The sequence below is a fragment of the Azorhizobium oxalatiphilum genome, from assembly GCF_014635325.1.
Taxonomy (GTDB): Bacteria; Pseudomonadota; Alphaproteobacteria; order Rhizobiales; family Xanthobacteraceae; genus Azorhizobium; species Azorhizobium oxalatiphilum.
The window spans coordinates 111,232-164,791 of record NZ_BMCT01000012.1; the positions used below are offsets into that span (position 1 = coordinate 111,232).

Annotated in this window: 49 protein-coding genes (1 of these 49 cut by a window edge); 30 read left to right on the forward strand and 19 right to left on the reverse strand. The window is 65.8% G+C overall.

What is annotated here, in order from left to right; all coding sequences use genetic code 11:
• Positions 1-415 carry the 3' portion of a cytochrome-c peroxidase gene (locus IEW24_RS27115; protein WP_188584046.1) on the forward strand. Its footprint begins 611 nt before the window's first position, so only the last 415 of its 1,026 coding nucleotides appear in the window; its start codon lies off the left edge, out of view; the stop codon is at positions 413-415.
• A gap of 118 nt (positions 416-533) precedes the next feature.
• Here the strand turns inward: IEW24_RS27115 and groL are convergent, their stop codons facing one another.
• Both groL and groES read right to left on the reverse strand, forming a co-directional pair.
• Positions 534-2,177 carry a chaperonin GroEL gene (gene groL, locus IEW24_RS27120; RefSeq protein WP_188584047.1) on the reverse strand — a complete coding sequence of 548 codons (1,644 nt, stop codon included), beginning with the start codon at positions 2,175-2,177 and terminating at the stop codon, positions 534-536.
• A 47-nt stretch (positions 2,178-2,224) separates the two neighbouring features.
• Entirely contained in the window at positions 2,225-2,512 is a 288-nt protein-coding gene (groES, locus tag IEW24_RS27125) for a co-chaperone GroES (RefSeq protein WP_188584048.1), read from the reverse strand.
• 346 nt (positions 2,513-2,858) lie between these two features.
• On the opposite strand from groES, the gene IEW24_RS27130 reads away from it, so the two are divergent.
• Positions 2,859-3,380, forward strand: coding sequence for a hypothetical protein (locus IEW24_RS27130; RefSeq protein WP_244644701.1), 522 nt, complete (start codon positions 2,859-2,861; stop codon positions 3,378-3,380).
• Between the two features lie 212 nt (positions 3,381-3,592).
• Positions 3,593-4,885 (forward strand): putative hydroxymethylpyrimidine transporter CytX, encoded by a 1,293-nt coding sequence (cytX, locus tag IEW24_RS27135; RefSeq protein WP_188584049.1) that lies wholly within the window; start codon positions 3,593-3,595, stop codon positions 4,883-4,885.
• A gap of 30 nt (positions 4,886-4,915) precedes the next feature.
• Here cytX and IEW24_RS27140 read toward each other — a convergent pair whose 3' ends face one another.
• Complete coding sequence (locus IEW24_RS27140; RefSeq protein ID WP_188584050.1) at positions 4,916-5,380, reverse strand: VOC family protein; 465 nt, start codon at positions 5,378-5,380, stop codon at positions 4,916-4,918.
• Positions 5,381-5,483: 103 nt separating this feature from the next.
• Complete coding sequence (locus IEW24_RS27145; protein ID WP_373870149.1) at positions 5,484-6,668, reverse strand: PA0069 family radical SAM protein; 1,185 nt, start codon at positions 6,666-6,668, stop codon at positions 5,484-5,486.
• Positions 6,669-6,973: 305 nt separating this feature from the next.
• Here IEW24_RS27145 and IEW24_RS27150 point away from each other — a divergent pair, with 305 nt between their 5' ends.
• Genes IEW24_RS27150 through IEW24_RS27165 form a run of 4 tightly spaced genes read left to right on the forward strand, consistent with a single transcriptional unit; the run spans position 6,974 to position 10,170 of the window.
• Complete coding sequence (locus IEW24_RS27150) at positions 6,974-7,126, forward strand: aa3-type cytochrome c oxidase subunit IV (RefSeq protein WP_188584051.1); 153 nt, start codon at positions 6,974-6,976, stop codon at positions 7,124-7,126.
• A 29-nt stretch (positions 7,127-7,155) separates the two neighbouring features.
• Positions 7,156-8,310, forward strand: a complete 1,155-nt coding sequence (locus tag IEW24_RS27155) for a Re/Si-specific NAD(P)(+) transhydrogenase subunit alpha (RefSeq protein ID WP_188584052.1) — start codon at positions 7,156-7,158, stop codon at positions 8,308-8,310.
• Entirely contained in the window at positions 8,307-8,762 is a 456-nt protein-coding gene (locus tag IEW24_RS27160; RefSeq protein ID WP_188584053.1) for a proton-translocating transhydrogenase family protein, read from the forward strand. Before IEW24_RS27155 ends, IEW24_RS27160 begins: the two co-directional genes overlap by 4 nt.
• Before the next feature lie 10 nt (positions 8,763-8,772).
• A complete protein-coding gene (locus IEW24_RS27165) occupies positions 8,773-10,170 on the forward strand; it encodes an NAD(P)(+) transhydrogenase (Re/Si-specific) subunit beta (RefSeq protein ID WP_188584054.1) in 1,398 nt (465 codons plus the stop codon).
• 93 nt (positions 10,171-10,263) lie between these two features.
• Here the strand turns inward: IEW24_RS27165 and IEW24_RS27170 are convergent, their stop codons facing one another.
• Positions 10,264-10,572 carry a hypothetical protein gene (locus tag IEW24_RS27170; protein ID WP_188584055.1) on the reverse strand — a complete coding sequence of 103 codons (309 nt, stop codon included), beginning with the start codon at positions 10,570-10,572 and terminating at the stop codon, positions 10,264-10,266.
• Positions 10,573-10,741: 169 nt separating this feature from the next.
• Between IEW24_RS27170 and IEW24_RS27175 the strand changes: the two genes are divergently transcribed.
• A complete protein-coding gene (locus tag IEW24_RS27175; protein WP_244644702.1) occupies positions 10,742-11,257 on the forward strand; it encodes a GDSL-type esterase/lipase family protein in 516 nt (171 codons plus the stop codon).
• Between the two features lie 6 nt (positions 11,258-11,263).
• Here the strand turns inward: IEW24_RS27175 and IEW24_RS27180 are convergent, their stop codons facing one another.
• Positions 11,264-11,659, reverse strand: a complete 396-nt coding sequence (locus IEW24_RS27180) for a GIY-YIG nuclease family protein (RefSeq protein ID WP_188584056.1) — start codon at positions 11,657-11,659, stop codon at positions 11,264-11,266.
• Positions 11,656-13,491, reverse strand: coding sequence for a M3 family oligoendopeptidase (locus IEW24_RS27185; RefSeq protein ID WP_188584057.1), 1,836 nt, complete (start codon positions 13,489-13,491; stop codon positions 11,656-11,658). Before IEW24_RS27185 ends, IEW24_RS27180 begins: the two co-directional genes overlap by 4 nt.
• Before the next feature lie 193 nt (positions 13,492-13,684).
• Between IEW24_RS27185 and IEW24_RS27190 the strand changes: the two genes are divergently transcribed.
• The 3 genes from IEW24_RS27190 to mepK all read left to right on the forward strand — a co-directional run bounded on the left by IEW24_RS27190 (position 13,685) and on the right by mepK (position 18,437).
• Positions 13,685-14,398 carry a response regulator gene (locus IEW24_RS27190; RefSeq protein ID WP_188584058.1) on the forward strand — a complete coding sequence of 238 codons (714 nt, stop codon included), beginning with the start codon at positions 13,685-13,687 and terminating at the stop codon, positions 14,396-14,398.
• A 177-nt stretch (positions 14,399-14,575) separates the two neighbouring features.
• On the forward strand, positions 14,576-16,534 hold the full coding sequence (locus IEW24_RS27195; protein ID WP_188584059.1) for a L,D-transpeptidase family protein: 1,959 nt from the start codon (positions 14,576-14,578) through the stop codon (positions 16,532-16,534).
• Between the two features lie 442 nt (positions 16,535-16,976).
• Complete coding sequence (gene mepK / locus IEW24_RS27200; protein ID WP_188584060.1) at positions 16,977-18,437, forward strand: peptidoglycan L,D-endopeptidase MepK; 1,461 nt, start codon at positions 16,977-16,979, stop codon at positions 18,435-18,437.
• Positions 18,438-18,546: 109 nt separating this feature from the next.
• Here mepK and IEW24_RS27205 read toward each other — a convergent pair whose 3' ends face one another.
• Complete coding sequence (locus IEW24_RS27205; RefSeq protein WP_188584098.1) at positions 18,547-18,801, reverse strand: DUF2312 domain-containing protein; 255 nt, start codon at positions 18,799-18,801, stop codon at positions 18,547-18,549.
• Between the two features lie 264 nt (positions 18,802-19,065).
• Positions 19,066-19,386, reverse strand: coding sequence for a DUF1244 domain-containing protein (locus IEW24_RS27210; RefSeq protein ID WP_188584061.1), 321 nt, complete (start codon positions 19,384-19,386; stop codon positions 19,066-19,068).
• A 215-nt stretch (positions 19,387-19,601) separates the two neighbouring features.
• Here IEW24_RS27210 and IEW24_RS27215 point away from each other — a divergent pair, with 215 nt between their 5' ends.
• Positions 19,602-20,513 carry a DMT family transporter gene (locus tag IEW24_RS27215; protein ID WP_188584062.1) on the forward strand — a complete coding sequence of 304 codons (912 nt, stop codon included), beginning with the start codon at positions 19,602-19,604 and terminating at the stop codon, positions 20,511-20,513.
• A 130-nt stretch (positions 20,514-20,643) separates the two neighbouring features.
• Positions 20,644-21,216, forward strand: coding sequence for a DUF1036 domain-containing protein (locus tag IEW24_RS27220; protein WP_373870151.1), 573 nt, complete (start codon positions 20,644-20,646; stop codon positions 21,214-21,216).
• 33 nt (positions 21,217-21,249) lie between these two features.
• Here the strand turns inward: IEW24_RS27220 and IEW24_RS27225 are convergent, their stop codons facing one another.
• The 4 genes from IEW24_RS27225 to IEW24_RS27240 all read right to left on the reverse strand — a co-directional run bounded on the left by IEW24_RS27225 (position 21,250) and on the right by IEW24_RS27240 (position 24,321).
• Complete coding sequence (locus IEW24_RS27225) at positions 21,250-21,927, reverse strand: tetratricopeptide repeat protein (protein ID WP_244644703.1); 678 nt, start codon at positions 21,925-21,927, stop codon at positions 21,250-21,252.
• Between the two features lie 157 nt (positions 21,928-22,084).
• Positions 22,085-22,210: a type B 50S ribosomal protein L36 gene (gene ykgO / locus IEW24_RS27230; protein ID WP_029005012.1), complete on the reverse strand. Its 126-nt coding sequence runs from the start codon at positions 22,208-22,210 to the stop codon at positions 22,085-22,087.
• A 130-nt stretch (positions 22,211-22,340) separates the two neighbouring features.
• Entirely contained in the window at positions 22,341-23,699 is a 1,359-nt protein-coding gene (locus IEW24_RS27235) for an ABC1 kinase family protein (protein ID WP_188584065.1), read from the reverse strand.
• Between the two features lie 40 nt (positions 23,700-23,739).
• Entirely contained in the window at positions 23,740-24,321 is a 582-nt protein-coding gene (locus tag IEW24_RS27240; protein WP_244644704.1) for a DUF6790 family protein, read from the reverse strand.
• 122 nt (positions 24,322-24,443) lie between these two features.
• Here IEW24_RS27240 and IEW24_RS27245 point away from each other — a divergent pair, with 122 nt between their 5' ends.
• A complete protein-coding gene (locus tag IEW24_RS27245) occupies positions 24,444-24,779 on the forward strand; it encodes a hypothetical protein (RefSeq protein WP_188584066.1) in 336 nt (111 codons plus the stop codon).
• Between the two features lie 48 nt (positions 24,780-24,827).
• A complete protein-coding gene (locus IEW24_RS27250; protein WP_188584067.1) occupies positions 24,828-25,817 on the forward strand; it encodes a DUF1775 domain-containing protein in 990 nt (329 codons plus the stop codon).
• A 14-nt stretch (positions 25,818-25,831) separates the two neighbouring features.
• On the opposite strand, the gene IEW24_RS27255 is transcribed toward IEW24_RS27250, so the two are convergent.
• Complete coding sequence (locus IEW24_RS27255; protein WP_188584068.1) at positions 25,832-26,710, reverse strand: LysR substrate-binding domain-containing protein; 879 nt, start codon at positions 26,708-26,710, stop codon at positions 25,832-25,834.
• A gap of 94 nt (positions 26,711-26,804) precedes the next feature.
• Between IEW24_RS27255 and IEW24_RS27260 the strand changes: the two genes are divergently transcribed.
• Both IEW24_RS27260 and IEW24_RS27265 read left to right on the forward strand, forming a co-directional pair.
• A complete protein-coding gene (locus tag IEW24_RS27260; protein ID WP_188584069.1) occupies positions 26,805-27,209 on the forward strand; it encodes a tautomerase family protein in 405 nt (134 codons plus the stop codon).
• 119 nt (positions 27,210-27,328) lie between these two features.
• On the forward strand, positions 27,329-28,504 hold the full coding sequence (locus tag IEW24_RS27265) for a site-specific DNA-methyltransferase (RefSeq protein WP_188584070.1): 1,176 nt from the start codon (positions 27,329-27,331) through the stop codon (positions 28,502-28,504).
• A gap of 126 nt (positions 28,505-28,630) precedes the next feature.
• On the opposite strand, the gene IEW24_RS27270 is transcribed toward IEW24_RS27265, so the two are convergent.
• Positions 28,631-28,924 (reverse strand): hypothetical protein, encoded by a 294-nt coding sequence (locus IEW24_RS27270; RefSeq protein ID WP_188584071.1) that lies wholly within the window; start codon positions 28,922-28,924, stop codon positions 28,631-28,633.
• Between the two features lie 393 nt (positions 28,925-29,317).
• Positions 29,318-30,403 (reverse strand): A/G-specific adenine glycosylase, encoded by a 1,086-nt coding sequence (gene mutY, locus IEW24_RS27275; RefSeq protein ID WP_188584072.1) that lies wholly within the window; start codon positions 30,401-30,403, stop codon positions 29,318-29,320.
• Between the two features lie 83 nt (positions 30,404-30,486).
• On the opposite strand from mutY, the gene IEW24_RS27280 reads away from it, so the two are divergent.
• Positions 30,487-30,969 (forward strand): DUF721 domain-containing protein, encoded by a 483-nt coding sequence (locus IEW24_RS27280; protein WP_188584073.1) that lies wholly within the window; start codon positions 30,487-30,489, stop codon positions 30,967-30,969.
• A gap of 141 nt (positions 30,970-31,110) precedes the next feature.
• Positions 31,111-31,797, forward strand: a complete 687-nt coding sequence (locus IEW24_RS27285) for a DsbA family protein (protein ID WP_188584074.1) — start codon at positions 31,111-31,113, stop codon at positions 31,795-31,797.
• A gap of 58 nt (positions 31,798-31,855) precedes the next feature.
• On the opposite strand, the gene IEW24_RS27290 is transcribed toward IEW24_RS27285, so the two are convergent.
• On the reverse strand, positions 31,856-32,512 hold the full coding sequence (locus tag IEW24_RS27290) for a hypothetical protein (RefSeq protein WP_188584075.1): 657 nt from the start codon (positions 32,510-32,512) through the stop codon (positions 31,856-31,858).
• A 424-nt stretch (positions 32,513-32,936) separates the two neighbouring features.
• Here IEW24_RS27290 and gltB point away from each other — a divergent pair, with 424 nt between their 5' ends.
• Together gltB and IEW24_RS27300 are read left to right on the forward strand one after the other, a co-directional pair.
• Positions 32,937-37,628, forward strand: coding sequence for a glutamate synthase large subunit (gene gltB, locus IEW24_RS27295; protein ID WP_188584076.1), 4,692 nt, complete (start codon positions 32,937-32,939; stop codon positions 37,626-37,628).
• A 213-nt stretch (positions 37,629-37,841) separates the two neighbouring features.
• A complete protein-coding gene (locus IEW24_RS27300; RefSeq protein ID WP_188584077.1) occupies positions 37,842-39,266 on the forward strand; it encodes a glutamate synthase subunit beta in 1,425 nt (474 codons plus the stop codon).
• Between the two features lie 78 nt (positions 39,267-39,344).
• Here the strand turns inward: IEW24_RS27300 and IEW24_RS27305 are convergent, their stop codons facing one another.
• Both IEW24_RS27305 and IEW24_RS27310 read right to left on the reverse strand, forming a co-directional pair.
• The gene (locus IEW24_RS27305; protein ID WP_188584078.1) at positions 39,345-39,926 is read right to left on the reverse strand and encodes a YqaA family protein; all 582 of its coding nucleotides are present in this window, start codon (positions 39,924-39,926) and stop codon (positions 39,345-39,347) included.
• Positions 39,927-40,555: 629 nt separating this feature from the next.
• Positions 40,556-41,617, reverse strand: a complete 1,062-nt coding sequence (locus IEW24_RS27310) for a 2-dehydropantoate 2-reductase (protein ID WP_188584079.1) — start codon at positions 41,615-41,617, stop codon at positions 40,556-40,558.
• 274 nt (positions 41,618-41,891) lie between these two features.
• Here IEW24_RS27310 and IEW24_RS27315 point away from each other — a divergent pair, with 274 nt between their 5' ends.
• The 9 genes from IEW24_RS27315 to IEW24_RS27355 form a co-directional block, all read left to right on the forward strand.
• Entirely contained in the window at positions 41,892-42,743 is an 852-nt protein-coding gene (locus tag IEW24_RS27315; protein ID WP_188584080.1) for an IclR family transcriptional regulator, read from the forward strand.
• 323 nt (positions 42,744-43,066) lie between these two features.
• Positions 43,067-44,104 (forward strand): Bug family tripartite tricarboxylate transporter substrate binding protein, encoded by a 1,038-nt coding sequence (locus tag IEW24_RS27320; protein ID WP_188584081.1) that lies wholly within the window; start codon positions 43,067-43,069, stop codon positions 44,102-44,104.
• A 428-nt stretch (positions 44,105-44,532) separates the two neighbouring features.
• Positions 44,533-45,039 (forward strand): tripartite tricarboxylate transporter TctB family protein, encoded by a 507-nt coding sequence (locus tag IEW24_RS27325; RefSeq protein ID WP_188584082.1) that lies wholly within the window; start codon positions 44,533-44,535, stop codon positions 45,037-45,039.
• 153 nt (positions 45,040-45,192) lie between these two features.
• Positions 45,193-46,710: a tripartite tricarboxylate transporter permease gene (locus tag IEW24_RS27330; protein WP_188584083.1), complete on the forward strand. Its 1,518-nt coding sequence runs from the start codon at positions 45,193-45,195 to the stop codon at positions 46,708-46,710.
• A gap of 235 nt (positions 46,711-46,945) precedes the next feature.
• Entirely contained in the window at positions 46,946-47,647 is a 702-nt protein-coding gene (locus IEW24_RS27335; protein ID WP_244644705.1) for a GntR family transcriptional regulator, read from the forward strand.
• A gap of 109 nt (positions 47,648-47,756) precedes the next feature.
• Positions 47,757-49,493, forward strand: coding sequence for an oxalyl-CoA decarboxylase (gene oxc, locus IEW24_RS27340; RefSeq protein ID WP_188584085.1), 1,737 nt, complete (start codon positions 47,757-47,759; stop codon positions 49,491-49,493).
• 136 nt (positions 49,494-49,629) lie between these two features.
• Entirely contained in the window at positions 49,630-50,910 is a 1,281-nt protein-coding gene (gene frc, locus IEW24_RS27345) for a formyl-CoA transferase (RefSeq protein WP_188584086.1), read from the forward strand.
• Between the two features lie 395 nt (positions 50,911-51,305).
• On the forward strand, positions 51,306-52,556 hold the full coding sequence (frc, locus tag IEW24_RS27350) for a formyl-CoA transferase (protein WP_188584087.1): 1,251 nt from the start codon (positions 51,306-51,308) through the stop codon (positions 52,554-52,556).
• A gap of 333 nt (positions 52,557-52,889) precedes the next feature.
• Positions 52,890-53,560: ATP-grasp domain-containing protein (locus IEW24_RS27355; protein ID WP_188584088.1), on the forward strand; the 671-nt coding region annotated here is incomplete at its 3' end.

A 53,560-nucleotide genomic window follows, 5' to 3' on the forward strand; every position in this document is an offset into this window, starting at 1 on the left:
GAAGGCGGGCCTGAGGGCCTTCATGGACAAGGGCTGCTCGGCTTGCCACAACGGCATCAATCTGGGCGGGGACAGCTATCAGCCGTTCGGCGTGGTGGAGAAGCCCGGGGCGGACATCCTGCCTCCGGATGACCATGGCCGCTTCGCTGTGACCAAGACCGCGAGTGATCAGTATGTGTTCCGCGTGGCGCCGCTGCGCAACGTGGCGCTGCGCGCGCCCTATTTCCATTCCGGGCAGGTCTGGGGGCTGGAACAGGCGGTGGCGGTGATGGCGACCGCTCAGCTGGGCAGCGAACTGACACCGCAGGAGATCAAGGAAGTCACGGCTTTCCTCGGCACGCTGTCAGGCGAGCAGCCGAAGATCGAGTATCCCATCCTGCCGCCGCGCACGGAGGCGACCCCGAAGGCGCAGTGAGCAGGGGATCATCCTGGGCGTGAGAAGGCGCGGCATTGGCCGCGTCTTTTCTGTTGTGCAAACAAAAAAGGGAGCCGGCGAACCGGCTCCCTCGTACTCTGGGCTTGAGAGGCTGGACTCAGAAGTCCATGCCACCCATGCCACCCATGCCGCCGCCCGGCATCGCAGGCATGCCGGCGTCCTTCTTCGGCAGCTCGGCGACCAGCGCCTCGGTCGTCACCAGCAGCGAGGACACGGATGCCGCGTCCTGCAGGGCGGTGCGCACCACCTTGGCCGGATCCACGACGCCTTCGGCGACGAGGTCCACATACTGCTCGGTCTGGGCGTTGAAGCCGAAGTTGCCTTCGCCTTCGAGCACCTTGCCGACCACGATGGAGCCTTCCACGCCGGAGTTCTCGGCGATCTGGCGGATCGGGGCCTCAAGGGCGCGCAGCACGATCTTGATGCCGGCGGCGATGTCGGCATTGTCGGAGGAGAGGGCCTCGACGGCCTTCTTGGCGCGCAGCAGGGCCACGCCGCCGCCGGGGACGATGCCTTCTTCCACCGCAGCGCGGGTGGCGTTGAGCGCGTCGTCAACGCGGTCCTTCTTCTCCTTGACTTCCACTTCCGTGGAGCCACCGACGCGGATCACGGCGACGCCGCCCGCGAGCTTGGCCAGACGCTCCTGGAGCTTCTCGCGGTCGTAGTCCGAGGAGGTCTCCTCGATCTGCGCCTTGATCTGCGCCACGCGGGCCTCGATCTCGGCCTTCTCGCCGACGCCGTCAACGATGGTGGTCTTTTCCTTCTCGAGGATGACCTTCTTGGCGCGGCCGAGCTGGGCCAGCGTCACGTTCTCGAGCTTGATGCCGAGGTCTTCCGAGATCACCTGGCCGCCGGTGAGGATGGCGATATCCTCGAGCATGGCCTTGCGACGATCACCGAAGCCCGGAGCCTTCACGGCCGCGACCTTCAGGCCGCCGCGCAGCTTGTTGACCACGAGGGTGGCCAGAGCCTCGCCCTCGACGTCCTCGGCCACGATCACGAGCGGCTTGCCGGACTGCACCACGGCCTCGAGGACCGGCAGGATCGGCTGGAGGCCGGAGAGCTTCTTCTCGAAGATCAGCAGGAAGGGATCTTCCAGATCGGCAATCATCTTTTCCGCATTCGTGATGAAGTACGGGGAGAGATAGCCGCGGTCGAACTGCATGCCTTCGACCACTTCGAGCTCGGTCTCGGCGGTCTTGGCTTCCTCGACGGTGATGACACCCTCGTTGCCCACGCGCTGCATGGCGCCGGCGATCATCTGGCCGATGGAGGCATCGCCGTTGGCGGAGATGGTGCCGACCTGCGCGACTTCAGCCGAGGAGGAGACCTTCTTGGCGCGGGCCTGGATGTCCTTCACCGCAGCGGCGGTAGCGAGGTCGATGCCGCGCTTCAGGTCCATCGGGTTCATGCCGGCGGCAACCGCCTTGGCGCCTTCCTTGACGATCGCCTGGGCGAGCACGGTGGCGGTGGTGGTGCCGTCGCCGGCCAGGTCGTTGGTCTTGGAGGCGACCTCACGCACGAGCTGCGCGCCGAGGTTCTCGAACTTGTCCTCAAGCTCGATCTCCTTGGCGACGGAGACGCCGTCCTTGGTGATGCGCGGGGCGCCGAAGGACTTCTCGATGACGACGTTGCGGCCCTTGGGGCCGAGCGTGACCTTCACCGCGTTGGCGAGGATGTCCACGCCGCGCAGCATCTTCTCGCGGGCTTCGCCGGCGAACTTTACCTCTTTGGCAGCCATGTGAGGCTCTCCTGAATAAGGGGGAATCTAGCGGACGAAAGACGGGATCAGCCGATCACGCCCAGAATGTCGCTCTCCTTCATGATGAGGAGATCCTGGCCGTCGATCTTCACTTCCGTGCCGGACCACTTGCCGAACAGCACGCGATCGCCGGCCTTCACGTCGAGGGCCACGACCTTGCCGCTTTCGTCGCGGGCGCCGGGGCCGACCGAGACCACCTCGCCCTCCTGGGGCTTTTCCTTGGCGGTGTCGGGGATGATGATGCCGCCGGCAGTCTTCTGCTCGGCTTCGATGCGCTTCACGACCACGCGGTCATGCAGGGGACGGAAGGACATGGGACCTGTTCCTCTCGGGCATTGGGAGCGAGGCTGGCTCGCAGGCGCTGGCACTCCCTTAAGGCGAGTGCCAAACTCGCGCCGGGAGATAAGATCGGGGCATCCCGGCGTCAAGGTATTGACGGCGGTTTGTCTCAGGAGGCAGGAACCAAGTGGTAACTAGGACGGTATAGGGTAGATCCTGAAACCGCGGTGGGCGCGGTGGCAGAACCATTACCTTCCATCGCCTTATGCCGGGATCGACGCCGCAGCTTCATCGCACTATGGTCCTCGGGCCTCAGCTCGAACTGAGCCAGTGCGTTTCCCCTGCGGCACTGTCAGGCCAATTCGCCTCGGAGTTAAGTGAATGCCTCAGTCTTTCGTCCGTCCGGCTTCTGCGGGCACCCGCCAGACGCGCGTGCGCGGAACCGCAAGTGCCATCGGCATCACCAGCCTCGCCGCCCTGATGCTCGCGGCCTGCACGACGACTCCTGAGCCGAGCGTGCCCCAGCCCCCGCCGCCGCCGCAATATACGAGCCCGATCCCGGGCGCCTCGCTGGTGGGCCGCTATGGCCTTGCCGCCTATCACCGCCCCGAGGATGCCGGCCGCACCGAGGCCCAGGCGCGGGCGCAGTGCAGCAACCCCTACATCATCACGGCTGGCGCCAATAACGGCGTGCAGATGTATCTGGCCGACGATAACAAGCTGAGCGACCTGGTTTCCAAGGCAGCCGGCGGCCCCACCTACATCGGCCCGCCCGAAGATCCGGCCGGCGGCCCGCGCGACCGTCAGGTCCTGCGCTGGGACGGCAAGGTGCTGGTCCTGAAGTGGGTGGATACGGAAATCAATGGCCGCTACGGCACCATGGTGTACGTGCGCTGCAGCTGATCCGGGATCGGAGCTTTCCTTTTGTATTGAGTGAGGGTCGGAAGCCATGCTTCCGGCCCTTTTTCGTTTGGCGGCCGTCTTTCCGGCAGGAGGGCGGCAGGCTGGAATCGGTAAAACCGTCATACGGAATACGAAAACCATTTCACCTCCCCGGGTTTTGTCTCTAGAGGCAGCGCTCATCGCAATTGCTGCCCCGCCCGGTGGATCTCGACATGAGCGCGCCAGAAACAAGTTACGACCCGCTGATCCCTGTTCCGGCGGGCCAGCGGGTATTTACCCAGCGTGATGCGTTCGCCTTGTGGTTCAGCCTCGGTATCGGGCTTCTCGTTCTGCAGGCCGGCGCCTTCCTTGTTCCGGCGCTGAGCCTGGGAATGGCGTTCGGCGCCATCCTCGTCGGCTCGTTGCTGGGCGTGCTGCTGCTGGCCTGTGTCGGCGTGATCGGTGCCGACACAGGTCTTGCCTCCATGGCCATGCTGCGTCCGAGCCTCGGCCTGCGCGGCGCGGCCCTGCCGACGCTCCTCAACATTGTGCAACTCGTCGGCTGGGGCTCTTTCGAGATCATCGTCATGGGCGAGGCCGCCGATGCGCTGGCGAAGAGCGCCTTCGGCATCACCCTGCCTTATGTCTGGACGGTGCTGTTCGGTGCACTGGCGACCGGCATCGCCTTTGCCGGGCCGGTGTCCTTCGTGCGGCGTTTCCTGCGCGCGTGGGGGCTTTATCTCCTGCTCGCCGCGGCCCTCTGGCTGACCTGGCGGCTGCTGGCGAACCACAATCTCAGGGAGCTATTCTCCCGTGAGGGTACGGGCGGCATGAGTTTCGGCGGCGCGGTGGATCTGGTGGCGGCCATGCCGCTCTCCTGGCTGCCGCTGATCTGTGACTACAGCCGCTTCGGCCGTTCGGCCGGCGGCGTGTTCCGGGGCACCGTGCTCGGCTTCCTGGTGGCGAACATCTGGTTCTATGGCCTTGGTGCGGCCTATGCGCTGGCCTCCAATGGCGAGGGCACGCTTATTGTGGCGCTGGCCACCGCCGGGGGCGGACTGGCGCTGCTGCTGATCCTGCTGGACGAAACCGACAATGCGTTCGCCGACATCCACTCGGCCGCAGTGTCAAGCGGCACGCTGGCGCGGGTATCGGTGCGGGGGCTGTCGCTGGGTTTCGGCGCGCTGTGCACGCTGGTCGCGCTGCTGGTGCCCATGGCGCAGTATGAAGGCTTTCTGCTGATCATCGGCTCGGTGTTCGCGCCGTTGTTCGGCGTGGTGCTGGCAGACCATTTCATCGTCCGCCGCCGTACCGTGCAGCATGCGGAGATCGACCGCATGGGCGGCGCCTACTGGTTCGCAGGGGGCTGGCGGGTGGCGGGGCTGGTGGCCTGGGCAGTGGGTATCGCCACCTTCCAGCTGGTCGCAGCCTATCTGCCGGGCCTCGGCTCGACCCTGCCGTCGCTGATCGTGGCCGGCGCACTCTTTGCCCTGCTGGCGCGTCTGGAGGCGGGCCGCGTGGCCTGAGACCGACGCCGCGGCCCGCTACGCGCGGGATCAGTCCGGCAGCACCGGGCGGCCGCGATCATCCAGCGGCCAGAAGGGATTGTGGGCCACTTCCCAGATATGGCCGTCGAGATCGGCGAAATAGCCGGTGTAGCCGCCCCAGAAGGCCCGTTCCGGCGTCTTCAGGAGCGGTGCGCCGAGGCTTTGGGCGAGCGTGATCACCTCCTCCACCGCGGCCTCCGTCCCGACATTGAAGGCGAGGGACAGGCCGCACACCTCTGGTGCGCCGTACGGTGGCAGGGCAGCTTCGGCCGGAAGACCGGCATCTGCGGTTAGCGCGGAACGGGGAAACAGCGCGAGCGCCATGCCGCCCGCATCGAAGAAGGACACGCCCTCCGACCCCCGATCGCGGCGAGACAGGCCCATGGCTTCGTAGAAGGTGGTGGCGCGGGGGAGGTCGGCCACGCCCAGCGTCACGAGGTGCAGGCCGAAGGCGGGCGGCGTATGGACGGTCATGGCGTTTCCTCTCGGTCGGATGCGTCTCGGTCGGAAACGCTCGAAGCGTGTGTCTCGTCGCAGGACTGGAAGCAGGCGCGCGTCGGGCCTCTGCGGAAGCGGCTCAATCGAACAGGTCGAGCTGCTTGCCCGGCTGGGTGGGACGGCGGAAATGGGCGGTGGTGAGCTTCACGCTGCGGCCCGTCAGCCCAAGGCGCCGCGCCGCGATCTCGAACCGGCGACCGATAGTCCAGGCATAGGGGCCATCGCCCTTGCCGCGCTTGCCGAAGGTCGAGTCGTAATCCTTGCCGCCGTGCATCTGGCGCACCAGCGCCATGACATGGCGGGCCTTGTCCGGGAAATGGGCCACCAGCCATTCCTTGAACAGGTCGGCGATCTCCAGCGGGAGGCGTAGCGTGACGTAGCCGGCTTCCGTCGCGCCCATATGGCTGGCGGAATCAAGGATGCGCTCGATCTCATTGTCATTGAGCGCGGGGATCAGCGGGGCGGTGAGGACGGCGGTGGGGATGCCGGCGTCCACAAGGGCCCGAATGGTCGCGAGCCGCCGATGCGGCGCAGCGGCTCGCGGCTCCATCACCCGCGCGAGTTGCGGATCGAGCGTGGTGATGGAGATGGCAACCTTGGCCAGCCCGCGCTCGGCCATGGGGCCGAGGATGTCGATGTCGCGGGCCACAAGGGCGGATTTGGTGACGATGCCCACCGGATGGCCGAAGTCGGAGAGCACCTGCAGGATGCGGCGGGTGACTTCGTAACGGCGCTCAATGGGCTGGTAGGGATCGGTGTTGGTGCCGAGCGCGATGGTGCGGGGCTGATATCGCGGTTGCGATAGCTCACGGGCCAGCAACTCCGGTGCATCCGGCTTCACGAACAGGCGCGTCTCGAAATCCAGACCGGCCGAGAGGCCCTGATAGGCGTGGGTCGGGCGGGCGAAACAATAGATGCAGCCGTGCTCGCAGCCGCGATAAGGGTTGATCGAACGATCAAAGCCGATGTCGGGGGACTGGTTGCGGGTTATGACCGTGCGCGCGTGTTCTTCCGTGACCTCGGTGCGGAAGGGCGGCAAATCGTCCAGATTCTGCCAGCCGTCGTCGAAGAGAATGCGGGCGGCGGGTTCGAAGCGACCGGCCGCGTTCGAGGTTGCACCGCGGCCGCGACGGGCCTCGGCGTCCACCTGGGTACCGGCCTCGCCGGCCAGCCTGTCCTGTTCGGCGACGCGGGGGGAAACCGGCGGCCGCTCGGCCTCCGCCTTGCGTCGTCCGAGGATCCGTTCGGATTTGGTTTTCTGCACGGTTTCAACTGCTTGAGCACCACGGAGGCGGATTGCCTCCAGGCGCGCATGCGCGTCGGCCCACCGATCTTCGGATAGGTCCGCAAGGTCGGCGGAACGTCTGGCGGGGGTGGAATCACGGTGCAGTTCCATCCGCACAACCTAGAACACGGAAAGGAACATAACAAGAACATAAGCGTGCAATGCAGCATCGTTTCGGTCTTGATCGGCAATGGATCTGGTATATTGTCCACCACCATAAAGTTGCCACAGAAGCCCATCTCCGCTAAAGGGCCTAGGGCCACCAAACCGCCAGGGGGGTTGAGATGTCCGAGCACGGTGCGATCGAATACGCCACCGCTGACGGCAATGACTATGCCGAGCACGAGCGCACATACGCGCTGTTCACCGCACTGACCAAATGGGGCACGGTTGCGGTGGCGCTGCTCATGGTCGTCATGTGGTTTACACTCCTCTGAGCGTCGCTCGGAACTCTTTGAGGTTTCAAATGAAAATCGCTGTCCCCGCCGAGATTGATCTCGGCGAGCCGAGGGTTTCCGCGACCCCGGATACGGTCAAGCGCCTTGTCGGGCTCGGGGCCGAAGTCTCCGTGCAGGCAGGCGCTGGCCTGAAGTCAGGCATCACGGATGCCGAATACCAGGCTGCCGGTGCCACCATCGCCGCCAGCGCGGCGGAAGCCGTCACTGGTGCTGACGTGGTGCTCAAGGTGCGTCGTCCCGTCGCGGAGGAGATTTCCTCCTACAAGCGCGGCGCGCTCGTGATCGGCATCATGGACCCCTATGGCAATGAGGATGCGCTGCGCAAACTGGCGGAAGCGGGCCTTGATGCCTTCGCCATGGAGCTGATGCCGCGCATTACCCGTGCACAGGTCATGGACGTTTTGTCCTCCCAGGCGAACCTTGCCGGCTATCGCGCGGTGATCGACGGCGCGGCGGAGTTCGGTCGCGCCATGCCCATGATGATGACCGCCGCCGGCACCGTTCCGGCCGCGCGTGTCTTCGTGATGGGCGCGGGCGTCGCCGGCCTTCAGGCCATCGCCACCGCCCGCCGTCTCGGCGCCGTGGTGACGGCGACCGACGTGCGCCCTGCCTCCAAGGAACAGGTCGAGTCCCTCGGCGCCAAGTTCGTGGCGGTGGAGGACGAGGAGTTCAAGCAGGCCGAAACCTCGGGCGGCTACGCCAAGCCCATGTCGGCCGAGTATCAGGCCAAGCAGGCCGCGCTCGTCGCCGAGCACATCAAGAAGCAGGACATCGTCATCACCACGGCGCTGATCCCCGGCCGGGCTGCCCCGCGCCTGATCACCGCCGCCATGGTGTCGTCCATGAAGCCGGGCTCCGTGATCATCGACCTCGCGGTCGAGCGCGGCGGCAACGTGGAAGGCGCGGTGGCCGGTGAGGTTGCCGAAGTGAATGGCGTGAAGATCGTCGGCCATCTCAACGTGCCCGGCCGTCTCGCCGCCTCCTCGTCCCAGCTTTATGCCAAGAACCTCTATGCCTTCCTCGAGACCCTCGTGGACAAGCAGGCGAAGGCGCTGGCGGTGAAGTGGGATGACGAACTCGTCAAGGCCACGCTGCTCACCCGCGATGGTGCCGTGGTTCACTCGAATTTCGCCCCCAAGCCCGCTGAGGGAGCTGCCCAATGAACCCCGTGACTGCTCAAGTCGCTGCGGACGCCGCCGCGCAGGCGCAGGCGGCCGCTGAAGTTGCACGCCAGGCGGCCACCGCCGCCCAGCTCTATGCCGATCAGGCCGCCACCGCGCTCGGTGCCGCAGCGCATGCGGCCACCGGCGGGGCCATCGACCCCTTCGTGTTCCGCCTCTCCATCTTCGTGCTGGCGGTGTTCGTCGGCTACTACGTGGTGTGGTCGGTCACGCCGGCGCTGCATACGCCGCTGATGTCCGTCACGAACGCCATCTCGTCGGTGATCGTGGTCGGCGCGCTGCTCGCGGTGGGCGTCTCCACGGTGGGTGATCCCACGCACACCTGGTGGGCGCGCGGCTTCGGCTTCATCGCGCTCATCTTCGCCTCGGTGAACATTTTCGGCGGGTTCCTCGTGACCAGCCGAATGCTCGCCATGTACCAGAAGAAGAAGTGAGGGCGCACCGATGACTGCCAATCTGGCTGCTGTCCTTTATCTGGTCGCGGGCATCCTGTTCATCCTGGCGCTGCGCGGTCTGTCCCATCCCACCACGTCGCGGCAGGGCAACCTGTTCGGCATGGCGGGCATGACCATCGCCGTGCTCACCACGCTGGCCCTCTCCCCGCCCGCCGACGTGTTCGGCTGGGTGCTGGTGATCGCCGGCATCGCCATCGGCGGCGGCGTGGGTGCCGTGGTCGCCAAGCGCATCGCCATGACGGCCATGCCGCAGCTTGTCGCTGCCTTCCATTCGCTGGTCGGCCTCGCGGCGGTGCTGGTGGCGGCTGCCGCCCTCTATGCGCCTGCCGCCTTCGGCATCGGCGACTATGGCCACATCCACGGCGCGAGCCTCGTGGAAATGGCGCTCGGCGCCGCCATCGGCGCGCTCACCTTCACCGGCTCGGTCATCGCCTTCGCGAAGCTGAACGGCAACATGTCGGGCAAGCCGATCATGCTGCCGGCGCGCCACTTCATCAACGCGGGCCTCGCCGTGCTGCTGGTGGTGCTGGTGATCGCCTTCGTGATGACCGGCTCGTCCGCGCTGTTCTGGGTGATCACCATCCTGGCCCTCGTGCTGGGCGGCCTGCTGATCATCCCGATCGGCGGCGCCGACATGCCGGTGGTGGTGTCCATGCTCAACTCCTATTCGGGTTGGGCGGCGGCCGGCATCGGCTTCACGCTGGGCAACACCGCGCTGATCATCACGGGCGCGCTGGTGGGCTCCTCGGGCGCGATCCTGTCCTACATCATGTGCAAGGCCATGAACCGGTCCTTCATCTCGGTCATCCTCGGCGGCTTCGGCGGCGAGGTGGCAGGGGGCGCCGGCGGCGTGCAGGAAACCCGTCCGGTCAAGCACGGCTCGGCGGACGATGCGGCCTACATCATGAAGAACGCCCAGAAGGTCATCATCGTGCCGGGCTACGGCATGGCGGTGGCTCAGGCTCAGCACGCCCTGCGCGAGATGGCCGACAAGCTGAAGGAAGAGGGCGTCGAGGTGAAGTACGCCATCCATCCGGTGGCGGGCCGTATGCCGGGGCACATGAACGTGCTGCTGGCGGAAGCCCAGGTGCCTTACGACGAGGTGTTCGAGCTGGAGGACATCAACTCCGAGTTCGCCCAGGCCGACGTGGCCTTCGTCATCGGCGCCAACGACGTCACCAACCCGGCGGCGAAGACGGACCCGACCTCGGCCATCTACGGCATGCCGATCCTCGATGTGGAGAAGGCCAAGACCGTTCTCTTCATCAAGCGTGGCATGGGCTCCGGTTATGCGGGCGTTGAGAACGAACTGTTCTTCCGCGACAACACCATGATGCTCTTCGGCGACGCCAAGAAAGTCACCGAGGAAGTGGTGAAGAACCTCTGATCGGGTTCTGTCCGCAGACGACAAACGAAAGGCCCCGGCATTGCCGGGGCCTTTTGCGTTTCGGGGGGAAGACATAGCCGCAGCAGGAAATGCTCAATCAGGGCTGCCGTCTTTTGCGCAGACGGTTGCCCCCCCGACGTTGGAGCCTTCCCACCAAACAAAAAACCGACCTGCTTCACGAAGTACGCCGACGGCGTCGGGGCAGAGAAATTGAAAGCCAGACCGGCGCCGTTGGCCGGGATGGATAGGCTCACCACCGAAGAGCATTCGCGCGCTCCATCCTTCCCAAGGTGGTTCCGTCGATTTCATGCAAAGGCAGCGGTAGTCGGAAATGATTGGGATGGCTTTGCCGCCGTCCCTCGTAGCGTAGATTGTTATGTCGGCAATCAAATCCGGCTTCATCAGGCTAATCTCCCCACATCCGAGATTAGCAGGAGGCTAGACCTCCAACTGAGCTGCTGCACCAGCCCCGGAATGTTTGTGCTGATTGGCGGTATGATTGACCCATTTTCGAGCCGGCCTCACACTCGCCCCGCCAGCCCGCGTGGAGAGGGGCGGCGGGAGAGATGCAATGGGTAAGCAGGGCAGGACGCGGGCGGTGGCTATCACCGCCATGGTGCTCGGGACCGTCGCGTGTGGCAGCGTCGCGCAGGCGGCCGAGGTGGTGGCGCTGGGGGCTAGCCAGACCTATGGCAAGGGCGTCGCGCGAGGCCAGGATTATCCCGCCCAGCTGCAGCAGTTGCTGCGGGCGCAGGGGCTCAAGGTCAGCGTGCGAAATGCCGGCGTGAACGGTGACACCACGGCCGGCATGCGCGCCCGGCTGCCCTCGGCGGTGGCCGCTGATACGCGGGTGGTGATCCTGCAGCCGGGCGGCAACGACAGGCTCAAGGACCAGGCCGATCAGACCGCCGCCAACGTGGCCGCCATGACCGGCGAGCTGGAGAAGCGCCGCATCAAGGTGGTGATGGTGCCCAACCAGATGTTCGCGGGCCAGCCACGGCAGGCGGACGGCCAGCACCTTCTGCCGGAGGGCTACAAATTCATCGCCGCGCAACTGGCACCGCAGGTGGCCGCCGCGCTGAGGTGAGGCGCGTCAGCCGAGCCAGCCGGCGGGCAGCGCGCGGCCGGCGATGATCGCCTGCTTCTGCGCCCGCGTGGCGCGTTTGAGAAAATACTCGACCCGCTGGGCGACGGTGCGCGAGGGCAGCTCGGCCGACCACAGCAGCCGGGCGACCCCGCCATGGCCGCGCACATAGCGCGAGCCCTTGGGGGTGGCGTGATCCTTCATGCGGCGGGCGACATCGATGGCCACGCCGCAATAGAGCGTGCCGTCGCCGCATTCGAGGATATAGGCGCTCCAGCACTGGGTGGCCGGAATGGCCGGTGCGGGGGCGTCGGCCGAGAGACTATCGGCCGAGGGGCTGTCGGATGCCGGGGCGGCAAGAGCCCCGGCGGCCGGTTCCGTGAGGCTGGCAGGAAGCGGGTTCACGCCGCTTCCATCTGCTCCAGCTCGGTGATCATGCGGTCGATAAGGCCGAGGCCGGTCTGCCAGAAGGCCGGGTCGCGGGCATCGAGGCCGAACGGGGCGAGAAGCTCCGAATGGTGCTTGGTGCCGCCCGCTGCCAGCATCTGCAGATAGCGCTCGGCAAAGCCGTCGGAGGCCTTCTCATAGACCGCATAGAGCGAGTTCACGAGGCAGTCGCCGAAGGCATAGGCATAGACATAGAAGGGCGAGTGGATGAAGTGCGGAATGTAGGTCCAGAAAGTTTCGTATCCGGCGCTGAGATTGATCGCCGGGCCGAGGCTTTCGGTCTGCACGTCCATCCAGATGGCGCCGATGCGCTCGGCGGTGATCTCGCCCTGGCGGCGCTCGGTGTGGACCCTGCGCTCGAAGGTGTAGAAGGCGGTCTGGCGGACCACCGTGTTGATCATGTCCTCCACCTTCTGGGCCAACATGATCTTGCGGGCCTGCGGGGTCTCCGCCGCCGCCAGCAGCCGGCGGAAGGTCAGCATCTCGCCGAACACGGAAGCGGTCTCCGCCAGCGTCAGCGGAGTGGAGGCCATCAGCGCGCCCTGGCCGGCGGCCAGCACCTGATGCACGCCGTGGCCCAGCTCATGGGCCAGCGTCATCACATCACGCGGCTTGCCCTGGTAGTTCAGCAGCACATAGGGGTGCGCGGAGGGGACTGTCGGATGGGCGAAGGCGCCGGGCGACTTGCCGGGGCGCACGGGCGCGTCGATCCAGTTCTTGTCGAAGAACACCTGGGCGATGTCCGCCATCTTCGGCGAGAAGGTGCCATAGGCGCCGAGCACGGTCTCGCGTGCCTCGTCCCAGCCGATGTCGCGGGTTTCCACCTTGGGGAGCGGCGCGTTGCGGTCCCAGAATTCCAGCTTGTCCTTGCCGAACCAGCGGGCTTTGAGCGCGTAATAGCGATGCGAGAGGCGCGGATAGGCCCCCTGGATGGCGGCCACCATGGCATCCACCACCTCGCGCTCGACGCGGTTGGCGAGGTGGCGGCTGTCGGCCACGTCCTCAAACCCGCGCCAGCGGTCGGAGATTTCCTTGTCCTTGGCCAGCGTGTTGGTGATCAGGCTGAACAGCCGCAGATTCTCCGAGAAGGTCTCGGCCAGCGCGAGGCCGGCGCCCTTGCGGACGTCCTCGTTCGGATCCTGCATCAGGTTGAGGGTTGGCTCGATGGCCAGTTCCTTGCCGTCCACGGTGAAGCGGAGCGAAGAGATGGTCTCGTCGAACAGCCGGCTCCAGGCACCGCGCGAGGGGCTCGCCTTCTCATGGAAGAGCTGCTCCACGCGGTCCTCGAGCTGGTAGGGCTTGTCCTTGCGCAGGTCCTCCACCCACGGCCGATAGTGGCCGAAGGCGGGATCGGCGAAGGCGGCTTCCACCTGCCCATCGTCCAGTCGGTTCAGCTCCAGCGTGAAGAACAGGAGATGGGTGGAGCTGTCGGTCAGCTTTTCCTGAACGTCGCTGAAGAATTTGGCCCGCGCCGGATCGGCGGTGTCGCCCGCATAGACGAGGCTGCCGAAGGAGGCCACGCGGCCCATCAGGTCGTCGATGGCCTCGTAGCGCTTCACCGCTTCACCGAGCCTTGCTCCGGCGTCGGGGGCGGCGGCGATGTCCGCCAGCTTGCCCTTGTAGTCGGCCTCGAAGCTCAGGGAGAGGGCATCGGCTTCCGCGAGGTCCGTCTTCAGGCGCGCGTCGTCCATCCCGGCATAGAGGTCGGCGAGGTTCCACTCCGGCAGATGTTCGGAACCGGCCGTCATGTGCGCGGCTTCGGGAGTCAGGAACGAGACGGGACCGTACATGGGGCCTCCAGAGCAGCGGAAAAGAACGTGCTCCGGTCATACCGCGCAACCGTGTTCAGCTTCAACGCCCGCACGCGGCCTTGTGAGGGGCAAACGGCATCACAGGGGATGACGCGACGGATGCGCCGACCGTGAACCGTTTCGTTAACCCCAACTGGTGAAGCTTGGGGAATTCGTGCGTGACCGGATTCCCATGACACCTCGTATCCTCTTGGCAGAAGACGACTTTTTGGAGCGCAGCCGGCTCGAATCGGCGCTCTCGAACCTCGGCTACGAGGTGGTGGGCGTGGAGGATGGCGACAGCGTTCTGGAGCGCCTCGCGGCAGAGCATTTCGACCTGCTGCTCCTCGATCTGGTGCTGCCGGGTCTGGACGGTATGGGCGTGCTCGGTGCGCTGCGCGCGCGTGGTGCGACATTGCCCGTGGTGGTGGCGGTGACGCCGGCCGGCCTCGATGGTGCGGTGTCGGCGCTCGGGGCAGGTGCCCGTGACTTCGTGGTGAAGCCGGCAGGCACCCTTCGGCTCAGGGTCGCGATCACGAATGCGTTGGCGCTGGCTGCCGCGCAGACGGCATCGGCCGCCCCGTCGCCGCGTGCCGCGACGGCTGTGCCCCATCTGCGCCTCGCCCACGATGCGGACCGCGCCATTGCGGTGGAGTGGCCACAGATCCAGTCGCAGCAAGAGCCGGCGGCATCCCAGCTCGCATTGCTCGATGGCCTCGGGCAGGTCCGGCCCATGGAGCAGCTGGAAGCGGATGCCATTCGCGCGGCGGTGTCCCTGTATGGGGGGCGCATGACCGAGGTGGCGCGGCGGCTGGGGATCGGCCGCTCGACGCTTTACCGAAAGCTAAATGCTTTGGGGTTGCCTGTGCCGGAACCAATGCAGGCTATGGCTGTGGCCGCGGAGTGACAGGGGTGCAGACTTGCACCGGCGAAAGCAGGTTTGATTTTGCTTTTGCGCCGCTGCTGGCAATGCTTGCTCATCCGGTTTGATTCTGTCGTGCGTAGAAGGGCCGGGGCCTGCGCAGGATAGTCCCTCACAGCATACCTCGCGGTGGCGCGGGGCAGGCGGAAAGAAGTTGGTCTGATGAAGCGTGCCTTGCACCGTCCTCTTCCCTGGCCCTCCGCTGGCCGCGTCTTTGCCCGCCTGATGCTGGGCGCGGCGCTGGCCGCCGGTGCCCTGCCGACGCTGGTGCCTGCGACGGCCTTCGCTTCCAGTGGTGAAGTGCCCTGGCCTCCGACGCATGTGGATGTGGCGCCCGCCGCGTCGCAGGCGACGGCGTCCGCTGAGCCTGCCCAAGCCGCAGGCCAGTCTCCGGCCGCAGTGGCTGCCGATCCGGCTGCGCCCCATCCCGAAGGGGACGCGCCGAAGGCGGCTGCGGCCAAGCCGGATGAGGAAAAGGCCGCGGCTGACGCCAAGGTGGTCGATGCCCCGGTGGCTTCCCCCGGGTCCAAGCCCGTGGATGCGCAGGCCGCCGCCCCTACGGCGCCGGCTGCGACCGCGCTTGCTCCGCTCGCCGAGCAGGTCCGTCAGCTTCTTGCTGTCCCGGCGCTTGAAGGGCTGGGAATTACCCGCCGTGAGCAGGATGCCATTCAGGCTTTCTATGCCGGGCGGCAGGATGCACCCGTCTTCGTGGATGAGAAGGGGCTGAGCTCTGTCGGCAAGAGTGTGATCGATCGCTTCGCCGTGGCCGATCGGGACGGCCTCGATCCCGGCGACTATGCGGTGCCCAAGCTGGCGGCCAATGCGGACCTTTCGGCGCTGGCGCGGGCCGAGATCCGGCTTGCGGCGTCGGCGTTGCTCTATGCCCGCCATGCGCAGGCCGGCCGGTTCGACCCCTCGCGGGTTTCGCCCTCGCTGACGCCGCTGCGCACCTTCCCCGATCCGGTGGCGGTACTGTCCGGCCTTGATGGAAACAAGGACGCCTCGGCGGCGCTGGAAGCCTACAATCCCACCCACAAGGGCTATCTCGCGCTGAAGGCGAAGCTGGCGCAGGCGAACAAGCCCGGCCCCACGCCGGTGCACGTGCCGGCCGGGCCGACCCTGCGCCCCGGCGACATGGATACCCGCATTCCGACCCTGCGGGCGCGTCTGAATGTGAAGGGCGCAGCGACGGGCGAGCGCGCCTACGACGCAGCGCTGGTGGATGCGGTGACGGCGTTCCAGTCCTCGTCGGGTCTTACGGCCGACGGCGTGGTTGGTCCGGCCACCATCGATGCCCTGAACCGGGTGGACAGCCCGGCTGATCGCCGCACCGACATCATCGCCAACATGGAACGCTGGCGCTGGCTGCCGCGGGATCTGGGCGCCGTCCATTTGATGGTGAACATCCCGGAATATGTGGTGCGCGTGGTTCAGGACGGCTCGACCATCCACCAGACCCGCGTGGTGGTAGGCAAGCCGCAGAACCAGACCCCTCTGCTGACTCACGACATGGAATATGTCGTGCTCAATCCCTATTGGAACATCCCGCCGGGCATCGCCCGCAAGGAGATGCTGCCGAACCTGCAGCGCGATCCTTATTTCCTCGCCCGCCAGGGCATGGAGGTGGTGCGCAACGGTCGCGTGGTGGATCCGGGCACGGTGAACTGGGCGCAGGGCGTGGGTGGCTATTCGTTCCGCCAGCCTCCGGGCGAGCGCAACGCACTTGGCCGCATCAAGTTCATGTTCCCCAACGATCATTCGGTCTATCTGCACGACACGCCGTCCAAGGCGCTGTTCGCCAATGACCGCCGGGCCTACAGCCACGGCTGCATCCGGGTGCAGGATCCGCTGAAGTTCGCCGAGGTGGTGTTCAACATCGGCATGCCGGGCGGCAACTGGACCGACGAGAAGATCGGCGGGATGCTTGGCGGCAAGGAGCGCTATCTGACGCTGAAGCAGCGCATCCCGGTGCACCTCGTCTATTTCACCACCTTCGTGGATGATGCGGGTCGGCTCGTCTCGCGTGAGGATGTGTACGGCACGAATGCGAAGGTGAAGGAAATGCTCCGTCTGGATGACGAGCAGAAGGTGGCGGGGCGCACGGTCACGGTGCCACGCTGAAACCATCTTCCCCGCTGTCCACAGCCTCCAGAGCCCCTCTCGCAGGGGCTCTTTTCGTTTGTGTACCTTGCTTTCCGACAAAGAAATTTTCGCCGCGGAGCCGCCGCAATTGGTCGCGTATGCGTTGATGCGTTGCGGTCACGCTCTAGAATATTCTGTTAAATCCGTGCGATAGGGCTTGCCTGTAACTTGCGTGCCACGTGGAACCGGCACGATTCTGCCATAGTCGGCCCGTACTCACCGTTCCGTGACACGGGGGCGACGGCCATCAACGCGGCCTTAACCGAACCCCAGCAGACTCTCTTGAGCTCCGCACTGCGCGTACGCGCGCGGTCCAGATAGACTTGAGCCTCGGGTTTCCATTTTGTCGACTGTCAAAGCGCCTTACGCTCCGCCTCGCGCACGCCGGAATGCCCGGGCCACGGTCCTGTTCCGTGCCGCGATGGGGAAGTTCAGCCGGTCGGCTGCCGTCGCCCTCGCGGTGACGGTGTGCGGAACGGGCACGCTGCAGAACGCGGTCGCCAATGGCGATACGCGGACCCTGACCTTCGTGCATGCCCATACCGGCGAGCGTGGATCCTTCACCTTCAAGAAGGATGGCCGCTACGACACCGAGGTGCTCAAGAAGCTCAACTGGCTGCTGCGCGACTGGCGCCGCGACGAGCCGACGGAGATGGATCCGCATCTCTTCGACGTGCTTTGGGAAGTCTATCGCGACGTGGATGCCAGCCAGCCCATCAATGTCCTCGGCGGCTATCGCTCACCGGCCACCAATTCTATGCTCCGCTCGCGCTCCAAGGGGGTTGCGGAGTTCAGCCAGCACATGCGCGGCAAGGCGATGGACTTCTTCATCCCTGGCGTGAACCTGTCGGAGCTGCGGGAGGCCGGGCTGAAGCTGCAGCGTGGCGGCGTCGGCTTCTATCCCTCCTCTCATTTCGTCCACATGGATACCGGCAGCGTCCGCATGTGGCCGCGCATGAGCTATGCGGAGCTGGCCCGCGTGTTCCCCGATGGGAAGACGGTGCTCGTTCCCAGCAATGGCAAGCCCTTGCCGGGTTATCAGCAGGCGGTCGCGGAGCTTGAGGCGCGCGGCAGCGGCACGTCGGTCGAGGTTGCCGAAGCCCCGAGCGGCATGAAGGGCATTCGCAACTTCTTCGCCTCCCTGTTCAAGCCGGCGGCGGAAGAAACCGACGCGGGTGAAGAGGAGGGCGCGCGTCCCGAGCGCGAGACCCGCACCCAGGTGGCGAGCGCTGCTCCGGCGCGGTCGGCCCCCGCTCCGGTTCAGGCGGCGGCGGTTCCTCTGCCTCAGTCGCAGCCCGCCAAACCCGTCGTGACCGCACTGGCGGCGAGGCCGCTTCCGGCGGCGCGTCCGGCGGAACTGGCTGCGGCGGCCATGGTGACTGCGCAGGCGGTGAATGCCCCGCTCGCGCCACTTCCGCTCAAGCGGCCGGAGACGCCCGTGCAGCAGATGGCGAGCCTGCAGGCGCCGGGCGTGCCGCTGCCGCCCCTGATCACGCGTGGCACCAGCGCGGCGCAGGCAGAGAGCAACCATTCCGTGCTTGGCTATGCGGCCGTCGGCGACGTGGCCGGCGCCATGCCCATGAATGCGGGCATGGCCGCTGCGCCCCAGCCGAAGCTGCGCACTGCCGGCCGTACCAGCGAGATCCCCTTCGGCCCGGTGTTCCGCACGTCGACCATGAGCGGGGAAGCCTATATGCGGATGCCCGAGGGTCGCGTGTTCACAGCCTTCATGACCGCACCGCGTGAAGTGGTGGCGTCGGGCTTTGGCGGCGATCCGAACAACGGGCTGTCGGCCTCCAGCTTCAGCGGCGAGGCCATCGCAACCTTGCCGACCTATGTCTTCCCCGCGCCGACGGTGCGCCTGACGCAGCGTCTGCAGTGAGTTGGCGCGGCCTGACCGTCTGAGGGATGCCTAAGAAAAACCCGCCGGAGCGTGATGCGCCGGCGGGTTTTTTTATACGGACATGGGCTGGAGCCGAGAGCTTGTGGCCTCAGGCGAGGCCGAGGGCCTGCATATAGAGTTCCAGGATGGCTTCCTGCTCCTGACGCTCCTGGGCATCCTGGCGGCGGATCTGCACGATCTTGCGCACCGCCTTGGCCTCGAAGCCGCGGGCCTTCAGCTCCGCATAGACGTCCTTGATGTCGTCCGCGATCGCCTTCTTTTCTTCCTCGAGACGCTCGATGCGCTCGACGAACTGCCGCAGCTCGTCGGCGGCGACCCCGGTATCAGCAACGTCTGCCGTCATCATTTCACTCCTGCTCGGCGCCATGCGAGCCCTGCGCACCTCATGGGTGCTGAATTTCGTCCTGCGCTCCTCCGCGAAGGGCTGCCGTCCACGGGGTGGACTGGCGGCAGTGCGCACCGGGAGAGCACCGCGCCTTCATCGGGCGGGTTCTCTACCTGTTCCAGAAGGCGAGGATAGAGGCGGCATTGCGTACGCCGCGTCAAGGAGCCTTCCCCGCAATCCACCTTTGCACAGGCTGAAGTTTTGCTGGTTAAGGGTTTTCGTTCAATGCTGCGGCTTGGAGGTCTCAAACGCCGCCTTCTGCTCGGCGGTGGCTTCGCTCTGGTACTTCGCCTTCCAGTCCTCATAGGGCATGCCGTAGACCGTTTCGCGGCTCTGATCCTTGCTCACCGGCAGCCCCGCTTCCTGCGCGGCGTCCAGATACCAGTTGGACAGGCAGTTGCGGCAGAAGCCGGCGAGATTCATGAGGTCGATGTTCTGCACGTCGGTGCGGTTGCCGAGGTGGGCCACCAGACGGCGGAACACGGCGGCTTCGAGGCGGATGCGCTCGTCTTCGGTGAGGGCAGCGGCGGTCGGGTTGGTCATGTCCTGTGCTCCTTGGCGTGGCAGAGCACGGATGCCGTGCGGGGCCGGGTGCGAGATCATATGCCGTCCCGGCCATGTGGCGTCGTTTGGGCTTTCATGCAAGTTTGCCGGCATCGCGGACCATCCGCCCCGAATCCCTCCTGCCCTGGTTGCCTCTCCTTCATGGCGTCGAAGCCTTTCCCTGCGGTCCTTTCCCCCGCCATTCCCGCCGGGGCATGCCCGTGACCGCCCAGTCGTCCGATCAGATGAAGCTTGCCGCCGGCATCCTCGCGCTCGTCGCGGGGGCGCTGGCCATGGGCGCTTCGGTACTGTTCGTGCGGCTCGCCGACGTGGGGCCGTTTGCCAGCGCCTTTTGGCGCACGGCTCTGGCGCTGCCGTTCCTGCTGGTCTGGGCGTTGGCTGAGCAGGGGCGGCGCCTGCCCATGCCGGATCGTGCCTCGATCCTCGCCGGCCTGTTCTTTGCTGGCGATCTCATCTTCTGGCATCTCGCCATTCTGGGCACCACGGTGGCCAATGCGGCCGTGCTCGCCACCACCTCGCCCATCTGGGTGGCGCTCTATGCCTTCCTGGTTCTGAAGGAGAAGCTGACGTGGCCCTTGGCTTCGGGCCTGTTGCTGTGCGTGGCAGGGACGCTGGCTCTCATTGGAGACAGCTGGCATTTCGCGCCGGAGAAGCTGGCCGGCGATGCGGCGGGTCTGGTCACGGCCATGTTCTTCGCAGCCTATTTCCTGTCCGTCCGCGTTGCCCGCCGCAGCTTTGGCGCGGGGCTTGTGACCTTCCTGTCCACCGCCATCACCAGCGTAGCCCTGCTCATTGTTGCCCTGATCATGGAGCCGACGCTGATGCCTGCCACCTTGTCTGGCGCGGCCGCGCTGCTGGCGCTGGCCATCGTCAGCCAGGTGGCGGGGCAGGGGCTGATGGCGGTGGGGCTCTCCGTGGTGCCGCCGGTGTTCGGTGCGCTGGTGTTCTTTCTGGAGGTGGTGTCCGCCGCCGGGCTCGGCTGGCTGGTGCTGGGCGAGCATCTCGGCCTGTTGCAAGGGGTAGGCGCTGCGTTGATCATCGGCGGCCTGCTGCTGGCCCGCCCGCGCCGGAAGGCGCCAGTCGTGCCGGAGGCGGGCTTGCCGTGAGTCGCGCCGCTGGTGTCGCCTCGCTCATGCCGCGATCCCAACCGACAAGGACTTTGAAGGCCTTGGCCAGTCTTGCACGGACCCGCCGCACGTTGACGGTGGGGCCTGACGAGGGCACACAAACAGATTGATGGTGTCAGCAGCTTCTAAGCCGCATTCCGGCCTGATCCGATTCTTCCGCCGCGCCCTTATGGGGGGCGCCGTGCTCGTGGCTGCGAGCGTGACGGCGGGTCTGTTCTCCATCGCCGCGGCGACCCCGGCCGCTGCGGACTTCCGCCTGTGCAACCGCACCCAGAGCCGGGTTGGCGTGGCCATCGGCTACAAGGAGGGCGACGGTTGGGCCACGGAGGGCTGGTGGAACGTCTCTGCCAATAGCTGCGAGACCCTGCTGCGCGGCGACCTCGTGGCCCGATTCTATTATCTCTACGCCGTCGACTATGATCAGGGTGGAGAGTGGTCCGGCAAGGCCTTCATGTGCACGCGCGACAAGGAGTTCACGATCCGCGGGGTCGAGGACTGCCTGGCGCGCGGCTTCGACCGCACCGGCTTCCTTGAGGTGGACACCAAGGAGCAGAAGGGCTGGACCGTTCAGCTTACGGAAAGCAACCAGAGCGCGGCGCGCGTCACGTCCGGCACGACGCCGGCGGCTTCGCCCATGCCGGTGCCGACCCCTGCTCCCGCCCTGCGCGGCAGAAGTCAGTAAGACGCTGAACGCGGCCGAGGCGCGTTTCCCAATTCAGATGCCCCGCCCGTCCACCTTCACCGCCAGCTGACCCTCCAGCTCCTTGGCGGAGGCGAGGTGCGGATTGACGGCCAGCGCCTTGCGCACGGCCTCCAGCGCCCGGGGCTCGTCGCCCAACTCGCGCAGGATCATGGCGAAGCCCATGAGCATGGTGGTGTGGCGCGGCTCGCGGGCCAACACTTCACGGATGTCGGCGAGCGCCGCCGTATAATCATCCTGCAGATAATAGATGGTGGCGCGACGGCTGAAGCCGGCGACCGAGTCGGGCTCGATCTCCACCACCTGATCCAGCAGCGCCAGCGAAAGATCATATTTCTTGGCTTCCGCCGCCGCATTGGCGCGGGCCATCAGCAGGTCGCCGGCGGTGCTGTTGGTTTCCGAGAGCAGTGCATCCAGCCGATCCGCCACCGCGCTGGCGCTGGATTCGTCGGGCGCGAGCTTCAGTGCTTCGAAGAGAGCATCCAGCTGGGTGCGCTTGTCGCGGGGAAGTTTTGCGCGAGCCGTGGTTTCGCCGGGTGCGCGGGATTCATCCTTTGGCGCGGCGTCGGCCTTTGGCGGGGCTGTCCGGGGGGAATCCTGCCGTTGCAGATCCTGCTTCGGCGTACCGGGCACGGGGCCAGTCACCTGCGCATGTGAGGCGCCGATACTGCCGGCGGTGAGCGCCAACGACAAAAGCCCCGCTGCACAGGCAGTGAGGCTACGACGTCCGAGGATGAAGCCGGAAAGGATCATCGGCGGAGTGTCGGGCGCGCTATGGCGCCCGTCAACCGCTCCGTCGCGCGAGGCACGCAACGGTGATCGCGCCGCGTGTGCGGCGCGAGTCAAAAACTCAACCCTGGCGAGCCTTGTAGCGCTTCTGGGTCTTGTTGATGATGTACATGCGGCCCTTGCGGCGCACGAGACGGTTGTCGCGATGACGGCCGAGCAGGGACTTGAGCGAGTTGCGGATCTTCATGACACTTGCCTTCGGCCGACCGCGGCGCGCTTGACCGCGCGGCTCATCGGACCATTTGATGGAACGGAGCCGCCTGATACGGGGCCGGGCGCCGGATGTCAATTGCCGGTGGCCATGGAGTTGAGCATTTTCAGAGTCCCGCGGCTTTCAGGGCCGTGCTCTGACGCTCGGTGACGCCAGCCTCGGAGAAGCCGGCGACTGCCTCCTCGAACAGCCCATGGAAATTCAGTTCCGCCTTCAGATGCAGGAAGACGGCGCCGAGGCCGATGGCGGCGCGATCCATGAAGACGAACTCGCGCGGCACCGTCACCGGTCCGAGGCGCTTCAGGGCGGTGTGCACCTGAAAAGCCTCGCGGCGGCCGTACTGGCCTGGCTCGACCCCATCGGCAATGGTGCGCACCCGGTCATCCAGCAGCGGGCCGTAGATGAAGCGGGCCCAGATGTTCAAAACCTCGATCAGCTCGCGGTTGAGCCCCTTGAAGCCCCACGTTTCATAGGCATGGACCACGCGGGCGTCGTCCCCGGTCTGGAGGCCCCTGTAGAGGTCCACTACGCCGGCCACGAAGCGTGGCGGGAAGATGCGGATGCAACCATAATCCAGCAGGTTGATGCCCTGTGGCGCCCCGGCCTCATCCGTGAAGACGGTGTAGTTGCCCAGATGCGGGTCGCCATGGATGACACCATACTGGCTGAACGGCACCCACCATGCGGTGAACATGGCCTGCGCCAGCCGATTGCGCTCCTCGAGGCTGTGGTCCGTGAAGCCGAGGATCTTGGCGCCTTCCAGCCATTGCAGGGTGAGCAGCCGGCCGGTGGAGAGATCCTCGCGCACATGGGGCACGCGGACGCTGTTGTGATCCTTCAGGATGTGGGCATAGAGGGCGGCGTGCTTGGCCTCGCGGCGATAGTCCAGTTCCTCGCGCACACGCTCGCCGATCTCGGTGGCGATCTCGCGGGTGTCGATGGCCGGGTCCATGCGCCGGTGCAGGGAGAACAGCACGTCGAGCTGGCTGAGATCGGCCTCAACGGCGGCCTGCATATCCGGATATTGCAGCTTGCAGGCCAGATGCTCGCCATCCAGCGCCACCGCCTTGTGTACCTGCCCCAGTGAGGCGGCGGCGGCTGGCTTGTGCTCGAAGGATGCGAAGCGCGTTTCCCAGTCGCGTCCCAGCTCGGCCATCATGCGGCGGCGTACGAACGCCCAGCCCATGGGCGGCGCATCGCTCTGCAGCTTTTGCAGCTCGGTGGCATAGTCGGGGGGCAGCACGTCCGGAATGGTGGCCATGAGCTGGGCCACCTTCATCAGTGGTCCCTTCAGGCCGCCCAATGCGGAGGCAAGCGCCGCCGCATTGCCTGTTCCCGCTCCTCCCAGCAGCCTCGCCCCGGCGATGCGGGCGGCGACCCCGCCCACATTGGCTCCGACACGGGCATAGCGCGCCGCGCGGGCGGAGAAGCGGTTGCGTTCGGCATCACGGGGGGTATCGGACATGGCACGCCTTCACTTTGCGCCGGCCCCGCCGCTTCGCATCTCATTCGTCGATCACGTCCCGCGCCGCGCGCCGGGTGATCGCCAGAAGGATGAACAACGCCAGTGGGGTCAGAACGTCAGTATAGAGAATGGGGCCGGCATTGCCCGGTGCAAGGTTGCCTGTCAGGTACATCTGATAGATGTGGCCGGCGGCCGCACCCAGCAGGAAGACGCCCGTGACCAGGGAGACGCCGAGGCGGTAGCCCCAGTCGCGATAGACATAGCCAATGAGGCCGGCGATGCCGATGCCGAGATTTGCAAGCCCCACTTCGGTCTGGAAGGGGCTCGGTGCCCAGCCGATAGCGGCAGCGGCCTGATTGGCGAAGACGATATGGCCCAGTGCTGCCCACAGGCCGAGAAGGCCGACTGGGAACAGCAGCAGCTCGGCCAGAAGCCGCTCGCATATGAACGGGAAATTGCGCCATTGATGCGCCCGCTGGATCGAGAAAGTCGCTGAAAACAGCGCCAGAGCCCAGGCGAGAATCGGAAACCAGACCACCATGACATCCCCCATTGCCGATGTTGGCGAACGACCGTTCCGTTCTGTGTCATAGCACCGTTGCGCGAGCCTCGCCTTGGGCATCCGGCGCTTGCTCTCCCGCCGGGGCGGCCCTACACCTCGGGAGGTCGCAGCGGGCGACCGATCGAACCCTTCTGGTTGTGATGAGCGATTTCGGCACGGCAATGCGGACCTGCGGGCGGTGGTTGCTCCACGTCACGCTGGCCTATGTGCTGCTGTGCCAGCTTGTGCTGTCCGGCATCGCCGTCACCCAGCATGCGGTGGCGGCCACCACCGGCACGTTGTGCGAAGGCAGCGCACAGACGGGCGGCAGCGGCGATGACGGGCGGCATGATGCTTTGTGCTGCACCCTCGGCTGCACTGCGTCCGCAGGGCCCGCGTTGCTGGGGCCGCCTGATCCCGTAGCGTTTCGACCGCCGCTTGTGGAGGCCATCGGTACGGGTCGTCCGGGCATAAGCGTGCCGGTCGATGGCGGCGTGTTTCTCTCCTTCACCGCTCGGGCACCTCCGGCGCGCGGCTGAACCTGCGCTACCCCGGAAATCCCATCTTGCCGTTTAAGGAGACGACCCATGTCTCGCACTCTCGTGCTGTCCCGTACTTTTGCGCGCCCGCTTGCCGTGGCGCTGTTTTCCCTCGTCGCCGGTTCCGCCTCGGCCCATATCGTGCTGGAGCAGAAGACCGCCCAGCCGGGCAGCTCTTACAAGGGCACGCTGCGCGTGACCCATGGCTGCGGCGAGAGCGCCACCACCGCGCTCAGGGTCACGATCCCCGAGGGGGTGGTGGGCGTGCGGCCTCAGCCCAAGGCGGGCTGGACCATCGCTCTGGAAAGCGGGCCATACGCCAAGGCCTATCCCATGATGCACGGCAAGCCGGCGACCGAAGGGGTGAAGACCATCACCTGGTCCGGCGGCAATCTGCCGAATGCCTATTATGACGAGTTCGTCTTCGTCGCGTCCCTGTCGGCGGATGTGGCCGGCAAGGCACTGGCCTTTCCCGTGCTGCAGACTTGCGAGAACGGGTCGGCCGACTGGGCCGAGGCTACCGTCGAGGGCCAGCCGGTGCCGTCCCATCCCGCGCCGGTGCTGAAGGTGGCTGCCGCCTCTTCCGCCCCGATGGCGGGAATGGGTTCGGCTGCGGTGAAGGTGGGCGACATCCAGATCGACCTGCCCTGGATGCGCGCCACCCCCGGCGGCGCCAAGGTGGCGGGTGGCTATCTGAAGCTCACCAACACCGGCTCTGCCCCGGACAAGCTGGTCTCTATCGCCACCGACATCGCCGGCAAGGCGGAAGTGCATGAGATGAGCATGGCCAACGGCGTCATGACCATGCGCGCGGTGAGCGGCGGCCTTGAACTGGCTCCGGGCAAGAGCGTGGAACTGGCCCCCGGCGGCTTCCATCTGATGATGATGGATCTCAAGCGCCCGCTGAAGGAAGGCGACAAGGTGCAGGCTACGCTGGTGTTCGAGAAGGCCGGCAAGGTGGACGTCACCTTCCCGGTGCGCGGCATCGGCGCGGGGGCGCCTGCGGCTGGTGGTGCCATGGGTGAGCACCAGCACTGAGGAAGGCTGAAGCCTCAGGCGGCCGCGAACAGCGGCCGCTCGCGGCGCAGTTCCTCTTCGATCACCTGCTCCACCTGATCGAGAGCCGGCGGCCGGCTCTCGGCGCGGGCATAGAGCATGTATTCGAATTGCGGCAGCGGCGGCGTGCCGAGATCGCTCACCGTCATGAGGTCCGGCCGCAGGGCGCGGGCCGAGCGCACGGTGATGCCGAGGCCCGCCCCCACCGCCGCCATGACGCCGGGCAGGCTCGGGCTGGTGAGGGCGATGCGGAAGGCGCGCCCCGCGGTGGATAGAGCCGAGATGCCGGCGCTGCGGAAGATGCAGGGGCTCTCGAACATCAGCAGCGGCACCGGCTCCTCCGGATCGAGGCGCAGGTGACGGGCACCGATCCAGCACATCTGCTCACGCATCACCGTGCGGGCGGGCAGATCGGTTTCCACCCGGTAGCCGGCGGCGAGATCGAGATCACCGGCCCGCAGCTTCTCGATCATCGTATTGGTGGAGCAGACGCGCACCGTGATCGGCGCGCCGGGAAAGGCGCTGCCGAGGCGAGCGAGAATGCGCTGGAGCGCCAGCTCGCCCACGTCCTGCACGAAGCCCAGCCGAAGCGGCTGCGAGAAATTGCCATGCACATGCTGGCCGAGCACGCGGTCGTTAAGATCGAGCAGGCGGCGGGCATCGTCCAGAAAGCCCTCGCCACGGGGGGTGAGCGCGACGCCCCGTCCCCGGCGTTCCACCACGGGAAAGCCCAGTTGCTCCGCCAGCCGGTCCATCTGCAGGCTGACGGCGGACTGGGTGCGCCCCACGCGCTGGGCAGCGGCGGAAATGGAGCCGAGCTCGGCCACGGCAGCGAAACTGCGCAGCAGATCGAGATCAAGATTGCGGATGCTCATTTTATGAGTCTTTCGAAATTCTCAATCAAGATCATTCAATTTTTCTCATAATGCAAGCAGGGCTAGGGTCGCGCCATCTCAACAGGAGGCGGTCATGCCCATTCTCAACGTGAAGATTTCCGCATCGCGGCCGGTGGATGTCCCGCAGGTGGCGGCCACTTTGTCGCAGCTCACGCATCAGATCCTCCACAAGGATCCGAACCTCACGGCGGTGGCCATCGACCTTGTACCGCCGGCGCAATGGTTCATCGCCGGCACGTCGCTGGCGGAGGCCGGCGTCGCCAGTTTCTGGCTGGATATCGTGGCGGTGGATGGAACCAACACCAAGGATGAGAAGGCGGCTTATGTGGCGGCGGTGTTCGAGGCCATGTCGGCGCTCATCGGTCCCCTGCATACGGAGAGCTATGTGCTGGTGCGCGAAGTGAAGGCCGATGCCTATGGCTATGGCGGCCTGACGCAGGAGCGGCGCTATGTGGAAAGAAAGATGAAGGCGGCGTAAACGCAGAACAGGCTAAAACAGGCCGAAATTAAGACAAAAAATACCGACTGCTAACTTGGTTTTTACCCGCACAGCTTAGTCTCACTCCCATAGTAAGCGTTGTGTATGGGTTGCGTCACATGAGCGTTGTGCGTAAGGGGGCGCCCCACCGGGCGCCCCGTCTTTCTGACGAGACATTTGCTGCCGACGCTGCCCGCGAAGAGGTGCGCGATCGCATCCTCATCGGCGACTGCATCGAGCAACTGGCGAGCCTCCCCGCCCAGAGCGTGGACATGGTTTTCGCCGACCCGCCCTACAATCTCCAGCTCCAGGGCGAACTGCGCCGGCCGGACGATAGCCGGGTGGATGCGGTGGACGATGCCTGGGACCAGTTCGAGAGCTTCGCCGCCTATGACGCCTTTACGCGAGGCTGGCTCGAAGGCGTGAAGCGGGTGATGAAGCCGAATGCCACCATCTGGGTGATCGGCTCCTATCATAACATCTTCCGTGTCGGCGCGCTGATGCAGGATCTGGGCTTCTGGATCCTCAACGATGTGGTGTGGCGCAAGGCCAACCCGATGCCGAACTTCCGCGGCCGCAGATTCACCAATGCCCATGAGACCATGATCTGGGCGGCGCGCGATCCCGGCGTGAAGGGCTATCAGTTCAATTACGAGATGCTGAAGGGCGGCAATGAGGACGTGCAGGTGCGCTCCGACTGGCTGTTTCCCATCTGCACCGGCGCCGAGCGCCTGAAGGATGAGGACGGGCGCAAGCTGCACCCGACCCAGAAGCCCGAGGCGCTGCTTGCCCGCGTGATGCTCTCGGCCTCCAAGCCGGGCGACGTGGTGCTCGATCCCTTCCTCGGTTCCGGTACCAGCGCGGCCGTGGCCAAGCGTCTGCGCCGCCATTTCATCGGCATCGAGCGGGACGAGGGCTATGCCGCCGCCGCCGCCGCCCGCATCGAGGCTGTGGAGCCGCTGCCGGAGATCGCGCTTCAGGCCCCGCCCTCCGCCCGTGAAGCGCCGCGTGTGGCCTTCTCCGCCCTCGTGGACAGCGGGCTGGTGACGCCGGGTGTCGAACTCACCGACGCCAAGGGCAATGTACGCGCCGTGGTGCGAGCCGACGGCACCATCGCGCTGGTCAACAACGCCACGCTTTCGGTGGGCTCCATCCACCGCATGGGCGCTCTGGCGCAGGGCGCGGAAGCCTGCAACGGCTGGACCTTCTGGCATGTGGAGCAGGAAGGTCGCCGCCATCCCATCGACGTGCTGCGCGCCCGGTTGCGGGCGGAAATGGGTGTGCGCTCCGAGTGAGGAGCGGCCTGCGCGTTTCCCGACCATTCGGACAGCAAAAAGGGCCGGCGGATCACTCCGCCGGCCCTTTCTCATTTCCCGTCACCGATACGCAAAACTAAGCGACGGGAACGCGTCCTCAGATCCTCACAGGCGGGAAGGGATGCCGCTGTGGGACGGGCCGGAATGAGCGTCCTTGTCCGAGAAGGGGCCGACGATCTGGTCATTGGCGCTCGCCGGACGGGCCGTGCGGGCGGTGGGAGCAGCGGTCAGCGGCAGCAGGCTCTCGTTGGTGCGATACACCGTGGCGGCCGGGGCGCTCTGGGCGAGCACCGCGTAATTGTCGCGGTTGGCCTGCGAGACATATTCGTCCGCCGAGGCGGCGCCCGAGAAGGCAAGGCCGGCAACGAGGGCGAGAGCAGCATAAGACATCGTACGCATGGGGGTTCTCCTTGATTTTGAGCGGAGCGTCGTTGAGTGGCGCCCCGTGTCGAGGTGGGAGATAGACCCGCATTGCCTCGGGATAATCAGCAAAACGCGAAACTGATTATCTCGAAAATGGCAGCAATCCAGAACGCCTGTTGCGGCGTTACAGCGGCCCTTCGCAGGGCCCGTGGGAGCTTCACAGGCTCCATGGATATTGATTATTGATCTTTAATTTCAATGGCTTGATCGACTTGTTCCGGGCCGGCAATGCCTCGCCCCAACACATGCCATGTCAGCCCGGCGTATCGCCGCCTCAGCCACCTGCCGGAGCGGCAGATGCGATGGCACGATTTCGTGAGGCCGGTTGTGAATGGGGAGCTTGCCACCCGATCTGGAGGTCGAACGCGCTCAGGCGCCCTCGATCCGCCCGTGGGCGAGGATCTTGCGCATCACGCTTGGCAGGGCCTCGCGGGAAAAGTCCTTCGGCAGCACCCAGCGGCAGCCATCCGGCGCGGGCGTACGGGCGGGAAGATCCGCCCGCCACACATCCAGCGACAGCGCGAAATGAGTGAAGACATGCGCCACACTGCCCGGCAGCTTGCGCCAGTTCACCGCGAAGGGCGCATGGCTCTGCGGCGCCACAGGCACCGGACCCCAGGGGGTGGAGGGCACCTCGGTCATCTTCGCCAGCAGGCCCTTGTCGGGGCGGGTGCGCAGCAGCACCGCCCCATCCGCACGCACCGCGAGGAAGGCCACGCCCGCGCGTTCCGGCCGCTCGGTCTTGGGGGCCTTGACGGGATAGCGGGCGGGATCGCCCCCGGCGCGGGCGGTGCACGGGTCCATCCAGGGGCAGAGCGGGCAGGCGGGAGAACGGGGCGTGCAGATGGTGGCGCCGAGATCCATCATCGCCTGCGCGAAATCGCCCGGCCGTCGGGCGGGGGTGAGGGCGGCAGCCAGCGCCTTGATACGGGGTTTGGACTTCGGCAGAGGCTCGTCCACCGAATAAAGCCGGCTCACTACCCGCTCGATATTGCCGTCCACGGGGCTGGCCTTGAGGTCGAAGGCGATGGAGGCAATGGCGGCGGCGGTATAGGGGCCGATGCCGGGCAGTTCGAGCAGCACGTCTTCGTCAGCCGGGAAGTGTCCGCCGTGGCGCTCTACCACGGCTTTCGCGCAGGCGTGCAGGTTGCGGGCGCGGGCGTAATAGCCGAGCCCCGCCCAGGCCGAGAGCACCTCTTCCAGCGGTGCGGCGGCGAGGTCTGCCACCGTGGGCCAGCGGCGGGTGAAGTCGATGAAATAAGGGCCGACCGCCTTCACCGTGGTCTGCTGGAGCATGATCTCGGAGAGGAAGACGTGATAGGGATCGGCGGTTCGTCCCGGCTCGGCACGCCAGGGCAGGCGGCGGCGGTGGCGGTCATACCAGGCGAGCAAATCGGCGGGGCGGGGGGCGGCCTTCTGGTCGAGGGCGCGGACTGGTAAGGTCGCGGAAATCATGGTGCCACCGTGCCGGGCTGCGCCGGCTCCCGCAAGAGGCCCGTGCAACGGGCGTCCGCATTTCTGAAGGATCAGGCCTTTCCATGTACAGACCGAGGAAGCAGGTGCGCCCGCTGGCCGATCTGATCGGGCCAAGCATCGCCGATGCGCTGGGGCGGGCCGGCTTCTCCGTGGTGGAGATCGTCACCCATTGGGACGACATCGTGGGGCCGGACCTCGCCCCCCGCACCCTGCCGCTGAAGATGCAGTGGCCGAACCGGCAGAATAACGAGCCGGCCACCCTCGTGGTGCGCGTGGAGGGGCCATATGCCATCGAGCTGCAATATGCGGCACCTGTCGTGGTGGAGCGGATCAACGCCTATTTCGGCTGGCGTTGCGTCGGCCGGCTGGCCCTGCGGCAGGGGCCGGTGCCGCCGCGCATCGGCCCGCCGCCAAAGCCGGTGGAGCCCTCGGCGGCTGAACTGGCGGATATTCGGCATGATCTGAAGCTCACCGAGGACGATGCCCTTTCGGCCTCGCTGGCCCGTCTTGGCGCATTGGTGCGGCGTGAGCGCCGCGGCCGGTGAGGGCGCAGATTCGGCAAAGCGCCGGCCGGTGCAGCGCCGGAGTTAAGTGCTGCGCCGCAAAAGGTGATCGGGAACCATTTGCCGCCGCATCCCTGCCATGTTAGCGCGATCCTGTCTGCGCCGAACGTTCCGGAGACTTTCATGTTGGTTCATCGTCGTCGTTTCCTCGAGGGAATCGGCCTTCTCGCCCTGGCCGCCGGCGTCGGCATGCCGCTCGCCCGTCTCGTGGGCTTTTCCCCGGATTTCGTGAGCAGCGCGGCGGCCCAGACGGCCGATGCGGCCAAGCTGACGGCGCCCGCCGCCAGCCCCCTGCCGGTCAAGTCCCTCGGCGACCCCAAGGCGCCCGTGACGATCATCGAATATGCCTCGATGACCTGCAGCCACTGCGCTCACTTCGCCACCACGACCTTCCCGACCCTGAAGACCAAATATATCGACACGGGCAAGGTTTATTACGTGCTGCGCGAATTCCCGTTCGATCCGGTCTCGACGGCGGCGTTCATGCTCGCCCGCTGCGTGCCGGACGACAAGTATTTCCCCATGGTGGACACGCTGTTCGAGACCCAGAGCGCCTGGGCCTTCAGCCAGAACCCGGCCGCCGGGCTGCTCACCGTCGCCAAGCAGGCGGGCCTGAGCGAGGCGGACTTCGAGAAGTGCCTGTCCGACCGGGCTCTCGCCGAGAAGGTTCAGGCCAGCGCTCAGTATGGCAACAAGGAACTGGGCGTGGATTCCACCCCCACCTTCTTCATCAATGGCAAGAAGGTGCCGGGCGCCATCACGGTGGCGGATCTCGACAAGGAACTGGAGCCCCTGCTGAAGGGCAAGTGAGCCCGGTCAGCAGTTCCTCTCAAACGAAGAAGGCGGGTGCCGTGGCGCCCGCCTTTTTTCATTCGCCGTCGGGATTGTTGGGATCGGGCGCCAGCGGCCCGCGCGGGACGGTGGGCGGCGGAGTGCCGACCAGCGATCCGCTGCCGATGAGCGATCCGCTTTCCACCACCGGCGGACGCGGCGTCGAGGGCGCGGGGCGCGACGACACCACCTGACCGGAATAGGCGTCCACGGCGAGAAGCACCCGGCCTTCGGCCGACTGGGCATAGACGTAATAATAGCCCTGCGAGAATTTCGGCGGCGTCACCTGCGCATAGCCGGCGCTGCCGACGATGGCCTGCACCTGGTCCGGCGGGATGCGCGGAGCGCCGGGTGGCATGGGGCCTTGCGGCTGGCCGTTGGTGATCGGCACATCCACATAGGGTTGTACGAAGACCGGCGGCTGGTTGTTGCCGCCGCCATGCCACTGGCCGCCGCCATTGCAGCCGAGGCAGGGCTGGGGCGCGCCACCCCCACTGTTCCAGTTGCCCCCCGGATAGCCATTGTAGCCACCGCCGCCACCGGGCGGGGCGAAGGTGACGCCGCGCTCGGCGGCGAGGAGCGGCGTTGCGGGCAGGGCGAGGAGGACGGCAAGGCTAAGAACCAGCCGCATGGCGGGCTGGCGACTGGCGCATTTGGTCGCGCGCTGGCCGTGAAGAACAGGGTGGGACGTCATGGCCGGTTCCGTGCAGTTCCGTTCGAACGGCGGGCATCGTAGCGTGCGAGGATTGCGGGAGGCTGGGAATTCCTTAAGGGAAGAGGCCGAAAGCCGGCGGCTTCGGGGCGTGGGCCAATTCCTGCCAACGGGTATGCGATAGGGCTGTTCGCAATAGCGTTGCGCAAAAGGGGTGTTCCTCGTACCGTTGTTGCGCCTGCGAGGGGCCTCGCGCAATTTATGCAGCCCGAGCATGGCTCGTCCACATTAGGACGCTTGTAGACAGGCCGCTTTTCTGTCATGTTTCTAGAGATAGGGCAGTCCTGCTGCCCTATCGGCGTCCCCTTCAGCGTTTTTGAGCGTACGTTCTAGCGAGCGTGCGCTTTCGTGCGCGGGGGTATGGGAGTGGCTGATCGGCCCACGGCCGACATGGGAGAAGTTCGAGATGACCAGTCAGGATCGCAACAACGGGACGGCACATGTGGCTCTGGGCGCCGCTGACGCCAAAGACCCGGCGATCTATGGCCGTCCGCAACCTTTCGGCCTGTTCGACCCTGCGCACGAGAAGGATTCGTGCGGTGTCGGCTTCATCGCCGACATCAAGGGCCGCAAGTCCCACAAGATCATTCAGGACGGCATTCAGATCCTGCTGAACCTCGAGCATCGCGGTGCCGTGGGCGCGGATCCGCGCGCCGGTGACGGCGCGGGCATGCTGGTTCAGATCCCGCATCGCTTCTTCGCCAAGGAAGCGGAGAAGCTCGGCTTCTCGCTGCCGGAGCCCGGTCATTACGCCGTCGGCCACATCTTCATGCCGCGCGATGCCGAGGGGCGCGAAATCGTGCGTGCGGCTTTCGCGCGCGTGGTGGAAGAAGAGGGCCTCGTCCTGCTCGGCTGGCGCAACGTGCCCACCGACAATTCGTCGCTGGGCGAGAGCGTGCTGCCCACGGAGCCGAACCACGAGCAGATCTTCGTCGGCCGCGGCGAGAGCCAGCTCGACGAGGACGCCTTCGAGCGCCGGCTGTTCGTGCTGCGTAAGGTGATCTCCAACGTCGTCTATGATGCCAAGGATCCGCGCACGGCCGGCTATTATCCGGTGTCGCTGTCCTGCCGCACGCTGGTCTACAAGGGCATGTTCCTGGCCGACCAGCTGGGCGCCTATTATCCGGATCTGCACGATCCGGACTTCGAGAGCGCGCTGGCCCTCGTGCACCAGCGCTTCTCCACCAACACCTTCCCGGCCTGGCCGCTGGCCCATCCCTACCGGATGGTCGCCCATAACGGCGAGATCAACACGCTGCGCGGCAACGTGAACTGGATGGCGGCCCGTCAGGCCTCCGTCGACAGCGAGCTGTTCGGCGCCGACATCTCCAAGCTCTGGCCCATCTCCTATGAGGGCCAGTCGGACACCGCCTGCTTCGACAATGCGCTGGAATTCCTGACCCAGGGCGGCTACGGCCTCGCCCATGCGGCCATGATGCTGGTGCCCGAGGCGTGGGCCGGCAACCCGCTCATGGATGAGGAGCGGCGCGCCTTCTACGAGTATCACGCTGCTCTCATGGAGCCGTGGGACGGCCCGGCCGCCATCGTGGCCACTGACGGCCGCCAGATCGTGGCGACGCTGGACCGCAACGGCCTGCGCCCCGCCCGCTATCTCGTCACCAGCGACGACACCATCGTGCTCGCCTCCGAGTCGGGCGTGCTGACGGTGCCGGAGGAGAAGATCGTCACCAAGTGGCGCCTCCAGCCCGGCAAGATGCTGCTGGTGGACCTCAAGGAAGGTCGCCTCGTCCCCGACGAGGAGATCAAGACCGAGCTCGCCCGCGCCAATCCCTACAAGGACTGGCTGAAGCACACCCAGCTGGTGCTTGAGGACCTGCGCCCCGTGGAGGCGCGCGAGGTGCGCACCGACGTGGCGCTGCTCGATCGCCAGCAGGCGTTCGGCTACACGCAGGAAGACGTGAAGCTGCTGATGGCCCCCATGGCCATCACCGGCCAGGAAGCCGTGGGCTCCATGGGCACCGACACGCCCATCCCCGTGCTCTCCGACAAGTCGAAGCTGCTTTACAATTATTTCCAGCAGAACTTCGCGCAGGTGACGAACCCGCCCATCGACCCGATCCGCGAGGAAATGGTCATGAGCCTCGTCTCCTTCATCGGGCCGCGTCCGAACATCTTCGATCTGGAAGGCACCGCCCGCCGCAAGCGGCTGGAAGTGCGCCAGCCGATCCTCACCAATGAAGATCTGGAGAAGATCCGCTCCATCGGCTTCATGGAGGAGCGGTTCGACACCCGCACGCTCGACATCACCTATCCGTCCGACAAGGGCGCGGCGGGCCTCGAAGGCGCGCTGGAGCGTTTGTGCGAGCGCGCCGATGCGGCGGTCCATGGCGGCTACAACATCATCATCCTGTCCGACCGCATGGTCGGCCCGGACCGCATCCCGATCCCGGCGCTGCTGGCCACTGCGGCCGTGCATCATCACCTGATCCGCAAGGGCCTGCGCACCTCCGTGGGGCTCGTTGTGGAGACGGGTGAAGCCCGCGAGATCCATCACTTCGCCTGCCTCGCCGGCTATGGCGCGGAAGCGATCAACCCGTACCTCGCCTTCGAGACCATGCTCGCCTTCAGCGACATTCCGGAGGAAGTGGACGAGTACGAGATCGTCAAGCGCTTCATCAAGTCCATCGACAAGGGCCTGCTGAAGGTGATGTCCAAGATGGGCATCTCCACTTACCAGTCCTATTGCGGCGCGCAGATCTTCGACGCCGTGGGCCTCTCCTCGGCCGTGGTGAACCGCTACTTCTTCGGCACCGCCACCACCATCGAGGGCGTCGGCCTCGCGGAGATCGCCGAGGAGACGGTGTGCCGTCACCAGCTCGCCTTCTCCGATGCGCCGGTCTATCGCCTCGCGCTCGATGTGGGCGGCGAGTATGGCTACCGCATCCGTGGCGAGGACCATGCCTGGACGCCGGACACGGTGGCGACTCTCCAGCATGCCGTGCGCGGCAATGCGCAGGATCGCTACAAGGCGTTCGCCAAGGCCATCAATGATCAGGACAAGCGCTTCCTGACCATCCGCTCGCTGTTCCGCCTCAAGGACGCGGCCGAGTTCGGCAATACGCCGATCGACCTGTCCGAGGTCGAGCATCCGCGGGAGATCGTGAAGCGCTTCTCCACCGGCGCCATGTCGTTCGGCTCCATCTCCCGCGAGGCGCACACCACGCTCGCCATCGCCATGAACCGCATCGGCGGCAAGTCGAACACGGGTGAGGGCGGCGAGGAGTCCGAGCGCTACAAGCCGCTGCCGAACGGCGACAGCGCCCGTTCCGCCATCAAGCAGGTGGCCTCCGGTCGCTTCGGCGTGACGGCGGAATATCTCGTCAATTCCGACGTGATGCAGATCAAGGTGGCGCAGGGGGCCAAGCCCGGCGAAGGCGGTCAGCTGCCCGGCCACAAGGTGGATGCGGTCATCGCCAAGGTGCGCCACTCCACCCAGGGCGTGGGCCTCATCTCCCCGCCGCCGCACCACGACATCTATTCCATCGAGGATCTGGCGCAGCTCATCTATGACCTGAAGAACGTCAATCCCGATGCGGACGTGTCGGTGAAGCTGGTGTCCGAAGTGGGCGTCGGCACCGTGGCTGCGGGCGTTGCCAAGGCGCGCGCCGACCACATCACCATCTCCGGCTTCGAGGGCGGCACGGGTGCGTCCCCGCTGACCTCCATCAAGCATGCCGGTTCGCCGTGGGAGATGGGCCTCGCCGAGACCCAGCAGACGCTGGTTGCCAACCGCCTGCGCGGTCGCATCGCGCTTCAGGTGGACGGCGGCCTGCGCACCGGCCGTGACGTCATCATCGGCGCGCTGCTCGGGGCGGACGAGTTCGGCTTCTCCACCGCCCCGCTCATCGCGGCGGGCTGCATCATGATGCGCAAGTGCCACCTGAACACCTGCCCGGTGGGCGTGGCCACGCAGGATCCCGTCCTGCGCAAGCGCTTCAAGGGCACGCCCGAGCACGTCATCAACTACTTCTTCTTCGTCGCCGAGGAAGTCCGCGAGATCATGGCGCAGCTCGGCTTCCGCACTGTGGACGAGATGGTCGGCCGCGCCGATGTGCTCGACCAGCGGGAAGCGATCGACCACTGGAAGGCGAAGGGGCTGGATTTCAGCCGCATCTTCGCCCTGCCGGAGGTGCCGCCGACTGTTTCCGTGCGTCACACCGAGCGCCAGCACCATCCCATCGAGAAGGTGCTGGACCGCACCCTCATCGCGCAGGCCGAGCCCGCTCTGGAGCGTGGCGAGCCGGTGGTGATCGACCAGCCCATCCGCAGCGTGGACCGCTCCGCCGGCGCCATGCTCTCGGGTGCGGTGGCCAAGCGCTACGGCCAGGCCGGACTGCCTGATGGCACCATTGCGGTGAACCTGAAGGGTACGGCGGGTCAGGCCTTCGGCGCCTTCCTCGCGGCCGGCATCACCCTCAATCTTGAGGGCGAGGCCAATGACTATGTGGGCAAGGGCCTTTCGGGCGGCCGCATCATCGTCAAGCCGGCGGAGAACAGCACCATCATCGCCGAGAACTCCATCATCGTGGGTAACACCGTGATGTATGGCGCCACCGAGGGCGAGTGCTATTTCCGCGGTGTGGCTGGCGAACGCTTCGCCGTGCGAAACTCAGGCGCCATCGCTGTCGTTGAAGGCACGGGCGACCACGGCTGCGAATACATGACCGGCGGTGTCGTGGTGGTCATCGGCCAGACCGGGCGCAACTTCGCGGCCGGCATGTCCGGTGGCGTGGCCTATGTGCTGGACGAGGACAAGAGCTTCGCCAAGCGCTGCAATCTCTCCATGGTCGATCTTGAGCCGGTGGAAGAGGAAGAGGACCTGCTGGAGCGTCTCCACCACCATGGCGGCGATCTGGAGTTCAAGGGCCGCATCGACGTGCAAGGCGATATGTCGCGCCATGACGAGGAGCGCCTGCACCAGCTGATCGTGAAGCACCTGCACTACACCGGTTCGCAGCGTGCCCAGACGATCCTCGACAACTGGGCGGACTATCGCTCCAAGTTCGTGAAGGTGATGCCGGTCGAGTACCGGCGCGCGCTCCGTGAGATGGAGAAACGCCTGCAGGCGGCGGAGTAAGCCGAACCGGGGCAGGGCGGCGCCTTATCGCGCCAGCCCTGCTTTCCCCCTGACGGGGGTCGTCCTCTCCGATCCGAGCCATTGCGTCCCGCGCCAGCGAGAGGGCTGGTGCGCGCAGAAAGTGCCGGGTCGAGAGTCCTCAAGCTGGAACAATTCTTGTATTTGGAGCTTCTGGCGCGGTGCGCGCGACGAGGCTCCGCGGAGGGGTGTCTGATGGGTAAGGTCACGGGTTTCCTGGAGATCGATCGGCGCGATCAGAAGTATCAGCCGGCGTCCGATCGTATTCGGCACTTCCGCGAGTTCACGCTGGCGCTGCCCGAAACCGAAGTGGGCAATCAGGCGGCACGCTGCATGGATTGCGGCATCCCCTTCTGCCATGGCGACACCGGCTGCCCGGTTCATAACCAGATCCCGGACTGGAACGACCTCGTCTATAATGGCGAGTGGGAGGAGGCGCTGCGCAACCTCCATTCCACGAACAATTTCCCCGAGTTCACCGGCCGCGTCTGCCCCGCCCCGTGCGAGGAAGCCTGCACGCTGAACCTCGAGGACATGCCCGTCACCATCAAGACGGTGGAGCAGTCCATCATCGACAAGGGCTGGAAGATGGGCTGGGTGAAGCCCGAGCTTCCCGCCCAGCGCACCGGCCGTTCCGTGGCCGTGGTGGGCTCCGGCCCCGCCGGCATGGCGGCGGCCCAGCAACTTGCCCGCGCCGGCCACGACGTGCATGTGTTCGAGCGCGAGCCCAAGGCCGGCGGCCTGCTGCGCTACGGCATTCCTGACTTCAAGATGGAGAAGCACCACATCGACCGCCGCGTGGCGCAGATGGAGGCCGAGGGCGTCACCTTCCACTATGGTGTGAACGTGGGCGTCACCAAGCCGGTGCAGGAACTGCTGGACACCTATGACGCCGTGCTGCTGTGCGGCGGTGCGGAAGCTCCCCGTGATCCCAAGCTGCCGGGGCAGGAGCTGGAAGGCGTGCATTTCGCCATGCCTTATCTCGTCCAGCAGAACCGCCGTGTGGGCCATGAGGACACCGGCCGTGAGCACCCGCTGCTGTCGTCCGGCCGCCATGTGGTGGTGGTGGGCGGCGGCGACACCGCCTCCGACTGCGTGGGCACCGCCTTCCGTCAGGGCGCGCTCTCCGTGACCCAGCTCGACATCCGCCCGGTTCCTCCCATGAAGGAGAACAAGCTGGCGGTGTGGCCCTACTGGCCGACCAAGTTCCGCACCTCGTCCTCGCAGGCTGAGGGCGCAGATCGCGAGTTCGCCTGCGCCACGCTCGGCATCGAGGGCCGCAACGGCCGCGTCACTGGCGTGAAGTGCGCCCGCGTGGATCATCAGCGCAAGCCCATCCCCGGCACGGAGTTCGTGCTGCGGGCCGATCTCGTCTTCCTCGCCATCGGCTTCGCCAGCCCCATCCATGCGGGCATGCTCCAGCAGTCGGGCGCGGCGCTTGATGGTCGCGGCAATCTGAAGGCGGACGAGACCGAGTATCTGACCTCTGTGCCCAAGCTCTATGCAGCGGGCGACATGCGGCGTGGCCAGTCGCTGGTGGTGTGGGCCATCCGCGAGGGCCGTCAGGCGGCTCATTCCATCGACAAGGCGCTGATGGGCGCCACCACCCTGCCGCGCTGAGCGGCGCGGGCCTTCCGAAAACGAAACGGCCGGGCGTGAGCCCGGCCGTTCTGCGTTTCAGGGATCGGCTACGGCGGATCAGAAGGCGTAGATCGCCACCACGAAGCCGAGGATCACGATGGCCAGCATGCCGAGCGTGACGAGGCCGAGACGCTTCTCGATGAAGGTGCGGGCCGCCGGTCCGTAGCGGTGCAGGATGGCGGCGAGAATGAAGAAGCGCAGGCCGCGCGTGATCACCGACAGCACGATGAACCAGAACAGATTGTAGTTGGCGAAGCCCGAGGTGATCGTCACCAGCTTGTAGGGGATGGGAGTGAGCCCCTTCAGCAGGATCACCCAATGCCCGTAATGGGCATAGGCCTCGCGGAACACTTCCACCTTCTGGCCGTAGCCATAGAGGTTGATGAGCCACAGGCCGAGGCTGTCATAGAGCAGGGCGCCGATCGCATAGCCCACGAGGCCGCCGAGTACCGAGCAGATTGTGGCGATGAGCGCGTACTGCCAGGCCTTTTCCGGCCGGGCGAGGGTCATGGGCACCTGCAGCACGTCCGGCGGCACGGGGAAGATGGAGCTCTCCGCGAAGGCCACGATGCCCAGCGCCCACGGCGCCGACGGCTTGGACGAATAAGCGATCACCCAATCATAAAGCTTGCGAAGCATGGAAAATCTTCACGCTGGAGGCTGAGGCGTGGAGCCGTGCGCGGCACCATGCTCCCTTTAAGTCCGGGCGAGTGAACCGGATCGGAACGTGCTCTAGACGCGCATCGGGCACCTGTCCAGCACGGCGAAAGTCGGCCGTGCTGTCGCGCAAACATCACGCTTCATGAAATGGCAACCCTAATGGCGGGAGTAGGGGAACCGTGTGGCGGCAACGTGCATTAACCGTCGCGAAGGCTGGACGGATTTCGTCCTATCTCTGAAGGAGAAATTAACGTTCTGCCAACGGATGCATGGGATTTTGCGAGCTTCCGCGCATGCCCGCGCACCGTTCAACCCCTTGGGATGAGACCCGCCATGTTGAAGCGTATCGCCGTGTTTGCAGTGCTGGTGCTGAGCTACGCGGTCAGCGGCATTGCGCTGAGCTCCGGGTCCAACCAGGCCTCTGCGACGGTGGCCTCCACCGCCGAGTGAGCGCGACAAGTTATTGCTTGCCGCAAGTCCTTTCGCGGAGTGGCTCAGGCCAAAAGAAACGCCGGCATCCCAGAAGAATGCCGGCGCAGTTGGCTTGGAGGTCATAAGTCGAGTTCAGGAAGCCGGGGCCTCTTCCGCCCCGGTTGAAGTCCTTGAAATCAGTGGCGGGCGGCGACCTGTCCCGACGCGGCATGCAGATCCGCCGCGCGCAGGTCCGCAGCCGTCAGCGGCGGAACGGTGAGGTGATCGCCGATGCCGGCGGTGGCTGCGCGCTGCCGCACAAGGGCCAGCACAACATCGAGGGTCGGGGTCGGCACGTCCACCATGCGCCCCATTTCCTGAACCACCGTCACCAGCGGGTCGATCTCCATGGGGCGTCCCCGCTCCAGATCCTGCAGCATGGACGTCTTGTGCGCGCCCACGGCGCCCGCGCCATTGATGCGCCGTTCCACATCCACCCGGAAGGTGACGCCGAGACGGGTGGCGATGGTCTGCGCCTCCAGCATCATGGCCTTGGCCACGGCCCGGGTGTCGGGATCGCCGGCGATGACTTCCAGCGTGGCATTGGTGAGCGCGCTGATGGGGTTGAAGCACAGGTTGCCCCAAAGCTTCAGCCACATCTCGTCGCGGATGTTGTTCACGATCGGCGCGCGCAGGCCGGCGGAGGTCATCAGTTCGCTGAGGCGGGTGATGCGGTCCGTGGTCTCCCCCGAAGGCTCGCCCAGCGGGAACTTGTCGCCATAGATGTGCTGGATCACGCCCGGCTCCACCACCTCGGTGGCGGGGTACACGATGCAGCCGATGGCGCGCTCGGGGCGCAGCACATCCCACTGCTTTCCACCCGGATCAACGCTTTCCAGCGTGCGGCCTTCCAGCGCGCCGCCATGCTTGTAGAAATACCAGTAGGGCACGCCGTTCACGGCGGTGACGACGCTGGTATCGTTGCCCAGCAGCGGGCGCATGCGCTCCACCACGCCGGGAACGGAATGGGCCTTGAGGGAGATGAAGACATAATCCTGCGGACCGAGCTCGGCCGGATTGTCGCTGGCGCGGACCTTGGCGACACGCTCCTCACCATTGATGAGCAGCTTCACGCCGTTCTCGCGCATGGCCTCCAGATGGGCGCCGCGGGCCACGAGGCTCACGTCCGCACCGGCTCGGGCCATTTCCACACCGAGATATCCACCGATGGCGCCGGCCCCGTAGATGCACACCTTCATGTCCGCGTCTCCCTGTATCGCGAATGATGTATTATGTATGCCAGCTCTAAGGGCGGGCTTTTGCCGTGACGGATGATGGTTCAACCATATATGTGAGAAAAATTTCCGTCACGTGGAAAAATGCCTGATGGCCGATTTTGTTTCATGGCGAGCAAAGGAGAAGGCTGTTCCGACGTCGGGGAAGGGCGTGCTAACGGCTTGAAAAAAAGCGCTTGGCGGCCGATGAATGCGCCAGTGGTCGTCCTTGAAGGGCGATGGTCTCGGGAGCGTTGCCATGCCGGATACGGACCTCACCCCGCGCCGACGGGGCCGCCCCGCTTCCGCTTCGGCGGATGGCGGGCCTGAGGTCCAGTCGCTGGATCGTGCCATGGGCCTCCTGCGGGTGCTGGCGGAAGCCGACGGCATGAGTCTCAGCGATATCGCCCGCAAGGCCGAACTGCCGGCGTCCACGACGCACCGCCTCCTTGCGACCTTGCAGAAGCGTCAGATCGTCAATCACGACGCGGAGAACGGGCTCTGGACCGTGGGCCTCGGCCTCTTCCGCATCGGCGCGGCCTATCTGCGCATCCGCAAGCTGCCGGATATCGGCCGTCCCGTCATTCGTCGCCTGCTGCACGAAACCGAGGAGACAGTGAACCTGACCATGTTCGACGGCATGGAACTGGTGGTGGTGGCGCAGGCTGAAGGGCATTCCAGCGTCCGCGCCTTTTTCCGCCTGGGTCTGCGGCTGCCGCTGCATGCCAGCGCCGCCGGCAAGAGCATTCTGGCCAATGCAAGCCCGGCCTTCCGGGGCGCCTTGCTGGCGCAGGTGCGCTATGAGGCGCTGGCTGCCCGCACCCATCGCACCGAGCGCGCGCTCATGAATGACGTGGACGCCATTCTGGAGCGCGGTTACGCCGTCGATGACGAGGAGCACACCTCCGGCATGCGGGCCGTGGCGGCGGCGATCTTCAACGAATGGCGAGAGCCTATCGGCGCGGTCTCGGTCTCCGGTCCCACGGTGCGCATGACCGAGGATCGTCTGGCCCGGCTCGGGCGTCGTGTCGCCGCCGCCGCCGACCAGATGACGCGTCTGTATTCCGGCGCCGACGAAACCCTGCCGCCGGATTTCGCAGCTTATCGTTGAGCGTATGCTTACTTGCCTCGCAGCTCCCGGCTTGCCGAAGGCTGGGAATGCGGCGGCTTGTCTTGCTGCCTGACCGTGCCCGCATGGTGTAGCGGGAAATTGCTGCTTCGCAATGCGGGTCTGAAATATCAAATACAGTATTCGTAGTATCTAATGCAGCGCACAAGATGCGGTACACTTGATTATCGTTGCGTAAGGCGCGCCCTCGGCATAGGCTGTTACATGTCGTTCATCAACATGGCGGCGCTAGCTGTCGTGTTTCCGATAAATGGCATGCGATCCGCCAAATAAAAAGGCGGACGACTCCGGGAGGAACAGATCCAATGCAGCTCGCACACGCGCGCACAGTCACCGGCACGATCAGGGGCACCCTGAAGACCTTGGCGGCTGGTCTGCTGGCCGCCGCCTTTCTGGCGCCCGCAGCCGCCACCGCCTGGGAGCCAACCAAGACGGTGGAGTTCATCGTGCCGGCCGGCACCGGCGGCGGCGCCGACCAGATGGCCCGCATGGTTCAGGGCATCATCCAGAAGCACGGGCTGATGTCGCAGCCGCTCGTGGTCATCAACAAGGCGGGCGGCGCGGGTGCCGAGGGCTTCCTCGACATGAAGGCCTCCACCGGCAATCCGCACAAGATCGTCATTACCCTCTCGAACCTGTTCACCACGCCGCTTGCCACCGGCGTGCCGTTCAAGTGGGACGAGCTGACACCGGTCTCCATGCTGGCGCTGGACGAGTTCATCCTCTGGGTGAATGCCAAGGCGCCCTATGACGACGTGAAGGGCTATCTGGCCGCGCTCAAGGCCGCGACGCCCGGCGCCGAGTTCAAGATGGGCGGCACCGGCTCCAAGCAGGAAGACCAGATCATCACCGCCGCCATCGAGCAGAAGACCGGCACCAAGTTCATCTATGTGCCCTATAAGGGCGGCGGCGATGTCGCGGCACAGCTCGTGGGCGGGCATGTCACCTCCTCGGTGAACAATCCCATCGAGGCCGTAGCGCAGTGGCGCGCCGGGGAGCTGAAGCCGCTCTGCGTGTTCGACTATCAGCGCCTCGCCTACAAGGAGCCGGTGACAGGCGAGAAGTCTTGGGCCGACATTCCCACCTGCAAGGAAGCCGGGCTCGACATCGAATATCTGATGCTGCGTGGCATCTTCGGTGCCCCGCGCATCACCGCCGATCAGGTGGGATACTATGTGGAGCTGTTCCGCCGCGTCCGCGAGACGCCGGAGTGGAAGGACTTCATGCAGAAGGGCGCCTTCAACACCACGGCTCTCACCGGCGCCGAATACAGGTCGTGGCTCGGCAAGGCGGCGGACACGCACCGCTCGCTCATGGAGACGGCCGGCTTCGTCGCCAAGTGACCTGATGGCGTAAGCCGGTTTAGGTGATCTGATAATCATCTGATCAGGGATACATCCGACCCCGGCGGCCGCCATGCCGCCGGGATTGGCTCCGCCGGACGGGAGGTCCGGCGCCTGAAGCACGGACCGGCGCGCATCTGACTGCCTGCCGCTTCCGCCTGTCAGGCCGGCTGATCCTGAATGGGTGCCGACGCGCGCCCTCCGGCTCATGCCCTCGCAAACGTCTGTGCGTGCGGGCCCGGAGTCATGCTCCCCCCGATGCGTGCCTGAGCTTATCGCTGGTTCCGCGGCGGGCCCTTCGGATTGGGCCGCCGCCCGCAATACCCGACGTGACGGAGCCCGTCGCTCCGGCGCACGCCCGTGCCTTGCCCCGCAAGCGGCGGTGGCAGGCCCTTTTGACCTTGCAAGGTGATCTCGGGAGGAAAGTGATGGATCCTCAAAACGCGGCGCATGAACACACCGTCACGCGCCGGACCATGGACATCGTGGTGGCGCTTCTCTTCATGGGCCTTGCCGGGCTTGTCATGGCGGACAGCTGGCGCATCGGCGCACGCTGGGCGAGCGACGGCCCGCAGGCCGGATATTTCCCCTTCTATGTGGGGCTGATCATGATGGTGGCGAGTGTCACCACGCTGCTCCAGAATCTGCTGACGCGCCATCCCGACCGGGCGAACTTCGTTGATCGCTCGCAGTTCCGCTCGGTGCTGCAGGTTCTGGTGCCCACCATCGCCTATGTGGTGCTGATCGCCTTTATCGGCCTCTATGTGGCGTCGGCCATCTTCATTGCTTTCTTCATGTGGTGGCTCGGCAAGTACAAGCCGCTGCTGATCGTGCCGGTGGCCATCGGGGTGCCGCTGGTTCTGTTCGTGATGTTCGAAGTCTGGTTCCTGGTGCCGCTGCCCAAGGGTCCGCTCGAAACCGCCCTCGGCTACTGACCGGGGAGCGGCGCTGCCGCCCCCGCTCTCTTGCTTGTCGCAATTCCTGACGCAGGACCGCCGCACACGTCCGGGGGACTGCTCCAGAGGTTCACATCCCATCAACAGGTGCCGGTCAGGCCTGCGGGCAAACGGCACGGGGGAGGACATCCGTTGGAAGCGCTTTCATCACTGATCGCCGGGTTCGGCGTCCTCGCTGATCCCATGAACATTGTCTACATGTTCGTGGGCATCATGCTCGGCGTGCTCATCGGCGTGCTGCCGGGCCTTGGCGGGGCGAACGGCGTCGCCATCCTGCTGCCGCTCACCTTCGCCATGTCGCCGGTCTCGGCCATCATCATGCTCTCCTCCATCTATTGGGGAGCGCTGTTCGGCGGCGCCATCACCTCCATCCTGTTCAATATCCCGGGCGAGCCATGGTCGGTGGCGACCACATTCGACGGGCACCCCATGGCGCAGAAGGGCAAGGCGGGCGAGGCGCTGACGGCGGCCTTCACGGGCTCCTTCATCGGCGCCTTCTTCGCGGTGGTGCTCATCACCTTCATGGCGCCGATCATCGCCAAGTTCGCGCTCAAGTTCGGGCCGGCGGAATTCTTCGCGGTCTACCTCCTCACCTTCTGCTCCTTTGTGGGTATGGGGAAGGAGCCTCCCGCAAAGGTGCTGGCTGTCATGGCGCTGGGCTTCGCGCTCGCGGCAGTGGGCATCGATACCGTGACCGGCCAGTTGCGCATGACCTTCGGCTCGGTGGAGCTGCTGCGCGGCTTCGACTTCCTGGTGGCGGTCATCGGCCTGTTCGGCGTGGGTGAGATCCTGCTCACCATGGAGGAGGGATTGGCCTTCAAGGGCAAGAGTGCCGCCATCAACATGCGGGTGGTGCTGCACACCTGGAAGCAGCTGCCGAAATTCTGGCTTGGCTGCCTGCGCTCGGCGGTGGTGGGCTGCTGGATGGGCATCACCCCCGGCGGTGCCACGCCTGCCTCCTTCATGAGCTACGGCCTCGCCAAGCGCTTCTCCAAGCGCGGCAACGAGTTCGGCAAGGGGGAGCTGGAAGGCGTGGTGATGCCGGAAGTTGGCGCGCACGCAGCCGGCACCGCAGCGCTGCTGCCCATGCTGACGCTGGGCATTCCGGGCTCGCCCACGGCGGCGGTGCTGCTGGGCGGCCTGCTGATCTGGGGGCTTCAGCCGGGGCCGCTGCTGTTCGTGGAGCAGAAGGATTTTGTGTGGGGGCTCATCGCCTCCATCTATCTCGGCAATATCGCCGGCCTGCTGGTGGTGCTCACCACCGTGCCGCTGTTCGCCGCCATCCTGCGGGTGCCGTTCAGCGTGATCGCGCCGATCATCCTCGTGGTCTGCGCGGTGGGTGCCTACACGGTGCACAATGCGACCATGGACATTGCCGTGATGCTGGTGTTCGGCGTCATCGGCTACGTCTTCAAGAAGCTGGACTATCCGCTGGCGCCTCTCGTACTCGCCCTGGTGCTGGGCGACATGGCGGAAAGCTCCTTCCGGCAGGCCATGCTGGTCTCGCAGGGCAACCTCGGCATCTTCTGGTCCAACCCGCTGGTGGGCAGCATCGTGACGCTGGCTCTGGTGATGCTGTTCTGGCCCCTCATCAGTGCCGGCATCCAGCGCCTGCGGGGCGGCGGCGCCAAGCACGCGGCTGCCGAATAGGGCCTGAAAGGGGCCGCGCCAGCGGTGCGGCCCCTTTTGCTTCCGGGCTCCTCAGGAGCGGGTCGCGCGCCCGTGACCTTGCGCAAAGCCGCATGACGGAAGGGTTTTTGCTGCACTGCGCAAACTTTTCCGCGGCGCCCAGGGATTGTGTGGCCTCTGAGAATACCGTACACAGTATTTCACCGACGGCATGCGTCCGACAGAAGTCGCTGCCAATGGGAAGGGACAAGGCCTCGTGGATCAGGTCGCAGAAACGCCAAAGCTCAATGTCGAGCCCCTCGGGGCGAGCTCGAGCCTGCGCGCCTTGGCCTACGACGCGCTGAAGCGGGCCATCACGGAAATGGACATCTACGGCAGCAGCACCGATTTCCGACTGGATGAGCGCCAGCTCTCCGAGGATCTCGGCGTGAGCCGCACCCCCATCCGGGAGGCCATGACGGTGTTGGAGCAGGAGGGCTTCGTGCGCTCCGTGCCGCGCCGGGGCATCTTCGTGGTGCGCAAGACAAAGCGCCAGCTGGTGGAAATGATCACCGTCTGGGCGGCGCTGGAAAGCATGGCGGCGCGCCTTGCGGCGGCCCATGCCAGCACGGCCGACCTCAATGGCCTGCGCCGCCTCTTCAATGAATTCGAAGTGGAGCCCCCGGGGGCCCACGTCCACGAATATTCGCAGGCGAACATCGCCTTTCATCAGGCGATCATCCGCATGGGCGGCAGCGCGCTGATCGTGGACATGACGGAAAATCTCTTCCTGCACATGCGGGCCATCCGCACGGTTTCCATCCGGCAGGAAAACCGCTCCGAACGCTCCATGCAGGAGCATATGGCGATCATCGATGCGCTTGAGGCACGTGATCCCGACCTCGCCGAGCGGCTGGTGCGGGAACACACCATGGCGCTCGCCGCGCTGGTGGAGAAGCACGGACAGTTTCCAGAATAGGCGGTGCCGTTTGGCCCGTCGGGCTTTCGCTTCTCCGGCGTGTCCGGCGGCGAAAGCAAAAACGAACACCTGAACGCCGTTACAGCCAAAGAAATCCGGGAGGACGGGCATGTCCGCAGTAGCACAGAGAATTGAAGCCCCCGAAGTCGAGCAGGAACTGACCGATGGCTTCCATCTGGTCATCGACGCTCTGAAGCTGAACGGCATCGAGACCATTTACGGCGTTCCGGGCATTCCGATCACCGATCTGGGCCGCATGGCGCAGGCCGAAGGCATTCGCGTCATCTCCTTCCGCCACGAGCAGAATGCGGGCAACGCCGCCGCCATCGCCGGCTTCCTCACCAAGAAGCCGGGCGTGTGCCTCACGGTTTCCGCGCCGGGCTTCCTGAACGGCCTGACCGCGCTGGCGAATGCCACCACCAATTGCTTCCCGATGATCCTGATCTCCGGCTCATCCGAGCGCGAGATCGTCGACCTGCAGCAGGGCGACTATGAGGAGATGGACCAGCTGGCCATCGCCAAGCCGCTGTGCAAGGCCGCCTTCCGCGTGCTCCATGCGGCCGACATCGGCATCGGCGTTGCCCGCGCCATCCGCGCTGCGGTGTCGGGGCGTCCCGGCGGCGTCTATCTCGACCTGCCCGCCAAGCTGTTCTCGCAGGTGATGGATGCGGCCGCCGGCGAGAAATCGCTGGTCAAGGTCATCGACCCGGCCCCCGAGCAGATCCCGTCCCCGGCTGCGGTGGACCGCGCCGTGGCGCTGCTGAAGGGCGCCAAGCGTCCGCTGATCGTCCTCGGCAAGGGCGCCGCCTATGCGCAGGCCGACGACGCCATCCGCGCGCTGGTGGAAAAGAGCGGCATTCCCTTCCTGCCCATGAGCATGGCCAAGGGCCTGCTGCCGGACACCCATCCGCAGTCCGCTGGTGCCGCGCGCTCCACGGCGCTGAAGGACAGCGACGTGGTGGTGCTGCTCGGCGCCCGCCTGAACTGGCTGCTCTCGCACGGCAAGGGCAAGACCTGGGGTGAGCCCGGCTCCAAGCAGTTCATCCAGGTGGACATCGAGCCGAAGGAGATGGACTCCAACGTGGAGATCGCGGCTCCTCTGGTGGGTGACATCGGCTCGGTGGTGAACGCGCTGCTGGAGCGTATCGATGCCGGCTGGCAGGCTCCGCCGTCCGATTGGGTGGAGAGCATCCGCTCGAAGAAGGAAGCCAACATCGCCAAGATGGCGCCGAAGCTCCTGAAGAACTCCTCGCCCATGGACTTCCACAGCGCGCTGGGCTCGCTGAAGAAGGTCATCGCCGAGCGTCCCGACGCCATCCTCGTGAACGAGGGCGCCAACACCCTCGACCTCGCCCGCGGCATCATCGACATGTACCAGCCGCGCAAGCGCCTGGACGTGGGCACCTGGGGCGTGATGGGCATCGGCATGGGCTTTGCCGTCGCCGCCGCCGTGGAAACCGGCAAGCCGGTTCTGGCGGTGGAAGGCGACAGCGCCTTCGGCTTCTCCGGCATGGAGGTGGAGACCATCTGCCGCTACGAGCTGCCTGTCACCATCGTCATCTTCAACAACAACGGCATCTATCGCGGCCTCGACACCGATCCCACGGGCCGTGACCCCGGCACCACGGTGTTCGTGAAGGGTGCGCGCTACGACAAGATGATGGAGGCCTTCGGCGGTGTGGGCGTGAACGTCACCACGCCGGACGAGCTCTACAAGGCTGTCAGCGCTGCGATGGACAGCGGCAAGCCCACGCTCATCAATGCCGAGATCGACCCGGCGGCGGGCAGCGAGAGCGGCAATATCGGCAGCCTCAACCCGCAGAGCGTGGTTGTCCGCAAGAAGTGAGTTTGAAGCCGCTGAGCGGCTCCTGAGTAAAAGATCACCGGGCGGGGCCACGGCCCCGTCTTCCTCTCCATCCGCGTCAATCAACGAACAGCCAAGCGTTGCTTAAGGCGCGTGCGGAAAGGACATGAGGTTTCCCATGGCAAAGGCCCTGGAAGGCGTCCGCATCCTGGACTTCACCCACGTTCAGTCGGGACCGACCTGCACGCAGCTGCTGGCCTGGTTCGGCGCCGACGTGATCAAGGTCGAACGCCCCGGCGAGGGGGACGTGACCCGCGCCCAGCTGCGCGACGTCCCCAATGCGGACAGTCTCTATTTCACCATGCTGAATTCCAACAAGCGCTCCATCACGCTCGACACCAAGAATGCCGAGGGCAAGAAGGTGCTCGAGGATCTGGTGAAGGCGTGCGACGTGCTGGTGGAGAATTTCGCCCCCGGCGCGCTGGATCGCATGGGCTTCACCTGGGAGCGCCTGCAGGCGATCAATCCCCGCCTCATCCTCGCCTCGGTGAAGGGGTTCGGCCCCGGCCCGTTCGAGGACTGCAAGGTTTATGAGAACGTTGCCCAATGCACGGGCGGCGCGGCTTCCACCACCGGTTTCCGTGACGGCCTGCCCATGGTGACGGGCGCGCAGATCGGCGACAGCGGCACCGGCCTGCATCTGGCGCTCGGCATCGTCACCGCGCTGTTCCAGCGCGAGCAGACGGGGCGCGGCCAGAAGGTGCTCGCTGCCATGCAGGACAGCGTGCTGAACCTGTGCCGCGTGAAGGTGCGCGACCAGCAGCGCCTGGAGCGTGGCCCGTTGCGCGAATACAGCCAGTTCGGCGAGGGCGTGCCCTTCGGCGATGCGGTGCCGCGCGCGGGCAATGATTCAGGCGGCGGCCAGCCAGGCCGCATCCTGAAGTGCAAGGGCTGGGAGCATGATCCCAACGCCTACATCTATTTCATCACCCAGGCCCCCGTGTGGAACAAGATCTGCGAAGTGATCGGTGAGCACACCTGGACCATGGATCCGGCCTATGCGACGCCGGCCGGGCGCCTGCCGCACCTGAACGAGATCTTCACCCGCATCGAAGCGTGGACCATGGCCCACACCAAGTTCGAGGCCATGGAGATCCTCAACAAGTACGACATTCCGTGCGGGCCGATCCTCTCCATGAAGGAGATCGTCGCCGACGAGTCGCTCTACGCCACCGGCACGCTGGTGGAAGTGGAGCACCCCGTGCGCGGCTCGTATCTGACGGTCGGCAACCCCATCAAACTGTCGGACAACGACGTGCCGGTGGAGCGTTCTCCGCTGCTGGGCGAGCATACCGATGAGATCCTCGCCGCCGTGCTGGGCTTCGATGCGGAGCGCATCGCGCAGGTGCGCCAGTCCGGGGCGCTGGGGGAAGAGCCCCTGCGGCAGGCTGCGGAATGAGTTTTCACGCGTCCGGACGCTGACCGGCGACCGGACGGGCGGGGCAGGGCGTTGACGCCCTGCGCAAGCAAGAGAACCAGAGGGCGCGCCCGGCACGCTGCATGAGCAGTGGATCAGGAGTGCCCTTCGGAACGGCCCGGCCCGCCTGCCCTCAAGGCCAGGCGGCGGGTCCGCCGCTCCCCGGTGCGGGCGGGTGGCAGGACCGGCAGCGCGCGGGCCCGGATGCGTGGTGAGACGAGACGTTCGGCTAAGCCAAATCGAGAAGTGGGCCTTGTCCGGTGCGATCAGTTCTCTCCTGCGGAAGGGCGCGGTCGGCGATGCCGCAATGATGAGTGTCGTGACAGGCATGGGATTTCGGCAAGAGGCCGGTCCCGGTCGTTCAAAGGGAGATGCACATGACCAAGCCGCTCGAGGGTATCAAGATCATCGACTTCACGCATGTGCAGGCCGGTCCCGCCTGCACCCAGCTGCTGGCGTGGTTTGGTGCCGACGTGATCAAGGTGGAGCGTCCCGGTTCCGGCGACGTGACCCGCAACCAGCTGCGCGACATCAGCAATGCTGACGCCCTCTATTTCACCATGCTGAATTCCAATAAGCGTTCGCTCACCCTCGACACCAAGACCCCGCAGGGCAAGGACGTTCTCACCAAGCTCATCAAGGAAAGCGATGTGCTGGTGGAGAACTTCGGCCCCGGCGCGCTGGACCGCATGGGCTTCACCTGGGAGCATATCAAGGAGCTGAACCCGGGCATGATCGTTGCCTCGGTGAAGGGCTTCTCCGATGGCCATCACTATGAAGACCTGAAGGTGTACGAGAACGTGGCGCAGTGCGCCGGCGGTGCCGCCTCCACCACCGGCTTCTGGGATGGCCCGCCCACCGTGTCGGCCGCCGCCCTCGGTGACTCGAACACCGGCATGCACCTCGCCATCGGCATTCTCACGGCGCTGCACGCCAAGAACAAGACCGGCAAGGGCCAGAAGGTCGCCGTGTCCATGCAGGACTCGGTCATCAACCTCTGCCGCGTGAAGCTGCGCGACCAGCAGCGCCTCGACCGCGTGGGCTATCTGGAAGAGTACCCGCAGTATCCGCACGGCGAGTTCTCCGACGTGGTGCCGCGCGGCGGCAATGCGGGCGGCGGCGGTCAGCCGGGCTGGGTGCTGAAGTGCAAGGGCTGGGAGACCGATCCCAACGCCTACATCTACTTCACCATCCAGGGTCATGCCTGGGCGCCCATCTGCAAGGCGCTGGGCCGCGAAGAGTGGATCAACGATCCGGCCTACAACACCGCCGAAGCCCGTCAGGACAAGATCTTCGAGATCTTCGCGATCATCGAGGCCTGGCTGGCCGACAAGACCAAGTTCGAGGCCGTGGACATCCTGCGCAAGTTCGACATTCCCTGCGCGCCGGTGCTCACCATGAAGGAGATCGCCAACGATCCGTCCCTGCGTGAGAGCGGCACCATTGTGGAAGTGGACCACAAGGAGCGCGGCAAGTATCTCACCGTCGGTTCCCCCATCAAGTTCTCGGACATGAAGGTGGAGATCACCGGTTCGCCGCTGCTCGGCGAGCACACCGACGAAGTGCTGGCGGACCTCGGCTATTCGGCCGAGCAGATCCAGGAACTGCACGCGGCCCGCGCGGTCTGACGATATCCCTCCCGGCGCCTTCGGGCGCCGGGAGACCTTGCGTGCCGTGAACCTGCAATGAGCTGTACGGCAGGACGTGTTGAGTTGAGGCTCACGAGGAGCCTCTGGCGCGATGGCCGTTCCGGCCGATGGGAGCATGACGCTCCGGTGCCTGACATCGAAATTCGGGGCTGAGCCCCTTTTGGCTGGCGCGCCGGGACGGCTGCGCCATTTCAGTTTTCACTATCACCATCTGCTGGCGCGTCACGCGGTCGGCGATCGTTCCCCTGCCGGGAGATCGCGCGCCCCTGCGCCGCCAAGGTCTGCCCGGCGCTCCATTGAGGATCGGGTCAGATGAACATCCATGAGTATCAGGCAAAAGCGCTCCTGAAGACGTATGGTGCGCCGGTTTCGCGCGGCGTGCCGGTGCTCGCCGTGAGCGAGGCTGAGGCGGCCGCAAAGGAGCTCGGCGGTCCTGTCTGGGTCGTCAAATCCCAGATCCACGCGGGTGGTCGCGGCAAGGGCAAGTTCAAGGAAGAAGCGGCCGGCGACAAGGGCGGCGTGCGTCTTGCCCGTTCGGTGGACGAGGTGAAAACCTTCGTCGAGCAGATGTTCGGCAACACGCTCGTCACTGTCCAGACGGGGCCTGCCGGCAAGCAGGTGAACCGGCTTTATCTGGAAGAGGGCGCTAATATCGCCAGCGAGTTTTATATCTCGCTCCTCGTTGATCGTGCATCCTCTCAGGTGTCCTTCGTTGTCTCCACCGAAGGCGGGATGGACATCGAGGAAGTGGCGCACAACACGCCTGAGAAGATCATCTCGTTCTCGGTGGATCCGGCGGCTGGCATCCAGGGCTTCCACGGCCGCAAGGTGGCGGATGCGCTGGGCCTGAAGGGCGACCTGTCCAAGCAGGCGGTGAAGCTCACCGAAGTGCTCTACACCGCCTTCACCGACACCGACATGGAGATGCTGGAGATCAATCCGCTGATCGTCACCACCGACGGCAAGCTGAAGGTTCTCGACGC

Excerpts from the sequence above, each read along its gene's own strand:
- frc (WP_188584087.1), top strand. The coding sequence starts at position 51,306 with ATGACCAAGCCGCTCGAGGGTATCAAGATCATCGACTTCACGCATGTG.
- IEW24_RS27310 (WP_188584079.1), bottom strand. The coding sequence starts at position 41,617 with ATGAAGGTGTGCATCTACGGGGCCGGCGCCATCGGTGGATATCTCGGT.
- IEW24_RS27160 (WP_188584053.1), top strand. The coding sequence starts at position 8,307 with ATGAACCCCGTGACTGCTCAAGTCGCTGCGGACGCCGCCGCGCAGGCG.
- IEW24_RS27140 (WP_188584050.1), bottom strand. The coding sequence starts at position 5,380 with ATGACCGTCCATACGCCGCCCGCCTTCGGCCTGCACCTCGTGACGCTG.
- groES (WP_188584048.1), bottom strand. The coding sequence starts at position 2,512 with ATGTCCTTCCGTCCCCTGCATGACCGCGTGGTCGTGAAGCGCATCGAA.
- IEW24_RS27195 (WP_188584059.1), top strand. The coding sequence starts at position 14,576 with ATGAAGCGTGCCTTGCACCGTCCTCTTCCCTGGCCCTCCGCTGGCCGC.
- IEW24_RS27270 (WP_188584071.1), bottom strand. The coding sequence starts at position 28,924 with ATGCGTACGATGTCTTATGCTGCTCTCGCCCTCGTTGCCGGCCTTGCC.
- IEW24_RS27320 (WP_188584081.1), top strand. The coding sequence starts at position 43,067 with ATGCAGCTCGCACACGCGCGCACAGTCACCGGCACGATCAGGGGCACC.
- IEW24_RS27235 (WP_188584065.1), bottom strand. The coding sequence starts at position 23,699 with ATGTCCGATACCCCCCGTGATGCCGAACGCAACCGCTTCTCCGCCCGC.
- IEW24_RS27190 (WP_188584058.1), top strand. The coding sequence starts at position 13,685 with ATGACACCTCGTATCCTCTTGGCAGAAGACGACTTTTTGGAGCGCAGC.
- IEW24_RS27250 (WP_188584067.1), top strand. The coding sequence starts at position 24,828 with ATGTCTCGCACTCTCGTGCTGTCCCGTACTTTTGCGCGCCCGCTTGCC.
- oxc (WP_188584085.1), top strand. The coding sequence starts at position 47,757 with ATGTCCGCAGTAGCACAGAGAATTGAAGCCCCCGAAGTCGAGCAGGAA.
- IEW24_RS27285 (WP_188584074.1), top strand. The coding sequence starts at position 31,111 with ATGTTGGTTCATCGTCGTCGTTTCCTCGAGGGAATCGGCCTTCTCGCC.
- IEW24_RS27205 (WP_188584098.1), bottom strand. The coding sequence starts at position 18,801 with ATGACGGCAGACGTTGCTGATACCGGGGTCGCCGCCGACGAGCTGCGG.
- IEW24_RS27185 (WP_188584057.1), bottom strand. The coding sequence starts at position 13,491 with ATGTACGGTCCCGTCTCGTTCCTGACTCCCGAAGCCGCGCACATGACG.
- IEW24_RS27210 (WP_188584061.1), bottom strand. The coding sequence starts at position 19,386 with ATGACCAACCCGACCGCCGCTGCCCTCACCGAAGACGAGCGCATCCGC.
- IEW24_RS27175 (WP_244644702.1), top strand. The coding sequence starts at position 10,742 with ATGGGTAAGCAGGGCAGGACGCGGGCGGTGGCTATCACCGCCATGGTG.
- IEW24_RS27280 (WP_188584073.1), top strand. The coding sequence starts at position 30,487 with ATGTACAGACCGAGGAAGCAGGTGCGCCCGCTGGCCGATCTGATCGGG.
- IEW24_RS27240 (WP_244644704.1), bottom strand. The coding sequence starts at position 24,321 with ATGCCCAAGGCGAGGCTCGCGCAACGGTGCTATGACACAGAACGGAAC.
- IEW24_RS27315 (WP_188584080.1), top strand. The coding sequence starts at position 41,892 with ATGCCGGATACGGACCTCACCCCGCGCCGACGGGGCCGCCCCGCTTCC.
- IEW24_RS27265 (WP_188584070.1), top strand. The coding sequence starts at position 27,329 with ATGAGCGTTGTGCGTAAGGGGGCGCCCCACCGGGCGCCCCGTCTTTCT.
- IEW24_RS27150 (WP_188584051.1), top strand. The coding sequence starts at position 6,974 with ATGTCCGAGCACGGTGCGATCGAATACGCCACCGCTGACGGCAATGAC.
- IEW24_RS27300 (WP_188584077.1), top strand. The coding sequence starts at position 37,842 with ATGGGTAAGGTCACGGGTTTCCTGGAGATCGATCGGCGCGATCAGAAG.
- IEW24_RS27165 (WP_188584054.1), top strand. The coding sequence starts at position 8,773 with ATGACTGCCAATCTGGCTGCTGTCCTTTATCTGGTCGCGGGCATCCTG.
- groL (WP_188584047.1), bottom strand. The coding sequence starts at position 2,177 with ATGGCTGCCAAAGAGGTAAAGTTCGCCGGCGAAGCCCGCGAGAAGATG.
- IEW24_RS27305 (WP_188584078.1), bottom strand. The coding sequence starts at position 39,926 with ATGCTTCGCAAGCTTTATGATTGGGTGATCGCTTATTCGTCCAAGCCG.
- cytX (WP_188584049.1), top strand. The coding sequence starts at position 3,593 with ATGAGCGCGCCAGAAACAAGTTACGACCCGCTGATCCCTGTTCCGGCG.
- ykgO (WP_029005012.1), bottom strand. The coding sequence starts at position 22,210 with ATGAAGATCCGCAACTCGCTCAAGTCCCTGCTCGGCCGTCATCGCGAC.
- mepK (WP_188584060.1), top strand. The coding sequence starts at position 16,977 with ATGGGGAAGTTCAGCCGGTCGGCTGCCGTCGCCCTCGCGGTGACGGTG.
- mutY (WP_188584072.1), bottom strand. The coding sequence starts at position 30,403 with ATGATTTCCGCGACCTTACCAGTCCGCGCCCTCGACCAGAAGGCCGCC.
- IEW24_RS27290 (WP_188584075.1), bottom strand. The coding sequence starts at position 32,512 with ATGACGTCCCACCCTGTTCTTCACGGCCAGCGCGCGACCAAATGCGCC.
- IEW24_RS27155 (WP_188584052.1), top strand. The coding sequence starts at position 7,156 with ATGAAAATCGCTGTCCCCGCCGAGATTGATCTCGGCGAGCCGAGGGTT.
- gltB (WP_188584076.1), top strand. The coding sequence starts at position 32,937 with ATGACCAGTCAGGATCGCAACAACGGGACGGCACATGTGGCTCTGGGC.
- IEW24_RS27130 (WP_244644701.1), top strand. The coding sequence starts at position 2,859 with ATGCCTCAGTCTTTCGTCCGTCCGGCTTCTGCGGGCACCCGCCAGACG.
- IEW24_RS27325 (WP_188584082.1), top strand. The coding sequence starts at position 44,533 with ATGGATCCTCAAAACGCGGCGCATGAACACACCGTCACGCGCCGGACC.
- IEW24_RS27215 (WP_188584062.1), top strand. The coding sequence starts at position 19,602 with ATGCCCGTGACCGCCCAGTCGTCCGATCAGATGAAGCTTGCCGCCGGC.
- IEW24_RS27255 (WP_188584068.1), bottom strand. The coding sequence starts at position 26,710 with ATGAGCATCCGCAATCTTGATCTCGATCTGCTGCGCAGTTTCGCTGCC.
- IEW24_RS27170 (WP_188584055.1), bottom strand. The coding sequence starts at position 10,572 with ATGAAGCCGGATTTGATTGCCGACATAACAATCTACGCTACGAGGGAC.
- IEW24_RS27260 (WP_188584069.1), top strand. The coding sequence starts at position 26,805 with ATGCCCATTCTCAACGTGAAGATTTCCGCATCGCGGCCGGTGGATGTC.
- IEW24_RS27220 (WP_373870151.1), top strand. The coding sequence starts at position 20,644 with ATGGTGTCAGCAGCTTCTAAGCCGCATTCCGGCCTGATCCGATTCTTC.
- frc (WP_188584086.1), top strand. The coding sequence starts at position 49,630 with ATGGCAAAGGCCCTGGAAGGCGTCCGCATCCTGGACTTCACCCACGTT.